We start from the raw sequence: 57,671 nt of genomic DNA on the forward strand, positions 1-57,671 counted from the left end.
TTTCTTGCCGTTCAGGTAATGCTCGACTTTTCCGTTGTTGACCACCAATTTAACCTTATTCCATTCGCCGGCTACTTTCTGGGCCGAAAAATCCGAGGGTGGCAGCATATCGTAGAGCGATCCGGAGGTCCGGTTTCCGTTTTTACCCGCCTTGGCGTCCTTATGCCGCTCGTTATCAAGCACCTGCATTTCCGGACCGGAGTTATACGTACTCTTGTATTTCGGATCTTCGTGAACCCGGTAGATGATTCCGCTGTTGCCACCTTCCGAAATCTTCCATTCCAGTTCCAGTTCGTAGTTTTCGTATTCTTTGTCCGTTACGAGATCACCCCCACCCCGGCCGGCCAACACAATGGCCCCATCTTCCACCTGCCATTTGTCAGACGCTTCCTTTTTCAGGTAGCTGTGCCAACCGGTTAATGTTTTTCCATCAAAAAGTTTGACCCATTTTCCTTTTTTGGGGCCTGATGCGTCGGTTTGAGACGAATTGACGACGTTTAAAACCAGAGCCAACAAGACCACCCGGGCCAGCGCGTTGAGCGTAATCTTCATAAAAATGTAATTTGAGTTCACGATTGGTTTGCTGTAAAGCTACAACGCAACAATATTAGAAAACCGGGACCGATGCGGCAACTTTTTTGGTAAAAAGCTTCCATAAAATGCGTTTTTTACAAGATGATAGATTTTTACACCTGAATTCACTTCAATTGCTGCCAACTTTGCAGGTATGACGACGCGAATCGAACTTGACTGCAAAAATGGCATCACACTGGCCAGCCTGAAAGCCGGGGATGCCGAAACCATTGCCCAACTGGCCAACAACCGCGCCATCTGGCTCAATTTGCGGGATTCTTTTCCGCATCCGTATTCGCTCAACGACGCGGTGTATTTCATCGAAGCCGCTCAGGACGGAGCCATGGGCCTGGTTTTAGGAATCTATCTGGACGGAAAGCTGGCGGGGGTTACCGGCGTGATTCCGCAAACGGACATTCATCAATTGTCGGGCGAAATTGGCTACTGGCTCGGCGAACCCTATTGGGGTCGGGGAATTGCAACGGTCGCCATTCGTCACCTCGTTCAGTATACGTTTGAAACCACCCGGCTGATCCGGCTTTTTGCGGGCATCATGGCCTATAACAAACCGTCGATGCGGGTGTTGGAAAAAAATGGATTTGTGCTGGATGTCATTCAGAAAGCGGCTGTCTACAAGGACGGAAAAGTCGTGGATGAATACCGGTATAGCCTCGTCAACGAGGAGAAATTAACCGCGCTGCTGTCATGACCATTGTCGAGAAAATCCTGAACCGAATCAACCGACCGGATCTGGTGCAGATTCTGGCGGACGAACTGACGCCCTCGGAACTGAATTCGCTGCTGCTGGAGGTATTCAATCGGCAAACCGGGCGACTGGCACCGACGGAATTGCTGCAAAATTACCAGAAGAACCGCTTCGTTAAACCGGCCGACACCAATTTCCTGGCTTTGCGCGGGCTGGAAACCAAGCTTTTACAGCTATTTGAAACGTTTCAGTTCAAACCCATCGAACTGTCACCGGTGGCACCTTTGGGGTCTTGCTCTGTAGTGGCCACGGCTGATCAAAAGAAAATTTTGTCGGCTTTGCGTGGCACCGAAGTGCTGGCCGACGCCACCAACGCACTCGCACTGCACGTTAGCGACTTGAAAAAAAGTGGACAATGGAAACCGGTTTTCGCCACCGATCAACTCCGGTTCAGCACCATTCAGCGGCACGTTCGGACGCCCAAAGTCGCCGTTGCGGGACATACCCAACACTTTAAAATCGGCTGTCTGGTCTCGTCGGGACGCGATACCGGCAGTTTTCAGTTTGAGCGCGAAAGTCTGGCCGAACACATCTCGGTGATGACGGCCGTTTTGCGCGACACCCTGCGGGTCGATGCGCTGCGGTTCAAACTGATTCAGCGCAACGAAGATGGACGGTTGCTGGAACAGGTAAAAGACCATATCCTGCAACTGCGACCCGACCTGATCATCGAAACCGAAACCACGCCCAATCGGGAAAACCAATATTATAAAGGACTGCAATACAAGGTATTGATTACGGTTCGCGGTCAGAACTACGAAATTGGCGACGGCGGTTTTGTCGACTGGACGCAGCAATTGTTACAAAACAAAAAAGAGCGGTTTCTGATCACCGGCCTGGGGGTCGAACTGCTGTTCCGGCTGGTGTCATGAACAAAGGACGGGTTATTTATGAAGACGAAGCTGAACCGCATTTCCGGCTGGCCTATCCCAGCCCGGCACTGACGGATTTTGTCGACTATTATTTTGAAGTAAACCAACCTGCCACCTTATCGAATCCACTGTATTTGAATGGCTTACCGAACCTTTCAAATTTACTGTGCATCAGCCTGAATCCGCAAAAATGGCTGTCGATCAACCAGAAAACCGGCGCGGTTAAAACCGGACACGGCTCCCGGTTGCTCGGAAATCTGACGGATTTGCACACGTCCATCTACCCCGCTGGCGTTCACGAATTTTACGTCAAATTCAAACCGGGAATGCTGGGTAAACTGTTTCATTTCCAGACACAGGAAATAGAAAATACCCATGCGGACATCAGTATTTTGATCCGCCCGGACGAACTGGAAGACCAATTACAAACCGCTCCCGTTTTTCACGAACGCGTCCTCCTGATGGAGACTCTGTTGCTGAAGCGAATTCAGCGGGTAGAAGTGAATTACAAGTTAAAAATCGTGCAGGCGGTTTTGCAGAAATTTGAGCCAAAAACTGAAAACCGGGATCAGCACTTGAGCAAGATCTGCCACGAATTAGGCGTTTCGTATCCTTCACTTCACCGGTATTTTAACGACACCCTCAGCTATTCGCCCAAATATTGCCAGAAACTTGTTCGGTTTAAGAACGCGCTTCAGTTGTATCAACGCTATGGAAGCCGGTATCCGTTTGAAGAGGTCGGCTACACCGATTTCTCCCATTTTTCGAAAGACGCCCGTCAGTTGACGCAGCGTTCGCCATCCGAATTATGAAAAAAAACGGCCTGCTAAGATCAGCAGGCCGTTTTCGCAAAGATTCAACTTTATTTTACGACTTATCTTTTTTCTCATCATCGTCTCCATCGCCATACCCCATATGGTGCGGGTCGTAGCTTTCCGACGGTTTATCGCCTTCTTCCAGGTAGGTAGCGCCTTTGCGGACAAACAGCGCTTCGTCCGACGGATTATCCGGTAACCCTTCGATGCTGCTTGGCAAACCGCTTTCAACGCTATCCGGCGCATGGGCCGCATCCCGCCGGTTTTCAGCAATCACCTTGGGATCTACATCCCATTCCTGTGTCGATCCGTGGCTGTCCGGGCGGGCTTCATGTTCAAAATTACCCCGGTTATCTTCCCGGTCGGCACTGATGTCGTGGGCAACTTCGCCCCCATCAGCCGACGGAACCACCATTTCGCCGGTTCCTACGCCCTCACTCGGTTTCCCGTAATCGGACGTTCCGTGTTGATACGGGTTTTTAGAATAATATGATTCGTCCCGGGCCTGCGGGTCGAAGGTTTCCTGATTTTCGTTTTCGTTCGTGTCCATCATGGTGAGGGTTGTTTCCTTCCATAACTGCGAAACGGATCCGAATGTTTACGGTTTTCGGTCAACCTATCGCCCCATCCACCCGCCGTCGACGGTCAGAATCGTTCCCTGCACGTAGTTGGAAGCCTGCGAGGCCAGATAAACGACGGCACCCTGCAAGTCATCGGCTTCGCCCCAGCGTCCGGCGGGAATGCGCGCCAGAATGGCCGGATTGCGGTCGGCATCGGCCCGGAGCGCGGCCGTGTTGTCGGTGGCGATGTAGCCCGGCGCAATGGCGTTGACGTTGATGCCTTTCGACGCCCATTCATTCGCCAGTGCTTTGGTCAGCGACCCAATGGCACCTTTGCTGGCCGCATAGCCCGGCACCGTCATTCCGCCCTGAAACGTCAGCAGAGAAGCCGTAAAAATGATTTTTCGGTTGTAGTCCACCTCCCGGGCCAGCATCTCGCGACCGATTTCCCGGCTGATGATGAACTGGGCATTGAGGTTGATGTCGATGATTTCGTCCCAGTATTCGTCCGGATGTTCGGCCGCTGGTTTTCGGCGAATGTTCCCGGCATTGTTAACCAGAATATCGATGGGCGGACACTCGTCGCGGACGGTTTCGAGAAACGTATACAGCGCGGAGCGATCCGTAAAATCGACCGGAAACGGATAAAACTTGCGGCCCAGTGCGGTTACGGCGGTTTCCACCTCGCTACCCGGTTCGAGCGTGGCCGACACCCCGATGATGTCGGCACCGGCTTCGGCCAGCGCAATGGCCATGGCTTTACCAATCCCGCGTTTGGCGCCGGTTACCAGCGCCGTTTTGCCCTGAAGGGAGAAAAGATCAAGAATCATGAAGGAATAAAATGAAGATTGCTAACCGTGTAAAGCTCCGATCAGGCTTTCCTCTACTGTCAACCAGCCACCAAATTGAAATTAAACGTACCCACGGATGTTAAAACGCCGGTACGAACAAAACCGCATCGGCCACCACCGGACCGTCGGTTTGCTTGACCGCAATTTCAACCGAGGCCGTTTTCCCTTTCGGCAGGTCGTATTCCCCAAGCGACACCCACTCGCCGGACGTTTGCCCAACCACCACAATATCAGCGGGTTTGATCGGAATAGACTTCTGGCTTTTTCCGTCCGAAACCGTTACCCCCAACTCGGAAGCACTTTTGGCCAGGCGCGGAAAATAGGTATAGATCCGGTATTTGCCCGCTTTGACAATGTTCGGCGTAAACCGTACCGACGCAGCTTCGGTGCCCTGTCCTTCGTGGATCAGATACGAAGGGCCATAACCGCCCTTGCTCTTGCTTTCCAACCGCCAGGGGCCGGTTGCCGTTGTCGACGCCTGGTCGTCATTATCGACCAGGATTTCGGGTGTACTTTTATCCGATAACGGATTCATTTTCAGTTCCTGCTGCAATTTAGCGACATCCACTTTCTGTACACTTGTTTTCGCATCAATCGCCATCGAAGCCGCCAGCGCGGTCGATTGGCCCAGCACCATAAAAACCGGCTCCATCCGAATCGACCCGTAGGCAATGTGCGACGCCGACAGGCAAACCGGCACCAGCAGATTCCGGCACTCGGTTTCTTTCGGAATGAGGGCGCGGTACGCAATCGGGTACGGCCCAAAACCACCCACCTCGACGTTACCCTCGTTCTTCGCCATTTTCTTGCCGTCTTTTTCGATCACAATCCGCTGAATGTTATGCGAATCCATCGTGTAAGCCGCCATGCCAACGCCATCGGTCACGACCTCTTTTCCCTGGCAATTGGCCTGCGTCATCACGTAGGCACCGACCATCCGACGCGCTTCCCGGACGTAGAGTTGCGGTGACCAGTTGCCGGTGTCGGTATACTCATCTTTGGGATACCCCCATTTCAGCATCTGCTGTTGAAGTTCCTGCGGAACCCGTGAATCGTGGCCGAAGAAATACAGTAATCCCTTGGTATACAGCTCGTGATCGCGAATAATCTGCGCCCGTTTCTCGTAGCTTCCGTCCGGATACTCGTAATTCATGCCAATCATATCCGTCGAAAAACCGTTCCGGTTGTTGATGTCGGTTTTCTTGTTGGGCATTCCGCTCCAGATGAAATAGTCGTTGAGCGTGCGCTTCTGCGGCTGGGCCTCAATTAGCCGGGCGAGCAGGTCAAACCGGGTGGAATCGTAGCCCACCGGGCGTGTAATGGGCACCTGATTGGCTGGATCGGACGACAGGCAAATGCGGTAATTATACGCCTGGACTTTATTGTCGCCGGTTCCATCCGGTTCCAGTTTCGCCGGACTAACGCCCCAGAGCAAGCCGGATTCCGGTTTGCCGGGGGTTTTGAACGGGTCGATGCCATCGGGAAGCTGGTGTCCTTTCATGAGTTGCACTCCACTGATGGTTTCGTTGTACTTTGAATTATCCTCCCGCCCAACGGTGTACGAAACCCCGGCTTTCGCCATCAAATCGCCCTCATACGAGCAGTCGATGAACATTTTGGCCCGAACGGTGCGTTTGGCAGCCGGTTTTCCTGAGTCTTCCAAAACGATTTCCTGAATGGTTCCGTTCGTCTTTTTCACGCTCGAAAGCCGGTGCGACAACAGCACATCGACCTGACCGCGCTTGACGTAGTCGTTGAAAAGATTTTCGGCCACGTGCGGTTCAAAAATCCACTGCTCGAATTTGCCATAGTGTTGTCCGATGCGCCGGTAATAATCGCGGGAGATGCCCGTGATGGCGTATTTATTGCCAATGTCGGTGAGGCCCAAGCCACCGGAGGTCATGCCGCCGAGGTGCTTGCCGGGTTCGATCAGCAACACGGTTTTTCCCAGTTTCCGGGCCGTGTAAGCCGCAATGACGCCCCCGGATGTGCCGCCGTAGACGCAGACATCCACCTGTTGCTGGGCAATGGCGGAGGTGATGAGAAGTAGATTGAGGCAAAGTAGTATGTATCGCATGTTTTTTGGATTATTATTTCGCGGAGTTGAGCGGAGTAAAAGAGAGTTAAGCGGAGAACTTACAAAAAACTCTGCTCAACTCCTTTTCCTCTGCTAAACTCCGCGATACAACTCTTTTTAAAACTCATTTTCCCTGCAAGGCCCCCAACTGATTGGCTTCGAAATTCGGGTCGGATGTTGAAAGTCCCTTCTCATACACCAGAATGGCCTTTTGCTGAAGCAGCGATTTCTGCAAGTCCGGCACCGACAGGTCATGCACCGACTGCGATTTCTGGACGCACAGGGCCGCAGCGGTTCCGGCGGCTTGCCCGAGGGCCATCCAGCACGGTTCCATCCGGAGCGTCGAAAAACCGATGTGCGTAGCCGAAGCCGGAACCGGCGCCAGCAGGTTTTCCAAAGGCGAATCCGGCACAATGACCCGGAACGGAACCGTATAGACCGCCGACGGATAACTGATAAAACCGTCCAGGTGAATTTTGCCCGCTTCCCGTTTCCGAACCGCGTGCGAGTCGAGGGCGTAGTGGCTGGCCGTGATGCTGTCGGCGTGGAGCGGAGGTCGTCCGCCCGGTTTGACCGGCTGTGCATCCTGGGCTTTGAAGATGTATTTCCCCTTCATCCGGCGGCCTTCCCGAACATACAACTGCCGGGGAAAATTTCCGTTGTCGGTGTATTCGTCTTTGGCCCAGCCCCATTCTGCGCACTCCTTCCGAAACCACTCGGGCAGTTCGGGGTCGTTCTGGGCGAAGTAAAAAAGTCCTTCGGTATATTCCCGCAGCCGTTGGGCAAAGCGGTCGCGCCACTCCCAGCCCGAGGTCGGATACGGCCAGTTTTCTTCCGGCAAATCGGTGGAAATAAAGGCGTGGTGCTGGTTATTCCCGTCATTTTTCCCGTTCGGCAGTTTGACCATATTCGTCAGCCAGGCGATGCCTTTCGGCATACCGGGAACGTCCGGCGACACGCCCGCTTTTGTCTTGCGCTGAATTTCAGCCTTCTGGGCATCCGTCAGTTTCGTCATGGCGACGCCGGTATACGTGCCGGTTTTGACGTCATTGATCAGCGAGGCATATTCTTCGCGGTTATAACGCGCCGGTTTCTGGATTTTGACCCGGATTTTCGGATCGTTGGTCACGCACAAACGGTAATTGTACGACTGCACGGCGTTGTCGCCCTGAAACGTCGAGCCTTCGCCTTCCGGTCCGGCCCAGTATTTATACACCCGACCGGCTCCCACTTCGTTGTATTCCGATTTGCCTTCCCGGCCCAGAAAAAAGGGTACTCCGGCAGCCGCAATCAAATCACCTTCGTAAGTCGCGTCGATAAAAAACCGCCCCTGATAGGTTTCCGTTTTTTTCGTCGTTCGGTTGATGACGCGAATGCCCCGAATCCGGTTTTTCTCAATCGTCAGATTTTCCGGTTCAAAATCGAACTGCCGCAGGGTCAACACCGTCGCATTCGGGCTGTCTTTCAAAAAGCCATCGAAGATTTTGGCGGCTACCGACGGCTCGAAATGGTAGCCATTGGCACAGTCGGTGGCCTGCTGCGAATCCGCGCCGTATTTTTCGACGTAATAGGCCTTGATGCGCTGCACAAACTCCAGGAATAACCCGCCCGTGGCTCCGCGGGTGGCGATGTCGGTGGCACCAAGTCCGTTGGCGGGCAAACCGCCAATGTAGGCCGTCCGCTCCAGAATCAATGATTTTTTGCCCATCCGGGAAGCCGAAACGGCGGCCATGATTCCGCCGGGCGTGGCCCCAACAATGATCAGATCATACTCAGTCTCCGCCAGCGCAGCGTTTGTGCTGGCGTAAAGTTCGGGGAGTCCGGCGGTGAGGGCTAAACCGCTCAGGCCGGATACTTTCAGAAAGTGACGTCGGGTTGCAGGCATTAGTTTTAGTTTCAGGTAGGTTTATTACTCCTAAATCTCCTTTAAGCTGCTCTAACAGGAATTTAGAGATGATCAGACATCCGTTTTATTATTTAATAACCAGCGTTTTGAGTCAGCACTTTATTCGTAACGGTTTCGATGTACGGAATCGGCCACAGGTAATCGCGATTCGGATTAAAAATCCGGAGTTCGACCACCCGCATGTCGGCTTTGTTAGGCACGTTGCTGTAATCCGGCGTTCCGTTGGCGTCGATCGCTGGGGCTGTCGCCAGCAACCCTTTCGGAATGCGGCCCAGGAAATTCCCGTTCATCAGCTTTTCAGCGATTTTCCAGCGACGGATGTCAAACAAACGAAAGCCTTCATTGGCCAATTCATACTTCCGTTCCTTGCGAATAATCGAGCGAAGTTCGGCCTGCGTTTTGCCCGTTTTGATGGCCGGCATGTTGACCCGCTGCCGCACGGCGTTAATGGCGTCGTAAACCGATTGGTCGATCTGGTTAGCTTCAATTTTAGCTTCCGCGTAAATCAGTAACACTTCGGCGTAGCGGATCAGGATGATGTTGAGTTCCGAATTGCTCCGGTCGTCTTTGTCCGTCAGGTCAGTGTATTTCCGCCAGCAGTAGCCGGTGTACGTCGCAAAGGCGTGAATGGCGTCCTGGTTGTCAACCCTTGCACCTGTGGCATAATTGATCGTTTTGACGCTGTCCTTGTGGGTTTCAAACTTGAAGTTGAAGTAGTTGGAACCCGGCACGGCCACCGTGAAGTCCAGGCGCGGGTCGCGGTTTTTAAACGGATCTTTCGGGTTATACAAGGGCGACTTATCGATCGACAAACCGTCCGTACATTCGTAGGAATCCACCAGCATTTGCCCCGGCACCTTGTTGGAAGCGCCCTGCGCGTTGCGCGACAGAAAATTCTGCGGGGTGCTGTGTGTCAACGTTCCTTTCAGGTATTGCAACGAGAACATAATTTCACTGGAATTCTGGCCTTTATACGAAAACAACTCTCCAAAATTTGGATGCAGTTTGTTGATATTCAAATCCATGACAGCTTTGGCAGCGGTGGCCGCAACGTCCCATTTCTCGTTGTATAAGGCTGTCCGGGCTTTGGTAGCCAGAGCCGCCTGCCGGGTGGCCCGACCGGTATTTCGGGCGTCATAACTGGTTGGCAACGCCTTGGCCGCTTCGTCCAGTTCATTCATCACGAAGGTGGCGCACTCGTCTTTGGTGCCTTTCGGAACCTGTGCATCGGCCAGCCCCAGCGTTTTGGTCACCAGCGGAACGCCACCAAACAATTCGATCAGATAACCGTATTGGTAAGCGCGGATGAAACGGGCTTCGGCCTGGTAGCGGGCATACAGCGTCGCATCCATTTTGCCGTCCAGCTTGTTCATGTTGTCCAGGATAAAATTACAGCGGCCAATGATCTTGTAGGACTCATTCCAGACCGAACGCACAAAACCGTTGTTGCTGTCGTGGCTTCCTTTGCCGATTTGCTGCATAGCACTGTTGTTCCGGTCCCAGTTGATATCGGTGCAAACATCCAGCAAAAGCTGGGTCGGCATCCCATCGCTGGGGTGAAAATTCATGCCTTTGTAACAGCCGTTGACGGCCAGCTCCAGTTCGCTGGCGTTAGCAAAATACGATTGGTCGGCGGGGCCTTCCAGCGGAAAGCGTTCCAGGTAATCCTCGCAGGAGGTGGTACTCAGGATCAGGCAGACGGACAAAAACCAGTAGTGTATCTTTTTCATTCGAGTGAGGTTCGTTAAAACATTGGTAACAAGTGTTTTTGCCCCCAACCCCCTAAAGGGGACTTTTAAAACTGGCAGAGCAAAGTCCCCTTTAGGGGGTTGGGGGCAAAGTTTTCAGAAGCTGACATCAAGTCCGAAGCTGACCATTTTGACCTGCGGGTAGCTTCGGCCCGAACCAACCGGCGATTCGACATCGTAGCCGTCCCAGAACTTGTCCCAGGTCAGCAGATTCTGGCCGTTGGCAAAAACCCGCACGTTGTTGATGCCCGCGCGCTGGGTCAGATTCGTCGGTAGCGTGTAGCCAATCTGAATATTTTTCAGACGCATATAAGCGGCATTCCGCATCCAGAAGCTGGAGTTCTTTTCGTTGTTGGCTTCGCTGAACGCCAGCCGGGGGAAAGTGGCATTGGGCGTTTCCGGCGTCCAGTGGTCTTTGTGTTGCTCCTGCACGGTTCCACCCAGAAAGAACGGCATGATGCCCTGCTCATTCAGGTAGCCGTCGGCTTTGCCAACGCCCTGAAGAACAATATTTAAGCTAAACCCTTTGTAATACGCGTTGAGCGTGCTGCCGTAGGTGAAGCGGGGAATGGTATTTCCAAAAACCACGTTATCGTCGTTGTTGATGAGCCCGTCGCCGTTCTGGTCCTTGTATTTGATATCCCCCGGTTTGATCACCCCAAATTGCTGGGCATGGGCGGCCACTTCGTCGGCCGTCTGGAAAAACCCTTCCGACTCCAGACCGAAGAGGGAATTGATGGGATAACCTTCCCGGTTGGCAGTCAAACCCGTCAGGTTGACACCCCGCATGTCGATCACCTTGTTTTTAACATCCGATATATTGAATCCGACATCGTAGCGAAAATTCCGGACGGCTCCTTTGTAATTTATGCCAAGTTCCCAGCCTTTGTTTTCCACCACACCGGCATTTTGTGAAGGCTTTCCTAAGCCGATGATGGCCGGAATATCCAGTTCCAACAGAATATCTTTGGTACGTTTCGAAAAATAATCAGCGGTGATCGACAGGTTGGAAAACAGCGTCATGTCCAGACCAATATCCGTCATTTCGGTCGTTTCCCAGGAAATATCCGCGTTCGCCAGCGTATTGAGCGCTACGACGTTGACAATCTGTTTATTGAACGTATAAGGGCCGAATTGCAGCGACGACATAAACGGATAGTTGCCAATAAGTTGGTTACCCAGTTGCCCCCACGAAGCCCTTAGTTTCAGTTCATTGACCACGTTGGAAACCGGCAGCATGAACGGTTCCTGTGAAATCCGCCAGCCGCCCGATACCGAAGGAAAAAAACCGTATTTACGCCCCGTCGCAAACCGGGAAGATCCGTCGTAGCGAGCATTGGCCTCCAGCAGATACTTCTGTTTGTAATCGTAGTTAACCCGTCCGAAAGCGGATTGCAACGCCCATTCCGACGCTCCTCCCGAAGCCCGCTGGATGTCCGAGGCTCCGGCGTTCAGCACCTGATAATCGGGCAGCAGAAAACCCTCCCGGTAAGCGGAGATGTTGTCATTGCGAAAATCTTCCCGGGAAAAACCGGCTAATACTTTCAATCCGTGATCACCGTACGCTTTGTCGAACGTCAACGTTCCGCGCAGGGTCGTATAGAGCGATCGGTTTTCTCCTTCTGTCAGCGTGCTTCGGGCCGGTGCCAGAAAGCTCAGCGCACCATTGGGTTTATACGCCTGAATGGCTTTGTTGAAGTTTTTATCGATCGACAGGGCATATTTCGGGGCATACGCGATTTCCGCCGTCAAATACGAGGTGGGTTTGTACACCAGGGCCGCATTCAGAAAAGCGTAGGGGCTGTTGTTCTTCCGGGTTCCTCCGTCGCGCGACATCGCAATCGGGTTGTCGCCGTTCCAGCCGTCGCCCCAGGTTCCGTTGGAATTGATGCCGATCTGATTGGCCGGAATCCGGTTCATCCAATGGAATACTTCCTCGGAACCCCTGCCCGGTTCGAGGGTCGTGGCTGCCACAAGTTGGAGATCGACCCGCGCGCTGAATTTTTTAGAAAGCTGAATATCAGCGTTGTTCCGGAGTGTGTAGCGTCTGAACGTCGAATTCTCGATGACGCCTTTCTGGTCAAAGTAGCCTACCGACGTCAGAAAGCGGATTTTATCACTCCCACCGTTGATGCTCACAAAGTGGCTCTGTTGCAGACCGGAACCCGTTAACACTTCTTTCTGCCAGTCCGTATCGGGATACAAATCGCGGTTGGAAGCGCCTTCCGTACGGTATTTCTGGATTAAATCATCGGAGTACAGCGGGGAACGGCCAACGTTCACATACGCTTCGTTGGTGAGCAGCATGTGGTCGATGGCGTTGGCCATTTTGGGCAAGTTCGTTGGTGTTTGCCAGCCGATGTAGTTGTTGTAGTTGACCGAAATCCGGTTTCCTTTGGCCCGTTTGGTGGTGATCAGAATCACGCCGTTGGCCGCCCGCGACCCGTAAATGGAGGACGAAGCCGCATCTTTCAAAACCGAAACCGTCTCGATCAGGTTGGGATCGATGCTGTTCATCGACCCTTCAATGCCGTCGATGAGCACGAGCGGGTCCGAATTTCCCAACGTTCCAACCCCGCGAATCCGGATGGAACCGCCGTCGGCACCCGGTCGGCCGGAGCGTTGCGTCACCGTTACGCCCGGCATCATGCCCTGCAAAGCGGCTGAGGTTTGGCCCACGGGGCGTCGCACCAGCTCCTCGTTCGAGATGGACGATACGGCCCCCGTCAGGTTCACTTTTTTCTGCGTGCCATAGCCCACCACGACTACTTCCGAGAGCGACTTCGTATCATTTTCCAGTTTAACGCCCACCGTGGAGCGGTTTCCGACGGTCACTTCCTGAGAGATGTAGCCGACAAAGCTAAAGACCAACACCGCCTTTTCATCGGGAACATTCACCTGGTAGAACCCTTTGCTGTCGGTGGTCGTACCGCGGGTCGTGCCTTTCAACACGACGCTAACGCCCGGCAATCCCGCCCCGGATTCGTCGATAACCGTGCCACTGATGCTGAGGTCGGCCACAACGGGCTGGTGGTTGGCAACGGGTTCGGTCGCATTGCCATCGGTGCGCTCGTCAACCGGCGTAGTAGCGGGCATTGAAGCTTCCGACTGCGTTTCCGGGGTCCGGTTCGACAAATCGTTTTTCGTTTTCCGCTCTTCGGTAATCACAAACGTGTCTTTCCGGATTTTTTTCACCCGCAAACCCGTATTTTTGAGCAAATTGTGCAGGTTTTTCTCGACAGAAACGTTCAGGTTGACCGGTTCGGAAGGCCCGTTTTTCCCGGCCATGATCCGGTCTTCAAACACAATTTCAACGCGGTAATGGCGCTGCAAATCGAGCAAAACGTTCTTGAGTTGCACTTGCGCGCTTCGTCCGGCGGAGCGTTGCAGGTGTTGGGCAGACGCCAGCGTCTGGCAAAAACCGGTAACCGGATAGCCGATCAATAGCACTGCTAACAGACCCAGGTGGTGTACAGTTTTCTTCATTTGATCTGAAATAAGAAGGAATAGGGATAATCAGTTGTTTTTTAACAGGAGGCCGGTGCCGGTTTTCTCGGTCTTGATTTCAAGGGTTTCGATCAGAACATCAAGCAGTTCGTCGGCATTGTCGGCGTGGTAATTCCCGGAAATGGTTCGTTGCGCCAGTGAGTCGTCAACGATTTCCACTTTCAGGCCAAATTTTTCGCGGAGCAGATAGCAAACTTCCCACACGGACGTTTCCTTGAAGGTCAGGCCGGTTTTGCTCCGGGCTTCAGCCGGTGGAACCGTCGGAAGCTGGCGCAGATGCAGATTGCCCTGCTGGCTGAGTGTCAGCAGATCGCCCGGTTTCATCGTCAGGTGGTGTTTGTCGGCTCCCCGGCTGTAATCAACCCGGATTTTACCCCGGCCCAGCGCCACGTTGGTGCTTTGTTTCCGGGCATAAACCGTGAATTCGGTCCCCAGCACTTCAATCTGAAACTGGTCGGACGTTTTGACCACAAACCGCTGGTGGTTAGGCTTGTGCGTCACCGAAAACCGGCCCTCGCCCGTCAAAAGTACCTCCCGGATGTTCGTGTAAAAGCCAAACCGGGGCACCTGCAAGGATGAATTGGATTTCAGCACCACGCCGGTTCCGTCTTCCAGCCGGAGGGTTTTCGTTTCCCCGTAGGTCGTATAATGTGTCTGATAAAACAGTTTATTCCGTAGTGGAATGAGCAGCGCCAGCAAAACCGTTGCTGCCACCAGATACGGTTTCCAGCCGCCCCAAAAGAACAGCGGTTTGCGAACGGGCATCGGTTCTTCGTCGGCTTCCGGCTTTTCGGTCTGATCCAGCCGCTGAACCATTTTTTCAAAAGCCGCTTCCTGATCCGGCACAAATTGCAGGGAGCGCATCTCCCATTCGAGCAGCCATTCGTGGAACGTCGGGGTATTGGCCGGATTTTTCAGCCATTCCTCCACGGTTTGACGCTCGATCGGGGTTGCCTGTCCGGCCAGATAGGTAAACAGGGTATGTTTCGATACCGAATGATTCATGTTTGTGGCATTTGAACGAGAGACTTGAAAAGCTACTTTTCCCCTTAGTTCAGCAGAAAAATAGATTGATGAGGCAGACGAGCACCGCCCATTCTTCCCGCAGGGTCTGGCGCAGGTGTTTGAGGGCTTTGGAGATATGCACCTCGACGGTTCGTGGGGAAATCTGCAATTCGGTGGCAATCTCTTCGTACTTTTTATTCTCGAACCGGCTCAGCAGAAACACCCGCCGACACTGCGCGGGCAACTGGCTGATGGCGTCGTTGACGGCCAGAAACAGGTTGTTGAAATGGACTTCCGAATCGGGCTGCGGCTGCTGGCCCGTCAGGTGGTTTTCGGTAGTAGCATCGATAGAGTCCGTTTTGCTAAACTCCTTGCGCAGGTGCGTATAGGCTTCATTCCGAACCGCCGTGAACAGGTAGCTGATGAAAGACGAGTGCACTTTCTGGTACGCTTCCGTGCGGTAGAACTGGTAGAAAACCTCACTCACCAGGTCTTCCGCCAGTTGCCGGGAATAGACGAACCGAACGGCATGGCTACAGAGCGGGGTATAATATTGCCGGAACAGCAGTTCAAACCCTTTCCGCGGCTCCTGTTCAAAGGCTTTCCGCAAAAAAAGCTCGGAATCATACACCGTGGTCACCGGCTTTTCTCCGGCGATAGAAGGCGTAGGGCGGTTTTCGGGCGATATCGAAGGGTTCAACAGGGTAAAGGTAGCCATTAGCGCAAGATCTCTAAAACGAATTAAAGACTTTATTGCACTATTTTACCCTTAGTGGTTTTTGAAAAAAGTTGACTTTTTTTTGACTGCGGGTCGAGACCGGGCGGCCGGCGCCGTTGCAATCAGCGCTCCTTCACCACAAATAGTTTTCAAATCACAATCACCTCCAGCAACCCTTGCTTCCCCACATAATTCCGGGCAGAACTATAGCGGTATTCCTCCGGATAATCAACAATACCAGCCCGTACCGGATTACCGTGCAAGCAGGTTAACTTCTGAACTAAAAACGGATCGGTAAACAGTTCTTTCGCTTCATTTGGATCTGACCTTCTTGCCGAAAAGGGGGATCCGTTGTCTAACCTGTCCGCCAATGCCTTTAAACCTTGAATAGGAATCAGTTGTTTGAACGGCTCACGAATGCCGTAGGCATGACCTTTTTGTAGCAGATGCCCGGACAAAAAGAAGACGAGTTCCGTAGGAAAGACCTATTCAGCCTATTGGATGCAATAACTAAATAAGTCGTTCCTACGGAACTGGCACCTGGCCCCTCATTCCCGTCTTCTACAAAATGATCATGCCTAACGGCATTGGCGAACCGTTTAGACAGGCGGATTGTAACAGGACCGCCCGTCGATTGCAACGGCGTCGCCCCCCCGGTCTCGACCAGCATCGTCTCAGCCAACGTACAATTCAGTTCCCTTTTTCAGCAATTCAATCACTGGTTCCGCCTTTTGAGTCACCCGGTTTTTGAATACTGCCACGCGCTTGCCTTGTTTTGTACCAAACAACAAAAACGACTGAACCATGAAAATGCGTTTTCTCGCGCTGCTGGCGCTGGTACTCCTTTCGGTTGCCTGTAAAAAAGGTGGCAATGAATCCGTTGATCCGACCGATCATTCATCCGGCGACGGAAGCGGCCAAAATCCGAATTCCGGTAATCCGCCCCCGGCAACCGGAAAAATACCGGCGGAGCTCGTCGGCAAATGGTCGTATGGAACGTTTTCGCCGACCAATTTCTGGGATTATAATGGCAAATACACCGGCAACGCCTATGAGCAGGCCCTGGTGTTCGAATTTCACGCCAATGGCACCTACGAAGAGTACGTCATCAACTCCACCACGAGCTACAATTGCCGGACGGAAGCCTACACATTTTTCAAAGGAACCGTCAAGGTTAACGAAGCAAACCGTTCGTTTGTGATTACGCCCACCAGCGGCAATTACCGGGGCTTTTACGGCTGTGCGCCCAAGAGCAACATCAACCGCGATGCAAGAAAGGAAGAATTGAAGCAGGAAACCATGAATTACCAGGTCGAAAGTGGCAAAACCGCCCTCAAACTCTCGGATGCTGAAAATCCGCAGGGCGTGCGACTGAAAGCCGTTACGTGGTGAGTTAACCGACATCAAAACAGATCGGCTGGATGGCTTTTTGAAGGCAATCAGTCGATCTGTTGCTTCGCTTTCGACTGATTTTCCAGCAGAATCACCCCGGCTTTCGACTGCCGCCAGCGGTCTAGCAACGTCTTCGGCGTGGGCGTCACCCGGAAGGCAAACGACCCCAGCAGAAGGTCTTCGTCGCCGTCTTGATCGACGTCGGCGGCATCCATCGTCAGCCACGCGCCCTGATCCGCATCGGGAAATGATTTCGGCCGAAACCGGTTATTCCCCCGGTTTTCCAGAAACACAAAGTTCTCCAGCCGTTTGCGCGACACATCTGGGAAGAACGCAATGGCGGCAACATCCAGATCACCGTCACCGTCGAAGTCGCGGGCGAGGGCTTTCGTGGCCCCGTGCAGGGGATAAAACCAGACCTGCCGGAATTTAAAATTGCCGTCGTTGCGGAACAGCCGGACGCCGTGATACCGCTTCAGCGTGTTGGAATAATCCGCATTATCGCCGTTGGTATACAACAGATCCATGTCGCCATCCTTATCAAAATCAACCACATCCAAATAACTGGACCCGAATACCGGCGGAAAACGCAGCACAGTTTTCTTCCAGAACCGCCCCCCGCCTTCGTTGTTGAAAATCGCAACCTGCTCGTCGCTTTGCGACAGTAAAACGACAATGTCCGCCTTGCCATCGCCGTTCATGTCGGTCACCACGGTTCGGATTGCGCCCGGCACCGGTTCCAGAACGTGTTCAGTGTAGGTCGACCCGGTATTTTCAAACCAGGTCAGTTGTCCGGTATAAAACCCGAACTGACTCACGAGAATATCTTCTTTTCCGTCGCCGTTCAGATCGGCATACGTGGCATCGACTGGGCGTTGCAGCCGTTTCAACAAGACAGTCCGATCAATCTTTTGCATCGCCGGATTTCGGTCGATGTGCAGCAGTTCGCCATTCAGGAGGTCGTTGGGGTCCATCGTTCCCATCGCCAGCACATCGAGGCTACCGTCAGGACGGGTCCGCAGGCTGGAAGGGGGCGAAAACGTCACCACCGAATCGACCTTTTGCAGGCCATTATCCAGAAAATACAGCCTTCCGCGCCGACTCCCCACCGCGATCCGCTGACTCGCCGGCTGATAGGCCAGTAAGGTCACCAGGTTGTCGACGGGCTGGGCAGGTTTGCGGATTTTGAAAAGCGGCAAATCGTATGAAATCGCGGGGCGGGGGGCTTGTGGCAACGGTTTTTCCGGCGCGTTTTTTACGTAATAGTCGGTGATTTTCTGCCAATCGTCGGGATGCACCATCGGCGCGTTGGCAAAGGCTGTCGATTGTAGCACCCGCTGAATTTCGTCCGGGTCGCTCAACTGCCGAAACGGCGAGAGGGAATCGGCCGAAAAGCCCATCCGAAGCGCCATTTGCGGCAACACTTTCCGCTTCCAGATGTCTTTTTCCAGCAATTCCGGCGACGGAAACGCGTGGCAACCTGCGCAATACTGCCGGGCCAGTTCCTCTCCGCTTAAGCCTGACGGTTCGGTTGGCGTGGTCGACTTAGGGCTTTGATTACACGCCACTACCCAAAAAACAAAAAACAAAAAGACGAAAAACGAAATTGATCTATTGAAAGACATCGTATGATAAAAAACAGAACAAACTTATCACAAAACCGCCTGTTTTTCAACTGGTGGCCGACTGTCGTTTGACCTTTTCCGAAATCGCTATTACTTTTTCCCATTTCTTTGCACCGCATTAGCCGCCCTTTACTTCTATGATGAATTGCATTCTCGGCGTCGACATCGGCACGACTAACGTTAAGGCCCTCGCTTTTCAGCCGGAAACCGGCGATATTGTTGCCCACGCTTCCGCCCCCCTGACAACGCTCCACCCCCAACCCGGTTATGCGGAACAGAACCCGGAGGAAGTCTGGACGAACCTGGTCGATGTGCTGGACGAGGTTTGCCGGGAAGTGAAGCAACAGAACGGACGCATCGAAGCCGTTGGATTCAGTTCGGCCATGCACAGCAGCATGGGGGTCGACGACGCCGGAAAACCGCTCACCAACGCCATTTTGTGGTCTGATAACCGGGCCGAAAAACAGGCAGCTTCCCTTCGGCAAGACCAGGCCGCTCTCGGCAAAGACATTTATGAGCGAACCGGCACGCCCCTGCACCCGATGATTCCGCTCTGCAAACTGGCCTGGTTTCGCGAACACAATCTGCGGCTGCTGCGCCGGGCCACGGGCTGGATTTCGATCAAGGAATACATCTGGTATAAGCTGACGGGGACGTACCAGATTGATTATTCGATTGCCACCGCTACCGGTTTATTCGACAGCCATCGGAAAGAATGGTATGCGCCCGCGCTCGAATTTGCCGGGATCCGGATCGAGCAGTTGTCGGAACCGGTGCCTACCACCTACGCTGGCAAGCTCACGAACTCCGCGCTACCCGGCTCCGTTACCGACGGGCTAGCAGAAGCGGCCCTATACATCGGGGCGTCGGACGGATGTCTGGCAAATCTGGGAGCCGGAGCCATTGAATCCGGGATCACTACCATCACCATTGGCACGAGTGGAGCCATCCGCCGGACGGTTCAACGGCCACTGCGCGATGAAAAAGGACGCTTGTTCAGTTATATCCTGAATGTCAGCGATCCGACGGATAAAAATTACTACGTGGTCGGCGGCCCAACCAATAACGGGGCGAATGTCCTGCAATGGGTCTCCGAAAAGCTGACACAATCCGAAACCACCGACGTTCTGGCCGAAGCGGCCACCGTGGAAGCAGGTTCCGACGATCTGCTGTTTTTGCCTTATTTGCAGGGTGAGCGCGCTCCGCTTTGGGACGCGGGCGTGCGGGGCTCCTACCTGAATGTCGACTGGCACCACGGACGGGCGCACTTTGTGCGGGCCGCGCTGGAAGGCGTGTTGTTCAACTTGCTCCGCATCGAGCGCATTTTGTCGCGGCACACCGGGCCCACACGAGTGATTCACGCCAACGGCGGTTTTGCCCAGTCCGCGTTCTGGGTGCAGATGATGGCCGATATTTTTGGCGTTCCGGTTCGGCTCAACGAGAGCAACGAAAGTGGTGCCATTGGCGCTATCCTGCTGACGATGAAGGCCACCGGGCGGGTTTCGTCGCTGGCCGAAGCCACCCGCCATGTCGGTTTCGGCCAGACATTCGAGCCGGATGCCGAACGTCACCGGCGGTATCAGGCGGTATACAAGCGGTTTGAACAAGCCTTGCCTTAAAACCGCCCGGTAGCTCCCCAATCAGTCCATCATAAATTGCTTTTGGTACGCATCGACTACCTGTTCACGCGTTCGTTTCAACCGCATTTTGACGGCGCTGTGGTTAATATTGTACTGCCGGGCAATTTCGGTTACGTCAACGTTATCCACGTATTTGAGGTGTAGCAACGCCATACGGTCCGGCGAAATTTTTTCCATCACCACCGCCATTTGGCTCAGCATGGCATGGGCCGTATCACTGCCTTCCGAATCGGGGATGTTGTCGATATCGACTTCGTCCATGGCCACCACCACCATGCGGTTTGCCACCCGGCTTTTTTGACGGCAATAATTTTGTGAAATGGAAAACAGCCAGGTCGAAAAAGCGGAACGCCCCTGAAACTGATCGATCTTGATGAAAACCTGAAGAAAAATGTCGTGCGTATAATCTTCCGCCTTGACCGGATCGCGGGTAAATGTCAGACAACTACCATACACTTTATGTACATAGCGTTTGTACAAAGTCTCCAAACAATCCGCCCGGCGGGTGTTCAGATACGAACCGATGAGTTCTTCGTCTTTCAATACACGTTTCATAAGACAGAGAAATTAATATTCAATAATGAACTGTTACGTTTAGGTCCGACAGAAACAGGTCTTCCCAAACCGGCAACTCCGGAAATGGCGTTGATTTTTGAGTCTAAAATCAACAGTGATGTTACTGATTTTACATGATTGTTAAATACAATTACCCCGCCAGCCGGGCTTTGTGGCGGGGATAACACCATGAACGTATAGATTAACGTTACAAACCGAATCTTGTAGAGTATAAATACTTATATTTGGGCTTATCAACTTGCTGTAAAGGCTTTTTGACCCATCTATTGAGTATCTACGTCACTAAATAGTGGTCGAATAGGACTTTTTAGGGCATGAATATTCCTCTAAGTACAATGAGTGTAACATCTCTGTTAATATCCAATAGGTTGTTTGCTCAAAAAACTTGTTTACTTATATTTACTATCTTTTCGTCACTCAGTAACACCAGTCCTCTACTCACCATAGCTCAGTTCCATGAAATATCGTCAATGTCTGATTGTAGACGACTCCGATTCGGCGGTAGCCATCCTGCAGGAGTACCTGGCACGACTCCCCTTTTTTATGCCTCCTCAGGTCAGCGGAACCGTACGGGATGCAACAAGTCTGCTACAGCAGCAGCATTTTGACCTTATCTTGCTGGATATCAGCCTTCCAGACCAAACAGGACTGGATTTGTTACGCTCGTTTTCCAAACCCTTAACGGTGATTGTTACCACTGCCAACCCCGATTTCGCCGTTGAAAGCTATGATCTCGATGTAGCCGATTACCTGCTCAAACCCTTTTCATTCAACCGGTTTATCCGGGCCGTTAACCGCGCCCTGGGGGTTCAACTGGCTCAAAACAGCCTGACCGAAGATCGTTTCATTTTTTTAAAAGTGGGCCACGCCATGCAGCGCTTCGATTACGACGCCATTGAGTACATACAGGCTTTTGGCACGTACTGCAAGGTGGTTATCAACCAAAAAGTGGTGGTGGTGAATGAAATAATTTCCAATCTGGAAAATCTGCTTCCCCGGCATAAATTTCTCCGGATTCACAAATCCTACTTATTGAATTTATCCAAAATCAACAGCTATAATTATCGGACAATCTTTGTGGGTACGGCCAAGATTCCGCTGGGTGCTTCCTACCGGGATAAGTTCGAAGGATTCCTGAATCTGCTCGATAAAAAATCAGAACCGTAAAATCAGCGGATTTGCTAACTTGCGCGACCGTTTTACCTCCCAATTTATGTTTGTTGAAGCCATTGAGCGGGTCGACCCTTTTGTACGTCCTATTTTATCGATTGTCCGGCGGTATGGCAGCAGCGAAGTGATTCCGGCCTGTTCGACCATGTTTTTCGTCAATGAGCAGGCCTGCGCCGTCACCTGCAAGCATGTGGCCGAACAGCTGATTAGTTCGGATACGATCCACCAAAATTACATCCAGTTTCAGGGCGAGCGCCGTTCCATTCCGCGGGACAAAAACCAGACCCGGCGGCAGGAAGACCTGGAAAATAAATACAACCTGCGCCGGGAAAGCATCATCCGGATCAAGAACCAGTTTGTTAACTCGGTCGATCAGTTTTCGGAAATCACCTACCACCTCCACCCCACGCAGGATCTGGCCGTTATTCAGTTTAAAGGATACAGCCAGATTAAGTACAACGCCTGTGCGGTTTTTCTGCGCGATAGCAGCAAAATCAAGCAGGGCCGGAGCCTGTGCCGCCTGGGGTATCCCTTCCCCGAATTCACCAACTACCGCTTCAACCCGGATCTCGACGACATCGAATGGACTGCCGATGGACGCAGCAACACCCCGCGTTTTCCCATCGACGGCATCGTGACCCGGCTGCGGGCCGAAAACGGCGAAATCGTCGGCGTTGAGATGAGCACACCCGGTTTGCGGGGACAAAGCGGTGGCCCGCTTTTCGATACCAGCGGGATTATTTATGGCATGCAAAGCTCGACGCGCCACCTCCACCTCGGTTTCGACATCGAAGACCGGGATGTGATTGTCAACGGCCGCCAGACCCGCGTGTCCAATTACCCGTTTCTGAACGTTGGCCAGTGCGTCCACGTTGACATCATCAAGAAGTTCCTGCGAGATTTGAGAATTAAATATTATGAAGAATAACGCCCCCAAAGACCGGTCTGTAGGCACAAAAACGAAACCACTCACGGCCTATTCGCTGGAGACGCAAACGGAAGCCGCCATCGACCTCTTGAAGCGGCTCATTGCAACCCCTTCGCTTAGCCGGGAGGAAGACCGTACGGCGGCTCTCATCGAGCAGTTTTTCCGCCAGCGCAGCATTCCTTACAAGCGGACCAAAAACAACGTCTGGACCCACAACCGGTTTTTCGATCCCGCCAAACCCACGTTGTTGCTCAATTCACACCACGATACCGTCAAACCGAATGCGTCGTGGACCCTCGATCCCTTTCAGCCCATCGAACGCGAAGGCAAACTCTACGGTTTGGGCAGCAACGACGCCGGGGGCTGTCTGGTGTCGCTCATCGCCACCTTTTGCCATTTTTACGACAAAAAAGACCTGGCCTATAACATCGTGATGGCGGCCACGGCCGAAGAGGAAATATCCGGTCGTGAAGGGCTGGAGATGATTCTGCCCGAATTGCCGCCCATCGATTTTGCCATTGTGGGCGAACCCACGCAAATGCACCTCGCCATTGCTGAAAAAGGGCTGCTGGTGCTGGACTGCACGGCCAAAGGCAAATCTGGCCATGCTGCCCGCGACGAAGGCGACAACGCCATTTATTACGCCATTAAAGACATCGCGTGGCTGACCAGTAATCCGTTTCCGAAAGTGTCGCCGACGCTGGGGCCGGTCAAATTGTCGGTGACGATCATCAACGCGGGCTCGCAGCACAACGTCGTTCCCGACACCTGCACGTTTACGGTCGATGTCCGCGCTACGGAACAGTACACGCTGGAAGAAATCATCGAGACGATTCGCCAGAACATCCGCTCGACGGTTCAGCCGCGTTCAATTCGACTCAAACCGTCGAGCATTCCGCTGGATCACCCGATTGTGCAGGCCGGTATGGCCCTGAAACGCGAAACCTACGGTTCGCCAACCACTTCCGACCAGGCCCTGCTCGATTGCCCGTCGCTGAAATGCGGTCCCGGCCACTCCGAGCGGTCGCACACCGCCGACGAATTTATTTATTTGCGGGAAATTGAACAGGGAATTGAGTTATATATCCGAATGTTAGAACAAATCCTGTAAATCATGTTGCACCCACTCACGTTTGAAACGATTTTCAAAGACAAAATCTGGGGCGGCCAGAAGATCAAAACCGTTCTGGGCAAAGACTTTTCGCCCCTGCCCAACTGCGGAGAAACCTGGGAAATTTCCGGCGTTACGGGCAACATCTCCGTGGTGGCCGAAGGACCGCTGAAAGGCCAAAGTTTGCAGGACTTACTGGAACATTACAAAGACGAACTGGTTGGCAAACACGTTTACGAGCGGTTTGGTAACGAATTTCCGCTGCTGGTTAAATTCATCGACGCCAACGACGACCTCTCGATTCAGGTCCATCCGAACGACGAACTCGCCAAAAAACGGCACAACAGTTTTGGAAAAACCGAGATGTGGTACATCCTCGCAGCCGACGAAGGAGCCACGCTGAACTCCGGTTTTAACCGGGAAGTGACCAAAGACGAGTACGTAAAAGCCGTCGCGGATAACACCCTGATGGACATTCTAAACATCGAGCCGGTCAGTGCCGGAGATGTCTTCTTTTTGCCCGCCGGTCGGGTTCACTACATCGGAAAAGGCATTCTGCTGGCCGAAATCCAGCAAACCTCCGACATCACCTACCGGATTTACGATTTCGACCGCACCGACGACAAAGGGCAGAAACGCGAACTCCACACGGAGCTGGCCGTCGATGCCATCGATTACACGCATTACGATCAGTATAAAACGCCGTATGATTCCCAGCCAAATCAGAGCGTCAATGCCGTCACCAGCGACTATTTCGTCACCAATGTGCTGAAATTCGATCAGGAAGTGTTGCATGACTATACGCATCTGGATTCATTCGTCATCCTGGTGTGCGTCGACGGTTCGCTGACGGTCGAAACCGGCGATGGTTACCGCATCCCGCTGAAAACGGGCCAATGTGCGCTGCTGCCCGCTTCAACCACGCAGGTAACGCTGGTGCCGAACGGCAACATGACGGTTCTGGAATCCTACGTTCCTTAAAGGAGTTAAGAGTTATGAGTTAAGAATGAAGAGTTGGCTGACGCAAGCAGAAAAGTAAGGCGTCAGCCAACTCTTCATTCTTAACTCATAACTCTTAACTTATAACTCTTTTTATGAACTTCATCTACTTCATTTTTGCCTTTCTGGTTGGAACGGCTACGAGCATTCAATCGGGCGTAAACTCCCAGTTGCGGCAGAGCATTGCCCATCCGGTTCTGGCTGCTCTCATTTCGTTTGGCTCCGGTTTTGTGGTGCTGGCGTTGATGTGCCTGGCGTTCCGGACGCCCATACCGGCTCTCGAAACGATGCGGGGCATCAGTTGGTGGAAATGGACGGGCGGACTGCTGGGAGCGATTTATGTAACAACCGTCATCATAACCGTTCCGCGGATTGGGGCGGGAAACCTGCTCAGTCTGAGCGTAGCCGGTCAATTGCTGGCGGCCGTTGTGCTGGATCATTACGGCCTGCTCGGGTTTAAAGAACACGGGCTGACGCTCTGGCGACTGGTAGGCGTTCTGCTGATCGTGCTGGGGGTTGTGCTGGTGGTAAAGAATTGAGGAAAAACGAACAATTCGGGATCGAATCCGTGTTCAGTAGGCATGGTCAAATACCGTTTTTATCCGACGCTGCTCAACACCTTTTCCCGGTATCTTTCCGGGGGTAATTTCACGATGCAGCAGTTGCTCGATACCATCAACCGGGTTCCGGCCCCAACAACGGTGGCGCAGGAGCGCGGCAGCCGGTTTGAAGATGCCGTGATCAAGGGTGAAGACGAAGAGCGGTTTAACGCCGACATTCTGGAAAAATTCCGCCGGCACTTGCCCCGCCCCATCATCGAAACCCAGGTCTATTGCCAGTACGAGATCGACGATGTGCTGTTTTACGGCTACGTCGATCTGATCGGAAAATACAAAGCCGTCGATATCAAAACCACGGCGTCCTATCAACATCCCCGATTCACTTTCAACCACCAGAATCTGTATCTCCACGCGCTGAAAAAACGCGGCATCCGGCTGATGGAATACCTGATCACGGATTTTAAGGAGGTGTACGTCGAGAGTTATTCCCTCACGCATCCGATTGATAAACAGCTCGAAGAAATCCGGCTTTTCAAGCAGTTTCTGGAAGAACACCGGGAGTTAATCTCCGATCCGAAGATTTTTGTGAATCCGGAGTGAGTAGAAAGGGTTGTTTCGCAGAGTTTATCAGAGAAAATCAGAGGTAAGCGGAGAAATCTCTGATAAACTCCTTTTTTCTCTGATAAACTCTGCGAAACAACTTTTGAATTTCCATGAAAAAACTCATCATCGCCATTTCTTTCACCCTCACTTTCTGCGCCTTCCAGAAAGAAAAATGGGTTAAACTCTTCAACGGGAAAGACTTCACCGGCTGGACCATTCGCGGGGAACAGGTCAAGAATGATTACCGCATCGAGAACGACGAAATCGTCGGAATTTCGAAACCCAATTCCCAGAACACCTTCCTTTGTACGAATAAAAATTACGACGATTTCATTCTGGAACTGGAAGTGAAGGTCGATACGGGCATGAATTCTGGCATTCAGTTTCGCAGTGAAAGCCGCCCGGATTTCAAAAATGGCCGCGTTCACGGCTACCAGGCCGAAATCGATCCGGCGGCCCGCGCCTGGAGTGGCGGTTTATACGACGAAGCCCGGCGCGGCTGGCTGGTGGATCTGAAAAACAACCCCGAAGGTCGGCAGGCTTTCAAAAAATTCGACTGGAACAAATACCGGATCGAAGCCATTGGCAAAACCGTCAAGATCTATCTGAATGGCGTCAAAACCACCGACTACACCGATACGCTGGCGACGAAAGGGTTTATTGCCCTCCAGGTTCACGGTACCAAAGTGCAACGGCCCATGGAAGTCCGCTGGCGCAACATCCGCTTGCAGGAACTAGAGAAGAAATAACGGCAAACTGCGTCCATACCCGAAATCCTTCTTTTTTATTCCCCGCTAACCGGTGACCTTTGCGGCTATGATTGGCCGCAGTTTACGTCTGTATCGGGATGCGTACCGGGGTTTGCCCGCGCCCGTGTGGCTGTTGGGGGGCGTGATGCTCATCAACCGCAGCGGCACCATGGTGCTGCCGTATCTGACGCTGTATCTGACGCAACACCTCCATTACAGCGTGACGGAAGCGGGCCTGGTGATGGCCGTTTACGGGGCGGGGGCGCTGGTCGGGACGTTCCTGGGCGGGCGGCTCTCCGACCAGTTCGGTTTCTATCCGGTTCAGTTTCTGAGTCTTCTGGTTTCGGGCTTCTTCCTGATTTTCCTGCAATTCGCGCAGGATTTCTACACCATGTGTGGGGTGGTTTTCATCTACACGCTGCTGGGGGATGCCTTTCGTCCGGCGGTTTCGTCGGCAGTGGCCTATTACAGCGTTCCCGAAAACCGCACCCGCGCCTATTCGCTCAACCGGCTGGCGATCAACCTAGGCTGGTCGCTCGGGGGCGGTTTGGGCGGCTATCTGGCCGGAATCGACTACCGGCTTCTGTTCTGGGTCGATGGCCTCACCTGCATCGTGGCCGCGATCGTGCTGCGGGCGTACCTGCCCGTTCCCGTCCGGCCTGGTCCAACGGTTGACAAAACCGACGCACCTGCAGCAGGCATCCGATCAGCCTACCGTGACCGGTTGTTTCTGATTTTTGTCGGGGCTACGATTCTTTTTGCGATCGGCTTCTGGCAGTTGTTCGGCATGATTCCGCTCTATTTCAAACAGGTGCTGCACCTGAAAGAAAGCCAGATCGGGCTGCTGATGACAATGAACGGCCTGATGATCGTCTTCATCGAAATGGCGCTGGTTTATGCGGTAGAAAAGCGGTATGCCCACCTGAAAGTCGGCATCATTGGGTTTGGCGCGTTGCTGGTCGGCTTGTCATACCTGCTTCTCAATACCGGCTTGTGGCCGGTTTTAGCCATTGTTGCGGTTTTTATCAACACCTTTGGGGAAATGCTGGCGATGCCGTTCATGCAGGCGTTTACGGTGGAACGGGCCAATCCGCAAAACCGTGGGCAATACCTGGCGTTGTATTCGATGGCCTATGCCGTCGCCCAGATTACGGCACCCGCTTTCGGGTCGCAGATTGTCGCCTGGGCGGGTTTTCCGACGCTTTGGGTGGTGGTGATGGGATTTTGCCTGGCCTCGGCCTTCGTATTCTGGTGGATAGCCGCTCAGGTGAAGAAAACCGCTCTTTTAACAAATTTACTAAATAGTCCGGGAAGAACCGCTTAATTTTGCGGCTTTCCAACTGACTCCTTACGCGCTTGAAACTCTGGCAAAAAGCAACGACCGACCCTCATTCCAACGCAGCATCTGAAAAAATCGAACGGTTTACGGTTGGACGCGACCGCGAGATGGATCTGTACCTCGCTCCTTTCGACGTTCTCGGCAACCTCTCTCATGCCACCATGCTCGAAACCATCGGCCTTTTGTCGAGTGATGAGTTAAGAGTATTGAGTGAAGAGTTAAAATATATACATCGCCAAATAGAAGCTGGCGAGTTTGTGATTGAGGACGGTGTGGAAGATGTTCACTCGCAGGTGGAACTGATGCTGACCCGCAAACTGGGCGATGTGGGCAAGAAAATTCACAGCGGACGGTCGCGCAACGACCAGGTGCTGGTCGACCTCAAACTGTTTACCCGCGACCGGCTCTGGAAAGTGACCGAAGCCGTTCGGCAGGTGTTCGACCGGCTGATTGCCCGTTCGGAGCAACACAAGGCCGATTTGCTGCCGGGTTACACGCACTTGCAGATTGCCATGCCGTCGTCGTTCGGACTGTGGTTTGGTGCCTACGCCGAAGCCCTGGCCGATGATATATTGCTGCTCCAAGCCGCCTACCGGTTTGCCAACCGAAATCCGCTCGGTTCTGGTGCGGGCTACGGCTCCTCGTTTCCGCTCAACCGCACGTTAACCACTGAATTGCTGGGCTTTGAAGGCATGCACGTCAACGTCGTGTATGCGCAGATGAGTCGCGGAAAAACCGAACAAACCGCCCTGACGGCCTTGGCTGCCGTGGCCGCTACGCTCTCGCGGATGGCGATGGACATTTGCCTCTATAACAGCCAGAACTTCGGTTTCTTAACGCTGCCCGACGCCCTGACGACCGGTTCGAGCATTATGCCGCACAAGAAGAACCCCGACGTGGCCGAACTCCTCCGCGCCAAAACCAACCGCCTGAAAGCCCTGCCGATGGAGGTGACGCTGGTGATGAGCAACCTACCGTCGGGCTACCACCGCGACATGCAGATTTTGAAGGAAATCCTGATGCCGGCTTTTGAAGAAATCCTGGATTGTCTGGAAATCACGGATTTCATGCTCGAAAACATTCAGGTGAAACCCAATTTGATGGACGATCCGAAATACGATCTGATGTTCAGCGTCGAGCGGGTCAACGCGCTGGTGCTGGAAGGCGTTCCGTTTCGGGAAGCGTATCTGATGGTCAAAACCGAAGTGGAAGAAGGGACTTATAAAGCGTCACGCGAACTGCACCACACGCACGAAGGCAGCCTTGGCAATCTGGGAAACGACCAGATTGTGAAGCACATGGATGCAAACATGCAGGGATTTGGCGCGGAAAATGTGGCCGAAGCCGTGGAACGACTTCTGGCATAAGCGCTTTAGTTTTTCTAAAAATTTGCCTACATTTTTTATCAAATCTGCTTAACGATTATGGCATAGAACTTACGTCTGATAATTCATCGCACTTTCGCTTTTTGCCCCGTTACCCTAAAGGGGACTTGGACGCAGCTTAATCCGGATGCTAAAAGTCCCCTTTAGGGTAACGGGGCAAAAGCGAAAGTCTTATGGTAGCAACTGGGCAACCAGATTACCCGTTTTGTATCCTTATTTCCAGAATCCATTAAATCGGCCCATCCAATAGGCGAAAAGGAAATAGGTGCCACTGTCCTCCGTTTTACCACCATTTCCTGCCAGAAAATGTTTCGGATTGGTGTTCCATCGAGAAATATTGTTTTCCGGAGTGGGAATAGGCCGGGTGGACTGAAGCATTCCCGATCGACTCAGCAATGGGTCTTTGGGAAGATCCCACCGATGGCTGTTTTCCATGGTCCAGTTGATCAGATCAACCGGATATTGCTGAATTTCCTCCAAAGCGATGGACAAGTCACAATCCCGGTTTAACAATGCGCTGGCAAACACATTCCAGACCGGCATCCGGTCATTGCGTACCGCGTGCCAACTTCTGACGAGACTTTTGAGATAGATCTCCTGATTCGGGTCATTCTTCGTGTACCGGAGTAAATTGTAGTACGGGAAAAAATTAAGAATGTCATCGGAGTGGCTGGTTTCAAAGGGGCCGTACTTTTTGGCTTCCAGTGCGTTCTGCGCATATCCGTGCTTGCTGACCAGATCCTGATAGTGCTTTTCAAATTTCGGATCACCTGTGAATTGGTAGGCGGTCTTCATAAAAGAAAGAATCTGCAGTGAATTCAAACCCCGCTCGTACATCCAGTTTGGAGAGTGGTTCAATGAATCGGGATGCCAGATGCCCCAGCGCGTCGGCTTCCCGTCAAAATCGATCAGATGATACTGGTTGTCTATAATATGAGTGGCAATGCGTCGAATCAGTTGTCGCACCCTTTCCTGTTGCGCAGCATCGGCAACAAGATCGAAAAACAGGGGAAGGACAAACAAGTGCCCCGTAATTTCGTCCGAACTCGTGTCGTCCAGCCAATACCATTTCCCGTCAGCCGATAGATGCCATACCTTGGGATGCGGTGATCGGGACTGCGTGATCGGGTCGGTAGATGCCGCATAGGAACGTGCCGGATAACCCGGAATGCCGCTCACGGTTTCCAGTCTTTCAAGGGCTTCGAAGGTTCGGATGGCATTTGCCTTGGCCGCGGAATCTTTGGTAACACCGTAACGAAAGCATTCCGCAGCCAGATAACAGGCGGTCCATAATCCGTCATTGTCTTCGTTTTGCATGTAGCTGCTCGTCAAATCTCCCGGCAGCTTCAACATCGATTGATTGATCAGCCCGCGCCGGTTGTGGCGTAACGCGATGACTTTTTCTATCGAGTCAGCCTTCTGTGCCAAGGTCATCTCCTGCTGCCTGATCTGAACAATTCCTTTTGGTGTGGCAATCCATACCGTCAATGAATCAATGATTAGGATGTCATTGACCTGATCATCAGGCAGCCAGCGCTTTCCCAGGTAATAGTGCCAGCCCTTGTCTTTTTTGATCGCTCCCTTCCTGGTCCCCATCCAGGTAGACCCATTACCGGGGCGTATAGCCGTTACCGGGCCATAGGGTAGCCCATCCGCCCCGGTGATTACCCAATGGTCGCCATCGGCTGCGATACAGCCTACTGACCACGGGCTACTGTAAAGTAGATCCCGCCCCCCATTTGTGGTCGCCAGCGCAAAGTATTTTTCCTGATTCCCCACCGCCATCAGGGTTTTATCCAGGTTGATCCATTTCTCGGTGTCCCGACGCCACAGTCCTTTGTTCGTCGCCACATACAGACAGCCGCGACTGTCTTTGGTAATGGCGGTAACCCATGCGCCTTCCATTCCCGGAAAAACGTTCCAGTTTCCATCCCAGATCAGCAGTCCGGTAGTGGTACCTACAAATAGTTTCTTTTCATCCCAGAATAGACAGGAAATGGAGTCTTTTTCTGAAACGGGCGGTTGTACGAACCCTTTCGTTTCTTTTTCTGCCAACACCAACCGTTGACTGGCGAGCCATATTGTACCCTTTGAATCCTGTGCCGCGGTTATCCAATCAGTCCCCTGTTTTTTTCCCTTCCATAGGCCATCCCGATATCGAAAGACACCGTTGGATGTAACCGCAACGATACTTCCCTCAGACAGAAAGAGTTTGCGCACATTCTGATTAGCCTCTGCGGGAAGTGATATTCCCGTTTTGATATCCTGTTTGTAGAAAATATCAGACTGGGCAAAAGCTGACCAGACGGGCAGCAGCAGCACGGATAGCAGGAGGAACCGGTAGAGGAACATTTTTACAGCCGTTTAAAAAGGCATAGTAGCCGATGGGATAAATCGCGTCAACTGCAATACGTTTTTTTCGGGATTAAGGCTATGGGCCTTCTTCTACAGCGGGGCCAATTTACGCGCTAAGCAGCAGCGGACGGTGTCAGGCTTTCCAACCTGACACCGTCCGCTGCATTTTGTATTATTCAACCCGGTAGGCAACCAGCTTGTTCTTGAAAAACGTCGGCACAACGATCATTTTCTTGCCCGGAACGTATTCAATATCAGCGGTATTCATTTTTTCAGGCCGCGAATCGAGCATCAACTGTTTTTGTCCGTCGGCAGTGATGTAAAACAACCGGCCACTCCAGTCCGAAACGATGAAATCTTTCCCGACGGCCACAATACCGTCGGTGTTTCCCATGCCGTCGGCCAGTTTCGTAATGGCTTTGGTTTCGACGTCGATGGATTGTAAAGCCCCGATTTTGGTGCTGCCAATCATCATTTTCTTCGTGCCGACTGCCAGCAAACCGTTTGGATTATTCAGTTCGCCCCCGTCCATCCAGATTTCCCATTTGCTGTCTTTCAGGCGGTAAATCTTGCTGTTGCGGCTGTCTGACACATAAACCGTTCCGTCTTTATCAATCGTCACGTCGTTCAAAAATGCCTTTTTGTCCGTGGCATCCCAGGTTTGCTCAGCTTGTCCGTTCGACAGGTTAATGGCAATCAGCCGGTAGACATCCGTGACATACAGACGGTTTTTGTAGATGCCCATGCCTTTGGGTGCGTTCAGGCCCGTCGTCCATTTGAGGTTTTCGATTTTGCCGTCGAGCGAGACTTTGGAAATAAAACCGTCCCCATCGAGCGAATCGGATTTGCCGACGATGTTGGCCACATAAAAAACTTTCCCTTTCGGATCATACAGCACCGATTCCGGCACCCGCAATGTGGAGTCGGTTTCCCAGACTTTCACGAGTTTCTTTTCTTTTTTCGGCGACTCAAACGCCGACAAGGTAACAGTCAGTAGAATACTGCCGCTTAACAGTAGATTTAGCAGACGCATAGTTCGGGAGCAGATGGTTTTGTAAGTATTACCTTGTAATTAACGACACGGTTGCCGTTATTCCAACGGTTTGGCCAGTTTGTTACCGTACAGCGCGCTAACTTAAGCGAACCGCAAACAGCTCTTTGGAATTATAGTAAACATACGCCACCACGAACAGCGTGACCACCCCGCCCAGCGCCACCGAAGGCACCACGCCCAGCAGCCGGGCCGCTACCCCCGACTCGAAAGCCCCGATCTCGTTGGAAGAACTAACAAAAATACCGTTGACAGCCGCCACCCGACCCCGCATGTGATCGGGTGGAAAAATCTGCAAAACCGTGTTTCGGATCACCACACTCACACTATCGAACGCGCCCGTCACCAGCAAGGCAAAAACCGACAGCCAGAAGTGGGTCGAGAAAGCGAATACCAACGTGAAAACCCCGAAGCCCAACACCGCAATGAGCATGTTCCGCCAAGCGTTGTGGGTGGGCGGAAACCGCGTCAGGAGCAGCATGGTTCCGATGGCGCCGATGGCCGGTGCCGCCCGCAGAATTCCCAGCCCCTGAGCGCCTACCTTCAGAATGTCTTCGGCAAAAACGGGCAGCATAGCCACCACGCCACCGAACAGAACCGAAAACAGATCCAGCGAAATGGAATAGAGAATAATCTTGGTTTTGAATACAAACCGGAAGCCTTCGCGCAGGCTGTTCCACAGGCTGTCTTTCGGGCCTTCGGTCACCGGAACCGGTTTTCTCTTGATCATCGAAATCAATACCAGACAAACCAGCAGCAAACCGATGACCACCAGCAACGAATAATCCAACCCCAGCCAGACGTAGAGAAAACCGGCAATGCCCGGCCCGGCAATGGCACCGGCCTGCCAGAACGAACCGCTCCAGGTGGACGAATTGGCGTACAGTTCCCGCGGAACCAGAAACGGTTTCAACGACGAACTGGTAGGTGAATAAAATCCTTTGGCCGTCCCGATCAAAACGAACGCGCTGTAAATCACCACCAACTGCGTGGATTTGGACAGATGTCCGACTACGGAAGGTTGGAACACCAGATAGAGAATGACGGAACCCAGAATAATCACCGACAGGCTGATCTGTAAAATGGAACGCTTTTCCCGCCGGTCGGCCAGGTGCCCGCCAAACAGCGACATAGCGATGAACGGCAGCGCTTCGGCCAGGCCAACGAGGCCCAGCGCCAGCGGATCGTGCGTCATCTTATACAATTCATACCCCAACAAAACCTCCTGAATCAGAAGCGTGGCCGTAAACAGAAAGCTATTGGCAGCAAAAAAGCGAAATTCGGGATAACGAAGGGCTGCGTAGGTGTCAACCTTTTTATTCATACGGCAAAAATAACGGTTCGATCAGGATTCTGCTGCTTATTAAGTGGAACTGTCATTTCTTTGTTTTTGTAAATGAGCCGCCGAGCCGCCCCAACCCACGACCGGGCTACCCGTCGTCCTTTTTAACGTCTTTCAAAAATTCGGTTATGCGTGTCAAAATTTGTTGCATCAGCAGTGCGGAAGAGGCCCGGCTTGCCGTTGGAGCCGGGGCGTCGGCGGTGGGCCTGGTTGGGCGGATGCCCAGCGGACCGGGTGTGATCGGGGATGACCTCATCCGAACCATTGCGCAAACCGTGCCTCCCCCCATCGCCACGTTTCTGCTGACGAGCGAGCCTACGGCCGAAGCCGTGATCGAACACCACCGCCGGGTTTTTACCAACACCATTCAGTTGGTCGACGCTCTGCCACCGGGGAGTTACCGGACCCTGCAAGCGGCTTTACCGGGCATAAAACTCGTACAAGTGATTCACGTTTTGGATGAGCTCAGCATCGACGAAGCCCTGGCGTCGGCGGAGGAAGTGGATGCGTTGCTGCTGGATTCGGGCAATCCGAAACTGGCCGTGAAGGAGTTGGGCGGAACGGGTCGCCGACACGATTGGACACTGAGCCGCCGGATTGTGGAGCAAAGCCGGGTGCCGGTTTTTCTGGCTGGTGGCCTGAATCCGGAGAACGTCCGGCAGGCCATCGACACCGTGCAGCCGTTCGGTCTGGATATTTGCAGCGGTGTTCGAACCAACGGAAAGCTGGATCCGGATAAACTGACGCGGTTTTTCACCCAAATCCACCGAAGCTAAACACTAAAAAACCCCGACCAAACCGGCCGGGGTTTTCTTTCTATGCGTCGACTCACCTTACGCTACTGCAATTTGCTTGGGTTCGATCACCGGTTTTTCAACTTTCGGCAGATCGATCTTCAAAATACCGTCCGTGTAGGCGGCCTGAATTTGTTCGTTGTTCACGTTTTTCGGTAAGCGGAAACTCCGTTCGAAGGAACTGTAGCTGAACTCTTTCCGGGTGTACTTTTCGGTTGTTTCTTCCTTCGCTTCTTCCAGTTTGGCGGAGATGGTCAACTGGTTGTTGGTCAGGTTGATCGCGAAATCTTCTTTCTTCAAACCGGGGGCCGCCAGTTCAATATGATAGGCGGTTTCATCTTCTTTCACATTCACCGCCGGAACGACCGGGCTAGCCGCTTTGGCAACCGCTGGTGTGTGAAAATGACGGTTGAATTCGTGGTTTACCAGATTGTTAAAAAACGAGGGTAACTGGTTGTATTGAACTAAGGTTCTCATGGCTTTATGTTGGTTATCTTTTTAATTTCTGAACTACAACTCCCTTTATTCAACTTGTGTACCAATCCAAAAACAGAACGCAAATCAGCCATTTTGTCACTAAAATTATGTGTATTAAAAGAAATAATGACATTTTGTCTTATCTAATCAGCATTTTTGTCTGAAGGACTGCTCAACACCGCGGACTTTCGCCTGTGTTGTTCCCTAATCACCTATTCAGGCCCTACAATTACGGATTAAAAGTGCGGGATATGGAGCGGAAATACGGACACAAAAAGGTTAGCATGGCTTTTCAGTATGAGTAAGCAAGAAATTTAATACAACTGATTGTTGATGCATCGACAATCAAACCTTATTTTTAGCCTTCTGTACCTTCCTCTCAACCGTACTATTACTTATGTTCCAGTATTACCGTCTTCTATCCTTCATTTTTTGCGTCTTCCTAAGTACCACGATCCTACAGGCGCAGCAGACCGCGGCCACGTTTTTTGAAGCCGGCATTGTGAAAAGTAAATCGGGCGATTTCATGGGTGCTTTGCAGGCATTCAGTATGGCCATTGGAGCTAACCCCGAAAACGCACCCAGCTACTACAACCGCGGACTGGCCAAAGCCAATCTGAAAGACCACCGCGGCGCTATTCTGGACTACGACCGGGCCATTGAACTGAACGGAAAAGATGCCCTGGCTTACCTCAGTCGCGGGGTCAGCAAAAGCAAACAGGACGACCACCGCGCGGCCCTCATGGACTTCAGCCGGGCCATCGAACTAGCGCCCGACGATGCCCAGGCGTATTATTACCGGGGCGTGAGCCGCAGCCGCCTGGAACAATACCGGGGTGCCTTGCAGGATTTCTCCAAAACCATCGAGCTGGACCCCAACAACGTCCAGACGCTGTATGCCCGCGGCATTACCAAACAGAAACTGGACGACTATGCGGGCAGTCTGGCCGATTTTTCGAAGGTGATCGAACTGAATCCCAAACGGGCGCAGGCTTACGCCGGTCGGGGGGCATCGCTGATCCAACTGGGTCAGTATCAAAAAGCCGCTGAAGACCTCAATAAAGCCATCGAACTGGCGCCCGAAGACGGCGAATCGTTCTACAACCGGGGCTTTGCCAAAAGCAAACTGGAAGATTACAAAAGTGCGTTGAATGACTATGACCGGGCGATTGTTCTGGAAGCAACCAACTACCGGGCTTTTTATGGCCGGGCCTTCTGCCGTGGCAAACTGGGCGACCAGAAAGGTGCGATTCAGGATTACAATACGGCCATTGAAATCAACAATGCCAACGTGGAAACGAAAGTGGTCTATAACGGCAAAATTTCAAGGGCGGTTCTGGACAATTTGCGGAACGCCGTGCAGCAGAAAAACATCATCGACGCCCTGTCGACCGAACGCTCGGAAGCGTATTTTAACCGGGCCATCAGCAAAAGCAAAGTCAACGACATCAAAGGAGCCACGGCCGATCTGAACAAAGCCATCGAACTGAACCCGACCTACTCCGAAGCCTACTTCACCCGCGGCCTCATCCGCTCACAGCAGGGCGACCAGAAAGGGGCGATTCTGGACTGCAACAGCGCACTTCAACTTGATCCGAAATACGCAGAAGTCTACTACGTGCGCGGCATCATCCGCCACAGTCTGGGCGACGAAAACGGCGGCTGCCTCGACCTCAGCAAATCCGGCGAACTCGGCTATACCCCGTCGTATAAGGCAATTAGTGATTATTGCAATTGAGTTAGGAATTAAGAGTTATGAGTGAAGAGTTAAATGCGTCAGCCAACTCTTCACTCATAACTCTTAATTCCTAACTCTTTACTCAAACCGCAGGTGCTTGACCGATTCGCCTGAGTTGGCTAGTTCGCGGAGGGAGTCGATGCCGATCTGGAGGTGTTTTTCGACGTACGAGCTGGTGACGCGTTTGTCGCTTTCTTCGGTTTTGACGCCTTCCGGCACCATCGGATTGTCGGAAACCAGCAGCAGGGCGCCGTGCGGAATGGCGTTGGCAAAACCGACGATGAAGATCGTGGCGGTTTCCATATCGATCGCCATCGCCCGAATCTCGCGCAAATATTCCTTGAACACTTCGTCGTGTTCCCAGATGCGCCGGTTCGTCGTATAGACCGTACCGGTCCAGTAATCCAGTTCATGTTTTTTGATCATGGACGACACCGCCCGCTGCAACCGAAACGACGGCAATGCCGGGATTTCGGGCCGCATGTAATCGTTGCTGGTGCCGTCGCCCCGAATGGCCGCAATGGGCAAAACCAGGTCACCGACCAGCGTTTTTTTCAAACCACCGCATTTTCCCAGAAACAACACCGCCTTGGGACTCACCGCCGTCAGCAAATCCATGACCGTTGCGGCCATGGCACTGCCCATTCCGAAGTTGATGATCGTGATGTTGTCGGCAGTTGCCGTTTGCATGGCCCGGCCCAGCCCGTAGATTTCGGTATCGTATTTTTTCGCAAACAGCTCGACGTAGTTGATAAAATTCGTCAGCAGAATGTACTCTCCGAATTGCTCGATGGGCGTTCCGGTATACCGGGGAAGCCAGTTTTGGACAATTTCATCTTTGGTTTTCATGGTTTGAAGCGTAGCAGTGATCAACGGATCAATTACTCCGTCAGATTCCGTATTTTTGACGGATGGAATCGTTAAACCTACCGGTTTTTGATTACAATACGAAGCAGATCGAGGGGAAACCGTATATTTTCGACGTGTTGCGGAAGAAGTATGTGCTCATTACCCCGGAAGAATGGGTGCGGCAACACGTCGTGCATCTGCTGCTGAATCAGTATGGCTATCCGAAATCATTGATTCGGACGGAGGGCGGTTTGAAGCTCAATCAGTTGCGGAAACGAACGGACATTCTGGTGTTCGACCGGCTTGGGAAACCGTTTTTGCTCGTGGAGTGCAAAGCCCCCCAGGTGACCGTCACGCAGCAGGTTTTCGACCAGATTGGCCGCTACAACCACATCCATCAGGCACCGTACATCGTAGTAACCAATGGCCTGACGCACTTCTGCTGCTGCGTCGATTACCAACTCCAAACCGTTGATTTTCTGGACGATCTACCCCGGTTTGAATAATCAATTCGTTTTCTTCCCCGGTTTTGGAAACACCTGATGGGTATTCGCCCACTGACGCCATAGACCTTCCAGTTCACGCACTTTATCGGGATACCGGGCCGCCAAATCGTTCATCTCGGTTTGATCCGTTGCCAGATCGAACAACCGCCAGGTGGTATCGCGGCTGGCCGAAACCAGTTTCCAGTTGCCGGACCGGGCATACCGCGCGCCAAAATGTTCGTTAAACAAGGTTGAATGACCCACCACCGGTTTTCCCTGAAAAGAAGGCACCAGGCTGACACCCGTGGTGGGCGTGATCGCGTGGCCCTGGTGGGTTTTGGGGTACGTCGCACCGGCCAGTTCGACAAACGTGCTCATGAAATCCATCACATGCCCCGTCTGAGCGCTAAAACCGCCTTTTTTAGCCGTCATCCCGTTGGGCCAGAACGCCACCAAAGGCGTATGAACGCCCCCTTCTGAAGATTCGGCTTTCCAGAATTGATACGGCGTGTTGGCGACGTTGGCCCAACGCTGTCCAATCGAGGCATAGGACGTTTGCGCGCCCGGCATGACCTGCTTTTTGAGATCGTAGGCAATCGGTCGGCCATCGCGCGTCTGGTTGGGCCGGTCGAAACCGGGACCGTAAGCTGCACAGTTTTCGGGACTGGCTCCGTTGTCCGACAAAAACAGAATCAGCGTATTGTCCAGTTGGCCGGTTTCGCGCAGGGCTTTCAGCATCCGGCCAATGCCCTGATCCATCCGGTCGATCATGGCGGCATGAACGGCCATCGCGCGGGCATCCCATTCTTTATCCGGGTTGTTTTCCCACGTCAGATCATTCTGCCAGCGGTCGGAGAGTTTGGTTTTCTTCGGATCGATCAGGCCCAGTTTGACCATTTTCTCATACCGGTTTTTGCGAATCACATCCCAGCCCACTCTATAGGTATCCTTGTATTTCGCAATGTCTTCGGGCAGCGCCATGAGCGGCCAGTGCGGGGCCGTGTGAGCCACATACAGAAAAAACGGTGCCGATCCCTTCGCAAAAGATTGAATATAAGCCACCGTCGTATCGCTGATGGCATCTGTGTGGTAGTAGTTCTTCGGAACGGCCTTGACCGGTTTGGTGCCGTTCACCAGACTAAACGGGTCGAAAAAATCGACGACGCCCCAGATGTTGCCAAAGTACCGGTCAAACCCCCGGCTGGTAGGGTATTGGTCGATGGGGGCAAAATCGCCGTAGTCTTTCTGGTGGTTCAGCCACGCCAGTTGCTCTTTCGGATCTTTCTGCACGTTGGTATTCGACACGTGCCATTTACCGGTCATCGCTGTCTGGTAACCAGCGGTTTTGAGCACTTCCGCCAGCGTTACGGTATTTTCGGTCAGGTGTCCACGGTAGCCGGGTTGGTCTTCCGCTTCGGTCATTTTGCCAATACCGGCCTGCTGGTTGTATAAACCGGTCAGCAGGCTGGCTCGCGTCGGGCAGCAGCGCGAGGTGTTGTAAAACTGGGTGTACCGAATACCGTTTTTGGCTAGATAATCGATGTTCGGGGTATGAATTTCACCGCCGTAGCAGCCAACATCCGAAAAGCCGAGGTCGTCCGCCATGATCACAATGATGTTGGGCCGGGCGGGCGCTTTGGGTGACGGGGCAACGAGCGGTTTTTTCTCAAAACTGCCCAGAAACAGGATGGCAAAAACGGCCAGCAAAGGGATCGACAGAACCAAAAGCCCCTTCTTCATAACGTAACCAGTGAATTTGAACCAATATGAATGCAACCTACAGATAATCCACGCCGGATGGATCGACACTTTTATTTTTTACCGGTCAATGTCTTGATCGTCTTCACCTCCTCTGCGCTGAAAGGTGTTCCGTCTTTCCGCAAAATGTCGTGAAACCACAATTCCGGCTCCTTGCCGTCGGGCATGGGCATTCGCCAGGCGTAGATGGTATTGGTTTTACCCGCCACAAATCCCCAGTTGACCGCACCGATGTTTTCCTGTTTCAGCAGCGGCATGATGGTCTGAAAAAGACTGCCGTTGGACCGGGCCATGTATTCGGTGCAGATCAGCGGCCGTTTGTGTTGCCGGAGGTCCGCAATCCGCTTTTTATGATCATCGATATACTTGTAATGGTGGTAGGTGATCACATCCGAATTTTCGAGCTGAAACTGGTTTAGCTCGTTAAACTTTTCGTCCCAGTTCCACAAACCGGCACTCACCGGCTGCGAAGGATCAACGGCCCGCGCCCAGCTAAAAACCGCTTTCAGCAATGGCAAACTTTTGCTGAAATACTGGTTGTTGCCCGGTTCGTTATACAGATCCCAGAGCAGAATCCGCTCGTCGTTTTTAAAGGTGGTCATCACATCTTTCACATACCGTTCCAGCATCGCCAAACTGTCGGGATGGGTGTGGATCATGGTGCCGGGGTCGCGCACCCAGCCGCTGTTATGAATACCCGGTTTGGGTTCCGGCTGCTTTCCGGGGTGGTATTCGTCGTTCCAGCAGTCGTCAAAAAACACCAGAATGGTTTTAATACCGTGTTTTTGGGAGATTCCGAGGTATTGGTCGAGCCGCTTTTTGAACCCCGCCTGATCCGACGTCCAGGCCACATGGTGCAGATACACCCGCATCGCATTGAGTCCCAGCCCTTCGGCCCAACCAAGTTCGCGGTCGAGCGTTTGGGGATCGAAGGTTGCCGCCTGAAACATTTCCAGTTGGTTGATGGCCGAACTGGGCTGGAAGTTACAGCCCCGGATCCAGCCTTGTTTCTGATACCAGGCATTCGCCTTTTCGGGCGTCCAGATCTTGTTTTGGGCGTTTAATCCGGTCGCAACCAGCATCAGTACCCCCACAATGGTCAATAATCGTTTCATACTTACTTGTAATAAAGTAAAGAGTTTAAGACTTTCGCTTTTTGCCCCTAAATCCCCTAAAGGGGACTTGGACGCGGGTTAATCTGGATGCTAAAAGTCCCCTTTAGGGGATTTAGGGGCAAAAAGCAAGTGCATCAGAATTATCAGACGTAAGTCTTGGAGTCAATAGCCCGGATTCTGGACACACAACTTGTTGGCATCAATTTCGGACTGCGGAATCGGGAACAGCACCCGCTCCGGTTTGGCGTTCGTTATGCCCCGGGCCTGAGCCAGCGAAATGAATGTTCCCTGACGAATCAGATCTTCCCGGCGCTTGCCTTCGGAGACAAACTCCCAGCCCCGCTCCCGGAAAATAGCCGTCCGGAAGGCTTCTTTGGTGGCGGCATCAGCGGCTGTCAGATTGGCAATCCCGGCCCGGCTCCGCACCTGATTGATCAGCGTAAAACACTCGGCGGTCGGGCCATTCAGTTCATTCAGGGCTTCGGCGCGGGTCAGCAGGATGTCGGCATACCGAATCACCGGCACGTCGGTTCCGCTGTTGTTGCCCACCGTATTGTTGTCCCAGTATTTGAAACTCCGGGCGTTGTCGCCGGTCGACAAATCGACGGTCTGGTTGCTGGTGTTGACGTAGCTGGTGCAGATCAGTTGCAGGCGTTTATCGGTCGGGGCAAACGTGCTGGTGAAGGCGGTTCGCAGGCGGTATTGCGTCGCAAAATTCGACATGGTGGTCTTGTAAACGTAATTAGGAAACTGCGGACTGCTTTTGTACGATGGCGGCAAGGTCCCGGCCTGAAACCAGTTCCCGAACGGATCTTCGGTGCGGCACGGCAATACCAGCAGCATTTCGCGGTTGTTCATGCCTTCATTCTCGACCCGAAACAGGTCCGAAAAAGCAGGATTCAGGGCGTAATAGTTCAAGTCGATGACGGCTTTTGCGGCATCGGCGGCTTTCTGCCACTGTTTGGTATTGAGGTAAAACTTGGCCAGAATCCCGTTCGCATTGCCTTTGTTCAACCGGCCATACGCTTCTTCTTTCCCCGGATCGGGCAAATCGGCAACGGATTGACTGATTTCGGTTTCGATAAACGTTTTAAGATCAGCCTCCGCAGCCCGCGCCAGTCCGCCAAGCTGACTCGTTGAAGTCCTGAGCGGAACCGTACCAAAGAAATTGTACAGGATCGCGTAGGCCTGCGCCCGCAGCACGCGCGCTTCCGCCTTGAACAGTTTCTTGATGGCATCGGTCGTGTTCACGTTGTCGATGTTCTCAATAACGCCGTTGGCATCGCGAATGGCCCGGTAATTCGGAGCCCACATATCATCGTTAAATGTTCCCAGCGACGGGTCCCAAGTGAAATTGATGATCGTGATGAGCTGCCCGTTTTCGGCCCCGCCGGTATTGAACGCCAGGTCGGTGCAGACTTCCGAATCATTGATGACGTAGCGGGAGTTGGATTGGGTTTGCGCCTGGGCATAGGCCGAAAACAGCAGCGACTTGATCCCGCTTTCGGACGTCAGCACGTTGCCCGGCGAAAATTCGGATTTGGGAGTTACTTCCAGGGTTTCTTCGCAGGCTGGCAACGCCAGAACCGCACCAACGAGGAGGATATAGTTGACGATCTTTTTCATGGGTGATCCACTGTTAGGACGTATAAAGTCTCGTTTCACTGTCAGAACTGGAGGTTTAGCCCCGTCGTAAAGGTTCTGGTTAAGGGATAGGTGTTGTAGTCGATGCGTAAAATATTGTCGCCGAGGGCATTGGCTGCCGGGTCGGAGCCGGAGTAGTTGGTAAAGGTGTACAGATTCTGCCCGGTTACGAAAACCGACGCGCCACTGATGAACCGCGTTTTCAGGGGAATTTTGTACGACAACCGAATCGACTGAAGCCGCAGGTACGACGCATCTTCAACGGTTTTGTTGGTCACCTGCCGTTGCCCCTGCACATCGTTCGGCAGAAACGACGGATAGTCGTTGGTGGGGTTGGTGGGCGTCCAACGGTTCAGATACGGTTCGGCCAGTTTGTTCCGGCGATAATCCACCGGGTAATACGAATCGACCAGACTGCTGTTCAGCATTTTAGCGCCCTGCGATCCTTCCAGAAACACATCCAGAACGAGGGTTTTATACGAAACGCTGGTGTTAAAACCGTAGTAGAAATCAGGCAGCGATTTGCCCAGCACTACCCGGTCGTTGGCATTGATGATTTTATTGCCATCCAGATCGCGGTATTTCAGGTCGCCGGGCCGGACGCCGGTTTGGGCCTGACCGAAATCGTCGCCCGTTTGCCAGACCCCATCGACCAGATACCCATAAAAAGAACCGATGGATTCGCCGGGTTTCAGAATGCTCACCTGACCGATGCTGCCCGGCCCGGTGCCGATGGCTTGACTCACATTTCCCAGACTCAACACCCGGTTTTTCAGCGTCGTGATGTTGAAACCGGCATCGAACCGAACGTCTTTCTGGTTCACAATGACGGCTTTCAGCGCCAGTTCCAGACCGGTGTTGCGCATACTGCCCACGTTCTCGGTCCGGCTGCCAAAACCGGTGCTGGCCGGTTGTGGAATGTCATACAACAGATTGGAAGTCTTCCGGTTATAGTAGTCGATGCTCCCCGTCAGACGCGAGTTGAAGAACCCAAAATCCACCCCGATGTCGGCCTGCACGGCGGCTTCCCATTGCAGATCCGGATTGGCACTGCGGCTGGGCTGGAGCGAGCTTACTTTGTTGCCGTTAAAAACCGCATTGCGTCCGGCAGAATAAGTCGAAAAGTAAAGGTAATTAACCGTCGGCTGGTTCCCGGTGACGCCGTAGCTCGCCCGCAGTTTCAGTTCACTCAGCACCCGGTTATTTTTCAGAAAATCCTCGTCATAAATCCGCCAGGCCACGGCTGCCGACGGAAAATACCCGAACCGTTTGTTGGGGCCAAACCGTGCCGAACCATCGGCGCGAATCGACGCCGTCAGCAGATATTTCCCTTTGTAGGCATAACTGGCGCGCCCCAGAAACGAGACAAGTTTGTTTTCCTGACGCCCACTGCCCACCCCGTTCAGCGTATTATCGCCGGTACCCAGGGCATCGAACGTCAGATCTGGCAGGGCAAACGACCGGGAATTGGCGATCAGGTTGCTCGATGTATAGCGCTCATAGGTCGCCCCGGCCACCGCCGAAATCCGGTGATCTTTCAACTCCTTGTTGTAGTTCAGCGTCCCTTCGGTCAGGTAATACCCCCGTTTTCCGTCGCGCACGTCGGCATACCCATTGTACGACAAACCGGTTAGCGTAGTGGGATCGATCCAGAAATACCGCTGGTTGTTGTTCAAATCCACGCCGACCCGAACCTTGGCAGACAACGACGGCATCAGGAAATATTCCGCGTACACGTTCCCAAAGGTGCGGTAGGTGTCGCCCATGCCATACTGCCCATTGATGACGGCCAGCGGATTGTCCATCGGTGCCATCAACGGCGAGCGGTAAAACGAACCGTCGGGGTTGTAGGGTGCTGCCGTCGGATCGTAGTTTTGGGCCATGTAGAGCGCACTGGCGTTGTCGTTCAGGCCGACGCCGGTTGCGTTGTAGTAATCGCGGCTGTAGGCCGTCGTCAAACTCACCCCAACATTGTATTTGGAAGCAATGCCGTTTTCCAGATTTACCCGGGCGTTGTAGCGGTTGGTGCCGGATTTCAGCATAATACCGTCCTGGTTAAAATACCCAACCGATACATAATATTTGGTATTTCCACCGGCGCCACTGAACGACAGATCGTGTGACTGGATGGGGGCATTGCGTAACAACAGCCTCTGCCAGTCGGTGTTAGCGTTCGGACCGGTGACTTTGGGCGTGCTGAGTTTGCCGAGGTCAATGATTTCATTAATTACTTTCGTGTATTCATCCCCCGTCATAAACTGCTGGGTATGCGCCACCGTCTGAACCCCGTAGGTTCCGTTGTATTCCACCTTCAGCTTGCCTTCTTTGCCTTTTTTGGTGGTAATGATCACTACCCCATTCGCCCCGCGTGACCCATAAATGGCCGTAGCGGAGGCATCTTTCAAGATTTCAATCGATTCAATATCGGCAGGATTCAGGCTGTTCAAAGGCGTCCGGTTGTTGGGATTGCTGGTCGTGCCGCCCGCGCTCGCCGAGCCAATGGCCGTGCCATCATTCACCGGCAAACCATCCACCACGTACAAAGGGTCGTTGTTGCCCGTAATGGACGTAATGCCCCGAATTTGCACGCTCATGGTAGCGCCCGGTTCCCCGCTTTTCTGGTAAATCTGCACGCCCGGTGCCCGACCCGCCAGCGTTTGCTGTAGGTTCATGTTGGCTCCCCGCGTCAGATCCTGCGCTTTCAATGAGGTCACAGAACCGGTCAGATCGCTTTTTCGCACCGTTCCATATCCCACGACAACCACTTCGTTCAGCGCTTGACTGTTTACTTTCAACTCTACATTAATTTCCGAGCGGTTATTGATCACCTCTTCCTGCGCCAGGTACCCCACGTACGAAAAAACCAGCGTCAGGCCCGTTGCTGGTTCCGGAACGCTCAACTGATACCGCCCGTTGGCATCGGTCGTCGTACCCCGGTTGGTGCCTTTCAAAACTACGCTGACGCCGGGCAGCGAACCGCCATTGTCGGCCCCCGTCACCGTACCTCCAACGGAAATATCCACCGGAACGGCGGTTGTCGACGCGGTCAGGGAAGACGGCAACCCGCTGATTTCCGGGTTACCGGCCTGCTCCGAACCGGTTATAGGTGCAACCGGAAATCGCGCATCACCGACCGGCGGTTTTCGGTTCAGAACGACCCACGTACCCGGTTTTACCTGTTTGTAGCGCAGATTGAACGGTTTCAGCAAGCGTCTTAGCGCGTCTTCGAGCGTTGCACTGCCGGCCAACGCATCCGCCGGAACGGTCAGATTGGCGATGGTACGGTCTTCAAACAGAATATCGGTCCGATACCGGGTTTTCAGGTCATTCAGCACGTCGGCCAGTCGGCGCGTCACCACGGCCGATGGAGCCATCGTCGTGCGGTCCTGCTGCCGAACCATCGCCAGGGTCTGGCTGCTGGCCGGTTGCGGACTGCTCAGTAACCAGGCAACCAGCAAAACGGGCAGCGGAGTAGAGTTCAAGGGTGAACACATAGAACGGGAAGGTTGGTAAGGGTAGAAAGGCTATTCGAAAAAAGTGACGGTATTTTCTTTCTGTTTGTAATTGATTTCCAGCAATTCAGCCACCACCTGCAGAAACTCGTCGGCATCGTGGGCCTGGAAAGAACCCGTAATGGTGCGGTTGGCCAACGCCGGATTTTTTAGTTCCAAACGCAGGTCGTAGGTATCGCGGAGGAGATCGGCAATTTCCCGAACGGGGGTGCTTTTGAACACAAACCGGTGATCGCGCCAGGCCGTACTAACCTCAGGTTGAGCCGTATGACTTTGGGTTAACTGACCGGCGGGATTGACCCGGACGGCATCGCCCGGTTTCAGACGCAGACGACGAACGGGCTGGGTCGGACTGGTGTAGTTGAGCTGGATGGCTCCGCGACTCAGCACAATTTTGGTTTCCTGCGGTCGGTCATATACGTTAAATTCGGTACCCAATACCTCCACCTCAACGCCCCGCTTCGTATGAACGACAAACCGCTGGTGCGTTGGCGTATGCCGGATGGAAAAAGCCGCTTCGCCCGTCAGCCACACGGCCCGGGTTTGTGTGCCGAAGCCAAAACGCGGCACGCGCAGCGTCGAATTGGCATTGAGGGTTACCTGCGAACCATCGGACAGCGTTACCGGTCGGGTTTCGCCAAAGCCGGTCGCTATGGTCTGGTAAAGCAGCCGTTGCCGACCCGCGTAAAGTCCCGCCAGCAGCGAAAGCACCACCACAGCCGCCACCAGCCAGCGTGGCTGAACCGGCAACGGATGAATGCGGGTCGGCTGGTTTGCCGGAACTGTCGGGTGTTGTTGTTCCCAGCTTTCGATGCGATCCGTAAGGGTTTGCAGGGCTGCATCTTCATCGGCGATGTACTGGAGATGCTGGCGTTCCCATTCGTCGAGCCAGGCGACGTAGTGCAATTGGTTGGCCGGTTGCTGCAACCACTCGGCGATCATCGTCCGTTGCAAAGCCGTGGAACGACCCGCAAAATGTTCGAACAATTTTTCTTTCGTGATAACCGGTTTCATACGATGACGGAGGTTTGCGCCGATGCAGGGGAGCCCGGTTGCGTGGCAGGATGAACAAAGGCAAATGCCGTTAGCCAGCAAAAAAGGCCCAATTGGAGCGACTGGCGGAGTTGCGAAAGCGCACGGCTTAAATGGGCTTCGATCGTTTTCGGAGAAATCTGGAGTTCGTCGGCAATCTCGCGGTGCTTTTTGCCTTCAAACCGGCTCATCACAAACACGCGCTGGCATTGCGGGGGAAGCAGCCGAACGGTTTCTTCGATGCGCTGGTAGAGTTCCGTATACTGGAGCAGTTGCTCGGGATCGAGCGCAAAATCGGCGTCCATTCCATCGGCTTCGGTCTCCGCAGGCATCGCTTCCTGCCGAAATTCCAGCCGCAGGTGCGTGTAAGCCCGTTTCCGGACGGCAGCATACAAATACGCCTGATAGGACGTGGTAATGTGCTGGTGAACCTGGTTTTTCCAGAAGCTGAAAAACACTTCGCTCACCAGGTCTTCAGCGATGGTACGCGAGTGGACAAACCGAACCGCCTGGCTGCACAGCGTCCGGTAATACCGCCGAAAAAGCAGTTCATAGCCCCGCCGAGCGTCGCTCTCGAACGTCTGCCGAATCAGAAATTCGGTATCGATCACCACCGGTTCCGCAGGTGGCTGCCGGAACGGATTGGAGGGAACAGGATTATCGGGTAGATTTTCGGCCATCGACAAAGGAAGACAAACGGATCGGGTTTACTACTAAGTCCGCGAAACCGGGCTTATCCCCTAGTCTATTCGTAGATTTTTTTTTATTATTCTCAGATTCTCTCAAAAAACCACCATTCAATCCCTGAAGCATCCCCAAAGAATCTCAACCTATGGACACAAAAAAACCGCGTCCTGATGATCAGGAACGCGGTTCGTTACGGGGGTACGCTAAAAACTTATTTCGTTTTTACACCGGAGGCTGCATTGTCGGCCGTTGCCACAATGTTCATATCGACGGTGAAATCATCGTAGATCACTTTGTCGCCCAGGTTATCGAAGAACGACTTCGAGCCGTATTTAATCTCGAATTTAGCGCGGTTGATGGTAGCTTTACCATTAGCCGTCAGCGTGTTACCCGAAACGGAATACGTTACCGGGAACGTGACGGGATTCGTGATGCCTTTGATCGTCAGATCACCGGTTACATCAGCAACATTACCGGCGGTGGCTTTCACTTTCGTGATTTTGAACGTAGCAACCGGGTGTTTGGCAACCGAGAAGAAATCGTCCGATTTCAGGTGGTTGATCAGTTTGTCGTGGTATTCCTTGTTGTCTTTCAGATCGGTGCTGGTCATTGTCCGAAGGTCGATCGATACGACACCACCTTTCAACTGGTTGCCATTAAGGGTCAAATAGCCTTTTTCAGCTTTCACGGGGCCGGTGTGTTCGCCGGTCACTTTTTTACCATTCCAGGTCAATACGCTTTTATCGACGTCGATGTTGTAGGTTGTCGTTTTGGCGACACTCTTTTTGGCGTTTTTGTCGTTGCCGGAAACACCATTGTTAGCTGCTACGGGATTGCTGATTGCCACTGCCAGGGCTACAAATCCTACTAATACTTGCTTGTACATGAGATTAAATTTTAATTTAGGGAAATTGGTTGGTTGTAATTTGATTGATTGGTAAAAAAGGATTGCTATTCGGACGATCCGCGCAGTTTGTCGAGCAGGCGGTTTAACTCATTGGCTTCTTCTTCGGTCAGGTTATGAAACCGCTTTTCCCACTGATTCTGGTGCTGATCCATGATTTTCAACAGATCCAGCCCTTTTTCCGTGATCACGACGTCGACCGCCCGACGATCGTTGGGGCATTCGGTGCGCTGGGCTAATTCTTTTGCAAGCAATTTATCGACCAAACGGGACGCATTCGACATTTTATCCAGCATCCGCTCGGTAATATCCGCTACTTTGACCGGGTTAGGGTACTGTCCGCGCAAAATCCGGAGAACGTTGTATTGCTGAATGGTTAACCCATACGGTTTTAGTAAATACATCTGTTCATCGCATACCCACCCGTTGGTATACATCAGGTTCACCGTCATCCGGTGATACGGAGACCGGAACGATGTTGTCTGTTTGATGTCATTCTCGATTGGCATTGTCATTTTTGCTAAGTGAGGAACGGCTTCTTCGGTTCAGTTGCAAAATAACTATTTCACCTTTAATTACCAGTCCCCGTTAACGTTACAAATATACTGTCTATACATTTAATGTAACAACATTATATTCAAAAAAAGTTTCAGCGGTATGGAATAATTTCTGGTGCCGAGGTGTCGAAGTCGCGGAAACGGGCCGTTGGTATTCCTTCGAAGGCCGGGCGGAAGGGTGCCGGGTTGTTTGGAATATTGGGATACCAGGCAATCCTGATCTGGAAACTGTTGAAGGTCAGGTTTTCGTTCCGCAACCGGAAAGCCACGCCATAGCCCTGATAGAGAGGCCCCTGAAACAGTTTCCGGGTCTGGTAGGTGACCAGCCCGAGGTTGGCAAAGGTGACAATGGCCACCCGAAAACCGACGATGTTCAGGCGGGAGAATAAAATGTTTTCGAGATTGGTCAATAATAATTTCGTGCCGCGCAGTTCGTTGTTGTTGATCCCGAGTCGGTCGCGGCCACTCAGCGTCAGGAATTCACTGTCGAACCGCTGGGAGCCCATCGTATAGCGGAAGTTGATAAAATGACGCCAGTTGCCCCAGTTGGTCGTTCGAAGGGGGGTGAAGTAACTCGACTCCAGCGAAAAAACACCCTGCTCGACGGTGGTCTTGCTGCGCAGAAAACTACCGATACTCAACGCGCCGTACAGATAACCAAACGATTCGAGGTAATGCGCTTTGGAGTATTTGAAACCCAGGTACTTGCGCTGACCCAGCTCGGCATTATCGTACCCCGCCACAATGGACGCCAGACTCCCGAACGGAACGTCCTCTGTCCGGCCAAAACCGTAGATCAGCACATCCCGCACATAGCGCCGACGCGACAAACCAATGCTGAACAGCGTGGCATTCGTATTCTGAAACAACTGATTGGTATCCTGCCGCACTTCCGGCCGGTTGGTGAAAGCCAGTCGCGTAAACCGGGCGGCCACCACCAGCCGCGTCCGGTCGTCCCCTTCCCCCAGAAAACTGAAGAACGGTTTGAAGGCATAACCGGCCCAAACGTCATTATAATAATAGCCGAGTTTGGTGAGTTGAGCGCTGTCTTCGGAAAAGACGATATACCGGGGAAACCGGTTGTAACTCAGTTCGGCCGAACCCGCCCACTTGGTATCCGGTGTCAGAAACGGACGGTAGAAGCGAACCGCATATTGTTTTAAATCGCGGGTTTCTACCAGATCGGCTTGTCCCGTAAAAAACGTTTTGCCAATGTACGGAACAATATACCGCCCCCGGTATTCGAGTTTTTGAAAGGGATCATCGGCGTTGTATGCAATCTGGTTGGAAAAGGTGTGGGCCAGTCCCCGGAAGTTTCGCTGCTCCAGCCGCAGATCGAACCGGTTGAAACCGCCTACGCTACCCGACGGCAACAAAGACCAGACGTCCTGCGTGATGACGTAGACATCGACAAAACCCCGGCTTCCCTCGTGCGGCACCACGATGATCCGCGCATCGTGAAACACATTGGAGTTTCGGAGCAGCCGCTCGTTGTCGCGGAGTGTGTCCGGGCTAACGCGGTCGCCCTCTTCGAATAGCAGAAACGAGCGCCGGATCACCCCCTCGCGGGTGTCAGCATGAAGCTGGTTTGCCGTTCGTTCGAGCCAGCTTCGGGGTCGGCGTAGCGTATCGTATACGCTGGAGCCAAAAACGCCCAGCCGCCGGATGAAGATTTTATTGATCACCCGGCCCTGGTATTTTATAAAAGGATTGACTTCAATCTCATTGACATCCCCGGTTTTGATCCGGCTGTTGTACATGTCGTGAAAAAGCAGTTTATGGAGTTCGCGCGTAAGCTTGCGTTTGAACATCCGGTTTTTCAGGTTCGTGTAAAACAAACTGTCCCGTACCACCTGTTTGGCATCCCGAATGCCTTTCGTAATCGAATCTGCCCGGGTGAGCGAATCGCCTTGGGTGTCGGGAACGGGGATTTTAATTTCCTGCGCCACCGCAACCGAAACGGTCATCAGCAACCACACGATCGTCAGCCAGCCCATGCGAATGAGCCAGAACCTACTGGAATTGATCTGACGACCTCTGACTGGTTTCACGCTACTGTACCTCTTTTTTCATCCAGTAATCCCGCTGCCGTTCGTGGCCAAACTGAAAATAATGCCACCCACATTTCTGAAAACCCATCCGCTCATAAAAGCCAATGGCCCGTTTGTTCCGTTCCCACACCCCCAGCCACAGCGCTTGATAGCCTTCCTGACGGGCCCGATCGAAGCAGTTCTCCATGAGTTGTCTCCCCAATCCGTTCCCGATTTGACTATCCAATACATATAAACGCTGAATTTCGATGGCCTGTTGGCCTTTGAGCTGACGGGGCGGGCGGTTTCTTCGTAATTTCGCATAGCCCACCACTTCCTGATCGGAACCAACGGTTACTAAAAAAGTTGCTTTGGGGTCCAACAGTTCCTGACGGGTTTGTTCAACGGAAAAAGTTTCTTCTATATACGCTTCAACCAGTTCTGCCGGATTGTGTGGAGGCCCGAAAGCTTCCCGCATCGTCCGGATCGCCAGATCGGTCAGCGCCACGGCGTCATCCAGGGTGGCGGTTCGAATCTGAAAAGGTGTTTTCAAGACAAGTTTAGTTGTTATGTTTGCAGGGAATAGATGCTTTTGCCCCGTTAACCGTTTAAAGTATACGAATAATATTTCAGAAATCCATGCAATTAACCCGTCCCCTGGTGTTGGCATCCAATTCGCCCCGCCGACAACAACTGATGCGTGAAATGGGGTGTACGTTCCGCGTAGACGTTCGACCGACCGACGAAAGCTTCCCGGCAGACATGCCCATTGCCGATGTTCCGGCGTTTCTGGCGCGTCAGAAAGCCGACCGGTTTCGGGCTGATCTGGGCGACCAACTGGTTTTGTGCGCCGACACCATCGTCGTTGTCGATTCCGATATTCTGAACAAACCCGCCGATGCCGACGAAGCCGTGCAGATGCTCCGGCGGCTGTCGGGCCGGCCGCACCAGGTCATGACGGGCGTTTGTCTGCTGTCGGCCGAAGAAACCGTTTCGTTCACCGACGTGGTTACGGTGGTTTTCAATCCGCTGGACGACTATGAAATCAACTCCTACGTCGAAAAATACCGCCCCTTCGACAAAGCCGGAGCCTACGGGGTTCAGGAACCCATCGGCATGATCGGCATCCAGCGCATCGAAGGTTCCTTTTATACGGTAATGGGATTACCGGTTCACCGGGTTTATCAAGCTCTTAAGAGTTATGAGTTAAGAGTTAAGAATTAAGACGGGGCCGCCCGGCGGTTGGCTGACGCATTTACTTTTAACTCTTAATTCATAACTCTTAACTCTCAACTCATCTATGTTTACCCATATCGATCCCAAAGGCAATCCGTCGATGGTTGACGTCAGCGACAAAGCCATCACCCGGCGCGTGGCCCGCGCCCGGAGCATTGTGGTGCTGAACGACGACATCATGCAGCACCTGCAAGGGCAGGATATTCAGACAAAAAAAGGGCCGGTTTTTCAAACCGCCATCATCGCCGGCACCATGGCCGCCAAACGGACGTCCGACCTGATTCCACTTTGTCATCCGCTTGGTTTGGACAGTTGCAAACTGACGATTACCACCGAAGGAAACGAGGTGATCATCGAATGCACCACGGCCCTCGAAGCCAAAACCGGCGTTGAAATGGAAGCACTTGTGGGCGCGTCGGTGGCAGCCCTGACGGTGTATGACATGTGCAAAGCGTTTTCGCACGATATTGTGATCAAAGAAACCCGGTTGCTGGACAAAACCGGCGGAAAAAATGACTTTCACCAAAGCACCTGAACCAAGCTCTCCCCTGCTGGGTCTGGTGCTGGCCGGTGGGCGCAGCACCCGGATGGGTGTGGACAAAAGCACCATTGCCTACCACGGAAAACCGCAGTACGAACACCTCCATGATTTGTTAGCCAAGTATTGCGACGACGTTTTTTTGTCGGTCAATGTGGAGCAGGCCCTTCAATTAGCCAACAGCCGGTTTAAGCTCATTCCGGACGATTCGACGGTGAAGGGCCCTTTAGCCGGTATTTTGACAGCTTTCCAAAAGCAGTCGGCCCACCACGCCTGGCTGGTGGTGGTGTGCGATTTGCCGTTTTTATCCGAACAATCGATCCAGAAACTGGTCTTCAATCGAAAGAGCGAAACCATCGCGACGGCTTTCTGGGACAGCGACCATCGTTTCCCGGAACCGTCCGTCTGCATTTGGGAGCCAGCCGCCTATCCGGCCATCCTTCGGGGCATCGACGAAGGCACACCCTATCCGCGAACCATTCTGATGAACAATGCGATCGAGTTACTGGAAATCGAGGACGTGAACGAGCTGACGAACGTGAACACCCCGGACGACATATCTGAATTCCGTCAGCTATTGCAAAGAGGAAAACAGCGGTTGTAAATCTACCCCAGCGCATTGACCTACAAGGGCTTGTAAATCAACCTATTCAGGTTTATCATTCATAACTCATCATTCCCCAATGTCTTCTCACCACATTGTACGCGATAAACAGGAACCGGCTTTGCTGATTGCCAACGGCGAAAGCTGCGACCCGGACCTGCTGGGCCAACTGCTTGAATGGAATCCGTTCGTCGTTGTGCTGGACAATGCCATCTGGCGCGTGCTGGATCTGGACATCAAGGTGGACGCCCTGCTCGGCGATTTCGATGACCAGCCCGATTTCGACCTGATTCGCGAACGGCAATACCCCATCGAAATCATTCATACACCCGACCAGAACAAAACCGACCTCGACAAAGGCATCGAATTTCTGATCGAACGCGGTTTTCCGGCCGTCAACATCGTCTGGGCCACGGGCCGCCGGGCCGATCACACCATGACGAACATGACCAATATCATTCGGTACAAAGACCGGATTAAGGTCGTTATGGTCGATGATCATTCAAAAATTACGCCTTTGACCGGTTCTTTCGAAAAATGGTACGCCAAAGGCACGCCCATTTCGCTGATTCCGGTCGGCGCGGTGGATGGCATCATTACCGAAGGGCTTAAGTACAACCTGGCCGACGAAACCCTGACCTTGGGCTACCGAACCGGCAGCAGTAACGAAGCCGCCGAAGACGGTTTTGTGAAGATTCAGTACCGAACCGGCGATTTGCTGTTGATGGAATGCTGGGATTAAACCGGCTTAGCGATGTAACACCGCCTTGCCACTTTTCTGCCGCCCATCAGTCAACAACAACCGAAAGACATACAAACCGTTGGGCAGTGGCACCCCTCCCTGGTCGGTGCCGTCCCAGAAAACCAGATTCTCGCCCACCCGCACCGGTTGCCAAAGGGTGCGAACGAGATGGCCGTTCAGGTTCCGAATCAGAATCTGCCCCTCCCCCGGCGACTCCGGTCCCGAAACCGTAAACCGTAACCGGGTGTGCGTCGAAAACGGATTGGGCGTTGCCTGCACGGCGGATAAACTATCCTCATTCTGGACCCGAAACTGGATCTCGTACGGCCCCGGCCCGGCCCGGTTGCCGCTGACATCGGCCGCATAAATCTGCAATGCATACAGGCCATCCGCCAGATTCCGGGGCTGATAATCCAGGACAAACCGGTTGTCTGGTCCGGCCGGTTTCCAACTAACGTCAACACCCGACAGGGTTACGCGTTCAAAATCGCAGGTTGCACACGTTTTTTTCAGGAACACCTCAATGCCGACGGTATCCTGACGGATTCGGTACGGGTCTTCATCCTGCAAAATCAGACGAATCAGCGGATTGGCCGACACCAGGGCTTCATTTTTTAGTTGAATACCGTCAAATGTCACACTCAGCAGCGGGTTCAGGCGGTCGGGCGGAAACCGCTGGCCCGAATCCGGTAAGACCACCGTGTAGCCATCCGCCCCGGCTTTCAGGTCGAACACCAGCACATTGTTTTTTTCTTCCGACTCCGCAATCTGGTTATCCGGATCAACCGCAATTTCAAACCGGTTGGGCGTATCGGCATTGGGTAGTGATTCCGGTTTGAAGGCATAAAAGAGGGTATCGCGGTAGGCAATGGCGTTGTTCATCTTCGTACCATACGAGCGCATCTGCCCGTCGGCCAGCCGTTGCCGAACCGCCAGCCCCACCCGTTGCCCGGCCTCGAAACGCCCCGCGTTGGTCACCACCACGCCGAATCGCACGGAATCTTTTTGCGAACCCCGCTGGAAAACGCCCGACGAATTGACGCTGAAATCCGGTTTCTGAATGGGAAACAAACGCAAAACCGGGTCGCCCTGCAACACCATTTGGTGAGCATTGGAAATGTCGTAGGCTCCGCTGTATTGCGCCAGCACGCGCCGGGTGGTTTCTTGCTGAATCAGCCCAATCGGTTTGTTGAGAAAAGCCGTGTCGGCAAATAACGTCTGGTAGAACTGCTGGGTGTAGGTTTCGAGCGGCCCGGAATAGCCCGAACCGCTGTGCGCCAGAATCGCAATCGCTCCTTTGTCGGGCGTTAGCAGCCAGTCGGTGGACAAATTACCGACCGACCCGAAAAAGATATTTCCGACTCCGCAGCCGTTAAAAAACATCAGTGGATACCGACCCTTGTTGTGATAACCGTAAGACGGTTTGGAGGCATAGCCGAAATCCAGATCGGTCACGATGGGCGACGAGTGGCCGAAAAACGTCATCAGGGCAACGCCGGCATTGACAATCCCGCTGACATCGACGCGTTCCACCGGTTCGTCGGTCTGTTTGGCTTTGACGGTAATATTAGCCCCCACATACTGCCTGCGGGCGGTTTCGCTCACCCGATCCAGAATGCGCCGGAACGTGGTCACTTCAAAGACCGAACTCCCTCCGCTCAGGTGCAGTACCTCCTTCCGCCAGGGCTCGTTGACGGGTGTGCGTTCAAACTCCTTCACTTTTTCGAGGTACGCCAACACCTCCTGCGGATTCAGCGTGTTGATCCGCCCCGTCGGAATCGCCGGCACATTCGCCGGATAACCGGCCAGCCCTTCCGTCAATAACAGGTCGGAACCCGGCACATTGCCGATGGTCAGCACGAGGTCGCGGTAGTACTGATCCGCGCTCGTCCGCATGGGATAATACGCATTGCCGCGCCCGATCAACAGCATGTATTTGGTCGTATCGGCGGACAAAGGTTTTCCCGTCAGCATGTAATCAGCAAACCGGCGGATGGCCAGGGGCGTCCGTTCGCCGTAGCTAAACTGATTGAGCAATTGCTTCATCGTGACCACCAGCGTATCGTGGCTTCCCCCCGCTGCCGACGCCCGGTAGCCCGCGTAGGCTTTGACCGGATTCGCCACGTTGCCCACCGGTTTCATCAACGACTCGTGGCTGACCACCAGATAATTGTGTTTCGCCGGATCGATCTTCCGAAAAACCGTCCGCTCTAATCGCGAAGGCGTCAGCGTTCCGGCCGTGATCAGAAGCTGGCGCGGGGTTTCGGTATTGGGTACGATCAGTTTCAGAAGGGTCTGGTCGCGGACGGCGGTCAGACGGCGCGGGTGAACCGGATCGGTCAGGTCATACAGCAACGGATTGGCCGGAGCATCCGTCAACTCTACATACGACCGGCCTTGGGGATTGGGCAAAAGGTTGATGGTCTTCCGGGTCAGGTTACTCAAACTGAACGTCTGCGGGAACCGAAGCCGGTAGTAGCTCACCGAATAGCGGTCGGTTTCAAACGGACCATATGATTGGGTTGAAAGCGTTAATTCATTCGACGACGAGACATCTGCTGGCGGTACATCGAACGCCAGACGGCCCGCATTGAACCACTCGAACCGCGTGTTTGCCAGCGGAGACGACCCCGGAGCGGTTTTTCCCGAAAATACATTGACCAGGTGGGTGGTGTTATCGCGTCCGTTCAGCAACAGTTCCATGTGCGGTTTTTCGGGTGCCGTTCGCACCCAGCCGTCGAGCAGA

At 53.1% G+C, this 57,671-nt stretch carries 49 protein-coding genes (2 of these 49 cut by a window edge); 21 read left to right on the forward strand and 28 right to left on the reverse strand.

Annotated features, from left to right (window positions below):
- Positions 1 to 552: the 5' portion of a 3-keto-disaccharide hydrolase gene (locus ACS5NO_RS29980; RefSeq protein WP_439418542.1), read on the reverse strand. The gene continues 162 nt to the left of window position 1, outside the view; only the first 552 of its 714 coding nucleotides appear in the window; it begins with the start codon at positions 550 to 552; its stop codon lies beyond the left edge, outside the window.
- 175 nt (positions 553 to 727) lie between these two features.
- Here ACS5NO_RS29980 and ACS5NO_RS29985 point away from each other — a divergent pair, with 175 nt between their 5' ends.
- From ACS5NO_RS29985 to ACS5NO_RS29995, 3 genes are read left to right on the forward strand one after another with little or no spacing between them, the layout of a single operon-like run.
- Positions 728 to 1,282, forward strand: coding sequence for a GNAT family N-acetyltransferase (locus tag ACS5NO_RS29985; protein WP_439418543.1), 555 nt, complete (start codon positions 728 to 730; stop codon positions 1,280 to 1,282).
- A complete protein-coding gene (locus ACS5NO_RS29990; RefSeq protein WP_439418544.1) occupies positions 1,279 to 2,211 on the forward strand; it encodes a hypothetical protein in 933 nt (310 codons plus the stop codon). Before ACS5NO_RS29985 ends, ACS5NO_RS29990 begins: the two co-directional genes overlap by 4 nt.
- Entirely contained in the window at positions 2,208 to 3,023 is an 816-nt protein-coding gene (locus ACS5NO_RS29995) for an AraC family transcriptional regulator (RefSeq protein ID WP_439418545.1), read from the forward strand. Before ACS5NO_RS29990 ends, ACS5NO_RS29995 begins: the two co-directional genes overlap by 4 nt.
- Before the next feature lie 55 nt (positions 3,024 to 3,078).
- On the opposite strand, the gene ACS5NO_RS30000 is transcribed toward ACS5NO_RS29995, so the two are convergent.
- From ACS5NO_RS30000 to ACS5NO_RS30040, 9 genes are all read right to left on the reverse strand, one after another.
- Positions 3,079 to 3,576: a hypothetical protein gene (locus ACS5NO_RS30000; protein ID WP_439418546.1), complete on the reverse strand. Its 498-nt coding sequence runs from the start codon at positions 3,574 to 3,576 to the stop codon at positions 3,079 to 3,081.
- 66 nt (positions 3,577 to 3,642) lie between these two features.
- The gene (locus ACS5NO_RS30005; RefSeq protein WP_305036507.1) at positions 3,643 to 4,416 is read right to left on the reverse strand and encodes an SDR family oxidoreductase; all 774 of its coding nucleotides are present in this window, start codon (positions 4,414 to 4,416) and stop codon (positions 3,643 to 3,645) included.
- Between the two features lie 100 nt (positions 4,417 to 4,516).
- Positions 4,517 to 6,514 carry an FAD-dependent oxidoreductase gene (locus ACS5NO_RS30010; RefSeq protein ID WP_439418547.1) on the reverse strand — a complete coding sequence of 666 codons (1,998 nt, stop codon included), beginning with the start codon at positions 6,512 to 6,514 and terminating at the stop codon, positions 4,517 to 4,519.
- Between the two features lie 124 nt (positions 6,515 to 6,638).
- Positions 6,639 to 8,399 (reverse strand): FAD-dependent oxidoreductase, encoded by a 1,761-nt coding sequence (locus ACS5NO_RS30015; RefSeq protein ID WP_439418548.1) that lies wholly within the window; start codon positions 8,397 to 8,399, stop codon positions 6,639 to 6,641.
- Positions 8,400 to 8,491: 92 nt separating this feature from the next.
- Complete coding sequence (locus tag ACS5NO_RS30020) at positions 8,492 to 10,150, reverse strand: RagB/SusD family nutrient uptake outer membrane protein (RefSeq protein ID WP_114407211.1); 1,659 nt, start codon at positions 10,148 to 10,150, stop codon at positions 8,492 to 8,494.
- A gap of 114 nt (positions 10,151 to 10,264) precedes the next feature.
- Positions 10,265 to 13,654, reverse strand: coding sequence for a SusC/RagA family TonB-linked outer membrane protein (locus ACS5NO_RS30025; RefSeq protein WP_150878893.1), 3,390 nt, complete (start codon positions 13,652 to 13,654; stop codon positions 10,265 to 10,267).
- Positions 13,655 to 13,684: 30 nt separating this feature from the next.
- The gene (locus ACS5NO_RS30030) at positions 13,685 to 14,680 is read right to left on the reverse strand and encodes a FecR family protein (RefSeq protein ID WP_439418549.1); all 996 of its coding nucleotides are present in this window, start codon (positions 14,678 to 14,680) and stop codon (positions 13,685 to 13,687) included.
- A 49-nt stretch (positions 14,681 to 14,729) separates the two neighbouring features.
- Positions 14,730 to 15,398 carry an RNA polymerase sigma-70 factor gene (locus tag ACS5NO_RS30035; protein ID WP_439418550.1) on the reverse strand — a complete coding sequence of 223 codons (669 nt, stop codon included), beginning with the start codon at positions 15,396 to 15,398 and terminating at the stop codon, positions 14,730 to 14,732.
- 149 nt (positions 15,399 to 15,547) lie between these two features.
- The gene (locus ACS5NO_RS30040; RefSeq protein ID WP_439418551.1) at positions 15,548 to 15,856 is read right to left on the reverse strand and encodes a hypothetical protein; all 309 of its coding nucleotides are present in this window, start codon (positions 15,854 to 15,856) and stop codon (positions 15,548 to 15,550) included.
- A gap of 346 nt (positions 15,857 to 16,202) precedes the next feature.
- Between ACS5NO_RS30040 and ACS5NO_RS30045 the strand changes: the two genes are divergently transcribed.
- Positions 16,203 to 16,790 (forward strand): hypothetical protein, encoded by a 588-nt coding sequence (locus tag ACS5NO_RS30045; protein ID WP_439418552.1) that lies wholly within the window; start codon positions 16,203 to 16,205, stop codon positions 16,788 to 16,790.
- A 47-nt stretch (positions 16,791 to 16,837) separates the two neighbouring features.
- Here ACS5NO_RS30045 and ACS5NO_RS30050 read toward each other — a convergent pair whose 3' ends face one another.
- On the reverse strand, positions 16,838 to 18,379 hold the full coding sequence (locus ACS5NO_RS30050; protein ID WP_439418553.1) for an FG-GAP repeat domain-containing protein: 1,542 nt from the start codon (positions 18,377 to 18,379) through the stop codon (positions 16,838 to 16,840).
- A gap of 176 nt (positions 18,380 to 18,555) precedes the next feature.
- On the opposite strand from ACS5NO_RS30050, the gene ACS5NO_RS30055 reads away from it, so the two are divergent.
- Positions 18,556 to 20,034: a gluconokinase gene (locus ACS5NO_RS30055; RefSeq protein ID WP_439418600.1), complete on the forward strand. Its 1,479-nt coding sequence runs from the start codon at positions 18,556 to 18,558 to the stop codon at positions 20,032 to 20,034.
- A 21-nt stretch (positions 20,035 to 20,055) separates the two neighbouring features.
- On the opposite strand, the gene ACS5NO_RS30060 is transcribed toward ACS5NO_RS30055, so the two are convergent.
- Positions 20,056 to 20,610: an RNA polymerase sigma factor gene (locus tag ACS5NO_RS30060; protein ID WP_439418554.1), complete on the reverse strand. Its 555-nt coding sequence runs from the start codon at positions 20,608 to 20,610 to the stop codon at positions 20,056 to 20,058.
- A gap of 477 nt (positions 20,611 to 21,087) precedes the next feature.
- Between ACS5NO_RS30060 and ACS5NO_RS30065 the strand changes: the two genes are divergently transcribed.
- The 9 genes from ACS5NO_RS30065 (at position 21,088) to argH (ending at position 29,457) form a co-directional block, all read left to right on the forward strand.
- Positions 21,088 to 21,798 (forward strand): LytR/AlgR family response regulator transcription factor, encoded by a 711-nt coding sequence (locus tag ACS5NO_RS30065; protein WP_439418555.1) that lies wholly within the window; start codon positions 21,088 to 21,090, stop codon positions 21,796 to 21,798.
- Between the two features lie 46 nt (positions 21,799 to 21,844).
- A complete protein-coding gene (locus tag ACS5NO_RS30070) occupies positions 21,845 to 22,729 on the forward strand; it encodes a trypsin-like peptidase domain-containing protein (protein ID WP_150878907.1) in 885 nt (294 codons plus the stop codon).
- On the forward strand, positions 22,719 to 23,840 hold the full coding sequence (locus ACS5NO_RS30075; protein ID WP_439418556.1) for a M20 family metallo-hydrolase: 1,122 nt from the start codon (positions 22,719 to 22,721) through the stop codon (positions 23,838 to 23,840). Before ACS5NO_RS30070 ends, ACS5NO_RS30075 begins: the two co-directional genes overlap by 11 nt.
- Before the next feature lie 3 nt (positions 23,841 to 23,843).
- Positions 23,844 to 24,821, forward strand: a complete 978-nt coding sequence (locus ACS5NO_RS30080) for a type I phosphomannose isomerase catalytic subunit (protein ID WP_439418557.1) — start codon at positions 23,844 to 23,846, stop codon at positions 24,819 to 24,821.
- Between the two features lie 113 nt (positions 24,822 to 24,934).
- On the forward strand, positions 24,935 to 25,378 hold the full coding sequence (locus ACS5NO_RS30085; protein ID WP_150878913.1) for a DMT family transporter: 444 nt from the start codon (positions 24,935 to 24,937) through the stop codon (positions 25,376 to 25,378).
- A gap of 42 nt (positions 25,379 to 25,420) precedes the next feature.
- A complete protein-coding gene (locus ACS5NO_RS30090; protein ID WP_439418558.1) occupies positions 25,421 to 25,999 on the forward strand; it encodes a PD-(D/E)XK nuclease family protein in 579 nt (192 codons plus the stop codon).
- Between the two features lie 113 nt (positions 26,000 to 26,112).
- Complete coding sequence (locus tag ACS5NO_RS30095; RefSeq protein WP_439418559.1) at positions 26,113 to 26,751, forward strand: 3-keto-disaccharide hydrolase; 639 nt, start codon at positions 26,113 to 26,115, stop codon at positions 26,749 to 26,751.
- Positions 26,752 to 26,818: 67 nt separating this feature from the next.
- Positions 26,819 to 28,075, forward strand: coding sequence for an MFS transporter (locus ACS5NO_RS30100; protein WP_439418560.1), 1,257 nt, complete (start codon positions 26,819 to 26,821; stop codon positions 28,073 to 28,075).
- A 32-nt stretch (positions 28,076 to 28,107) separates the two neighbouring features.
- Positions 28,108 to 29,457, forward strand: coding sequence for an argininosuccinate lyase (gene argH, locus ACS5NO_RS30105; protein ID WP_439418561.1), 1,350 nt, complete (start codon positions 28,108 to 28,110; stop codon positions 29,455 to 29,457).
- Positions 29,458 to 29,688: 231 nt separating this feature from the next.
- On the opposite strand, the gene ACS5NO_RS30110 is transcribed toward argH, so the two are convergent.
- From ACS5NO_RS30110 to ACS5NO_RS30120, 3 genes are all read right to left on the reverse strand, one after another.
- Complete coding sequence (locus tag ACS5NO_RS30110; RefSeq protein ID WP_439418562.1) at positions 29,689 to 31,827, reverse strand: ligand-binding sensor domain-containing protein; 2,139 nt, start codon at positions 31,825 to 31,827, stop codon at positions 29,689 to 29,691.
- Positions 31,828 to 32,002: 175 nt separating this feature from the next.
- Positions 32,003 to 32,863: an SMP-30/gluconolactonase/LRE family protein gene (locus ACS5NO_RS30115; protein WP_439418563.1), complete on the reverse strand. Its 861-nt coding sequence runs from the start codon at positions 32,861 to 32,863 to the stop codon at positions 32,003 to 32,005.
- A gap of 97 nt (positions 32,864 to 32,960) precedes the next feature.
- Positions 32,961 to 34,205: an MFS transporter gene (locus tag ACS5NO_RS30120; protein WP_439418564.1), complete on the reverse strand. Its 1,245-nt coding sequence runs from the start codon at positions 34,203 to 34,205 to the stop codon at positions 32,961 to 32,963.
- Positions 34,206 to 34,351: 146 nt separating this feature from the next.
- On the opposite strand from ACS5NO_RS30120, the gene ACS5NO_RS30125 reads away from it, so the two are divergent.
- Positions 34,352 to 34,999, forward strand: coding sequence for a phosphoribosylanthranilate isomerase (locus ACS5NO_RS30125; protein ID WP_439418565.1), 648 nt, complete (start codon positions 34,352 to 34,354; stop codon positions 34,997 to 34,999).
- A 57-nt stretch (positions 35,000 to 35,056) separates the two neighbouring features.
- Here ACS5NO_RS30125 and ACS5NO_RS30130 read toward each other — a convergent pair whose 3' ends face one another.
- A complete protein-coding gene (locus ACS5NO_RS30130; protein WP_439418566.1) occupies positions 35,057 to 35,494 on the reverse strand; it encodes an Hsp20/alpha crystallin family protein in 438 nt (145 codons plus the stop codon).
- A gap of 397 nt (positions 35,495 to 35,891) precedes the next feature.
- On the opposite strand from ACS5NO_RS30130, the gene ACS5NO_RS30135 reads away from it, so the two are divergent.
- Complete coding sequence (locus ACS5NO_RS30135) at positions 35,892 to 37,232, forward strand: tetratricopeptide repeat protein (RefSeq protein ID WP_439418567.1); 1,341 nt, start codon at positions 35,892 to 35,894, stop codon at positions 37,230 to 37,232.
- 78 nt (positions 37,233 to 37,310) lie between these two features.
- Here the strand turns inward: ACS5NO_RS30135 and ACS5NO_RS30140 are convergent, their stop codons facing one another.
- On the reverse strand, positions 37,311 to 38,081 hold the full coding sequence (locus tag ACS5NO_RS30140) for an AMP nucleosidase (protein ID WP_439418568.1): 771 nt from the start codon (positions 38,079 to 38,081) through the stop codon (positions 37,311 to 37,313).
- Positions 38,082 to 38,143: 62 nt separating this feature from the next.
- Between ACS5NO_RS30140 and ACS5NO_RS30145 the strand changes: the two genes are divergently transcribed.
- Positions 38,144 to 38,587, forward strand: coding sequence for a type I restriction enzyme HsdR N-terminal domain-containing protein (locus ACS5NO_RS30145; protein ID WP_439418569.1), 444 nt, complete (start codon positions 38,144 to 38,146; stop codon positions 38,585 to 38,587).
- Here the strand turns inward: ACS5NO_RS30145 and ACS5NO_RS30150 are convergent, their stop codons facing one another.
- The 10 genes from ACS5NO_RS30150 to ACS5NO_RS30195 form a co-directional block, all read right to left on the reverse strand.
- Positions 38,588 to 40,306: an arylsulfatase gene (locus ACS5NO_RS30150; protein ID WP_439418570.1), complete on the reverse strand. Its 1,719-nt coding sequence runs from the start codon at positions 40,304 to 40,306 to the stop codon at positions 38,588 to 38,590.
- A 71-nt stretch (positions 40,307 to 40,377) separates the two neighbouring features.
- Positions 40,378 to 41,439, reverse strand: a complete 1,062-nt coding sequence (locus ACS5NO_RS30155) for a glycoside hydrolase family 2 TIM barrel-domain containing protein (protein WP_439418571.1) — start codon at positions 41,437 to 41,439, stop codon at positions 40,378 to 40,380.
- A 162-nt stretch (positions 41,440 to 41,601) separates the two neighbouring features.
- Entirely contained in the window at positions 41,602 to 43,065 is a 1,464-nt protein-coding gene (locus ACS5NO_RS30160; protein WP_439418572.1) for a RagB/SusD family nutrient uptake outer membrane protein, read from the reverse strand.
- Between the two features lie 41 nt (positions 43,066 to 43,106).
- Entirely contained in the window at positions 43,107 to 46,577 is a 3,471-nt protein-coding gene (locus ACS5NO_RS30165; RefSeq protein ID WP_439418573.1) for a SusC/RagA family TonB-linked outer membrane protein, read from the reverse strand.
- Positions 46,578 to 46,607: 30 nt separating this feature from the next.
- The gene (locus ACS5NO_RS30170; RefSeq protein ID WP_439418574.1) at positions 46,608 to 47,609 is read right to left on the reverse strand and encodes a FecR family protein; all 1,002 of its coding nucleotides are present in this window, start codon (positions 47,607 to 47,609) and stop codon (positions 46,608 to 46,610) included.
- Entirely contained in the window at positions 47,606 to 48,307 is a 702-nt protein-coding gene (locus ACS5NO_RS30175) for an RNA polymerase sigma-70 factor (RefSeq protein WP_439418575.1), read from the reverse strand. The genes ACS5NO_RS30170 and ACS5NO_RS30175 overlap by 4 nt, the downstream gene beginning before the upstream one ends.
- Before the next feature lie 218 nt (positions 48,308 to 48,525).
- Positions 48,526 to 49,200 carry a YceI family protein gene (locus tag ACS5NO_RS30180; RefSeq protein ID WP_439418576.1) on the reverse strand — a complete coding sequence of 225 codons (675 nt, stop codon included), beginning with the start codon at positions 49,198 to 49,200 and terminating at the stop codon, positions 48,526 to 48,528.
- A gap of 65 nt (positions 49,201 to 49,265) precedes the next feature.
- Positions 49,266 to 49,727, reverse strand: a complete 462-nt coding sequence (locus ACS5NO_RS30185; RefSeq protein ID WP_114407183.1) for a MarR family winged helix-turn-helix transcriptional regulator — start codon at positions 49,725 to 49,727, stop codon at positions 49,266 to 49,268.
- 140 nt (positions 49,728 to 49,867) lie between these two features.
- Positions 49,868 to 51,826 carry a BamA/TamA family outer membrane protein gene (locus ACS5NO_RS30190; RefSeq protein WP_439418577.1) on the reverse strand — a complete coding sequence of 653 codons (1,959 nt, stop codon included), beginning with the start codon at positions 51,824 to 51,826 and terminating at the stop codon, positions 49,868 to 49,870.
- A gap of 1 nt (position 51,827) precedes the next feature.
- Entirely contained in the window at positions 51,828 to 52,358 is a 531-nt protein-coding gene (locus ACS5NO_RS30195; RefSeq protein ID WP_439418578.1) for a GNAT family N-acetyltransferase, read from the reverse strand.
- 86 nt (positions 52,359 to 52,444) lie between these two features.
- On the opposite strand from ACS5NO_RS30195, the gene ACS5NO_RS30200 reads away from it, so the two are divergent.
- The 4 genes from ACS5NO_RS30200 (at position 52,445) to ACS5NO_RS30215 (ending at position 54,925) form a co-directional block, all read left to right on the forward strand.
- Complete coding sequence (locus ACS5NO_RS30200; protein ID WP_439418579.1) at positions 52,445 to 53,029, forward strand: Maf family protein; 585 nt, start codon at positions 52,445 to 52,447, stop codon at positions 53,027 to 53,029.
- Positions 53,030 to 53,105: 76 nt separating this feature from the next.
- Positions 53,106 to 53,576 (forward strand): cyclic pyranopterin monophosphate synthase MoaC, encoded by a 471-nt coding sequence (moaC, locus tag ACS5NO_RS30205; RefSeq protein WP_439418580.1) that lies wholly within the window; start codon positions 53,106 to 53,108, stop codon positions 53,574 to 53,576.
- Positions 53,554 to 54,183, forward strand: coding sequence for an NTP transferase domain-containing protein (locus ACS5NO_RS30210; protein WP_439418581.1), 630 nt, complete (start codon positions 53,554 to 53,556; stop codon positions 54,181 to 54,183). Before moaC ends, ACS5NO_RS30210 begins: the two co-directional genes overlap by 23 nt.
- A gap of 79 nt (positions 54,184 to 54,262) precedes the next feature.
- Positions 54,263 to 54,925, forward strand: a complete 663-nt coding sequence (locus ACS5NO_RS30215) for a thiamine diphosphokinase (protein WP_439418582.1) — start codon at positions 54,263 to 54,265, stop codon at positions 54,923 to 54,925.
- A gap of 6 nt (positions 54,926 to 54,931) precedes the next feature.
- On the opposite strand, the gene porU2 is transcribed toward ACS5NO_RS30215, so the two are convergent.
- A protein-coding gene (gene porU2 / locus ACS5NO_RS30220; protein WP_439418583.1) for a putative type IX secretion system sortase PorU2 crosses the window boundary here: on the reverse strand, positions 54,932 to 57,671 show its 3' portion. 644 nt of this gene lie beyond the right edge of the window; 2,740 of the gene's 3,384 nt are visible here — the last part of the coding sequence; its start codon lies off the right edge, out of view — the gene reads right to left on this strand; it ends in the stop codon at positions 54,932 to 54,934.

Origin of the sequence: Larkinella fluvii (genome assembly GCF_051857545.1) — a bacterium.
Classification (GTDB): Bacteria; Bacteroidota; Bacteroidia; order Cytophagales; family Spirosomataceae; genus Larkinella.

Bases quoted from the DNA above. Each gene is read 5' to 3' on its own strand.
- ACS5NO_RS29985 (WP_439418543.1), top strand. From the start codon at position 728: ATGACGACGCGAATCGAACTTGACTGCAAAAATGGCATCACACTGGCC.
- ACS5NO_RS29990 (WP_439418544.1), top strand. From the start codon at position 1,279: ATGACCATTGTCGAGAAAATCCTGAACCGAATCAACCGACCGGATCTG.
- ACS5NO_RS29995 (WP_439418545.1), top strand. From the start codon at position 2,208: ATGAACAAAGGACGGGTTATTTATGAAGACGAAGCTGAACCGCATTTC.
- ACS5NO_RS30000 (WP_439418546.1), bottom strand. From the start codon at position 3,576: ATGGACACGAACGAAAACGAAAATCAGGAAACCTTCGACCCGCAGGCC.
- ACS5NO_RS30005 (WP_305036507.1), bottom strand. From the start codon at position 4,416: ATGATTCTTGATCTTTTCTCCCTTCAGGGCAAAACGGCGCTGGTAACC.
- ACS5NO_RS30010 (WP_439418547.1), bottom strand. From the start codon at position 6,514: ATGCGATACATACTACTTTGCCTCAATCTACTTCTCATCACCTCCGCC.
- ACS5NO_RS30015 (WP_439418548.1), bottom strand. From the start codon at position 8,399: ATGCCTGCAACCCGACGTCACTTTCTGAAAGTATCCGGCCTGAGCGGT.
- ACS5NO_RS30020 (WP_114407211.1), bottom strand. From the start codon at position 10,150: ATGAAAAAGATACACTACTGGTTTTTGTCCGTCTGCCTGATCCTGAGT.
- ACS5NO_RS30025 (WP_150878893.1), bottom strand. From the start codon at position 13,654: ATGAAGAAAACTGTACACCACCTGGGTCTGTTAGCAGTGCTATTGATC.
- ACS5NO_RS30030 (WP_439418549.1), bottom strand. From the start codon at position 14,680: ATGAATCATTCGGTATCGAAACATACCCTGTTTACCTATCTGGCCGGA.
- ACS5NO_RS30035 (WP_439418550.1), bottom strand. From the start codon at position 15,398: ATGGCTACCTTTACCCTGTTGAACCCTTCGATATCGCCCGAAAACCGC.
- ACS5NO_RS30045 (WP_439418552.1), top strand. From the start codon at position 16,203: ATGAAAATGCGTTTTCTCGCGCTGCTGGCGCTGGTACTCCTTTCGGTT.
- ACS5NO_RS30055 (WP_439418600.1), top strand. From the start codon at position 18,556: ATGAATTGCATTCTCGGCGTCGACATCGGCACGACTAACGTTAAGGCC.
- ACS5NO_RS30060 (WP_439418554.1), bottom strand. From the start codon at position 20,610: ATGAAACGTGTATTGAAAGACGAAGAACTCATCGGTTCGTATCTGAAC.
- ACS5NO_RS30065 (WP_439418555.1), top strand. From the start codon at position 21,088: ATGAAATATCGTCAATGTCTGATTGTAGACGACTCCGATTCGGCGGTA.
- ACS5NO_RS30070 (WP_150878907.1), top strand. From the start codon at position 21,845: ATGTTTGTTGAAGCCATTGAGCGGGTCGACCCTTTTGTACGTCCTATT.
- ACS5NO_RS30075 (WP_439418556.1), top strand. From the start codon at position 22,719: ATGAAGAATAACGCCCCCAAAGACCGGTCTGTAGGCACAAAAACGAAA.
- ACS5NO_RS30080 (WP_439418557.1), top strand. From the start codon at position 23,844: ATGTTGCACCCACTCACGTTTGAAACGATTTTCAAAGACAAAATCTGG.
- ACS5NO_RS30085 (WP_150878913.1), top strand. From the start codon at position 24,935: ATGAACTTCATCTACTTCATTTTTGCCTTTCTGGTTGGAACGGCTACG.
- ACS5NO_RS30090 (WP_439418558.1), top strand. From the start codon at position 25,421: ATGGTCAAATACCGTTTTTATCCGACGCTGCTCAACACCTTTTCCCGG.
- ACS5NO_RS30095 (WP_439418559.1), top strand. From the start codon at position 26,113: ATGAAAAAACTCATCATCGCCATTTCTTTCACCCTCACTTTCTGCGCC.
- ACS5NO_RS30100 (WP_439418560.1), top strand. From the start codon at position 26,819: ATGATTGGCCGCAGTTTACGTCTGTATCGGGATGCGTACCGGGGTTTG.
- ACS5NO_RS30110 (WP_439418562.1), bottom strand. From the start codon at position 31,827: ATGTTCCTCTACCGGTTCCTCCTGCTATCCGTGCTGCTGCTGCCCGTC.
- ACS5NO_RS30115 (WP_439418563.1), bottom strand. From the start codon at position 32,863: ATGCGTCTGCTAAATCTACTGTTAAGCGGCAGTATTCTACTGACTGTT.
- ACS5NO_RS30120 (WP_439418564.1), bottom strand. From the start codon at position 34,205: ATGAATAAAAAGGTTGACACCTACGCAGCCCTTCGTTATCCCGAATTT.
- ACS5NO_RS30125 (WP_439418565.1), top strand. From the start codon at position 34,352: ATGCGTGTCAAAATTTGTTGCATCAGCAGTGCGGAAGAGGCCCGGCTT.
- ACS5NO_RS30130 (WP_439418566.1), bottom strand. From the start codon at position 35,494: ATGAGAACCTTAGTTCAATACAACCAGTTACCCTCGTTTTTTAACAAT.
- ACS5NO_RS30135 (WP_439418567.1), top strand. From the start codon at position 35,892: ATGTTCCAGTATTACCGTCTTCTATCCTTCATTTTTTGCGTCTTCCTA.
- ACS5NO_RS30140 (WP_439418568.1), bottom strand. From the start codon at position 38,081: ATGAAAACCAAAGATGAAATTGTCCAAAACTGGCTTCCCCGGTATACC.
- ACS5NO_RS30145 (WP_439418569.1), top strand. From the start codon at position 38,144: ATGGAATCGTTAAACCTACCGGTTTTTGATTACAATACGAAGCAGATC.
- ACS5NO_RS30150 (WP_439418570.1), bottom strand. From the start codon at position 40,306: ATGAAGAAGGGGCTTTTGGTTCTGTCGATCCCTTTGCTGGCCGTTTTT.
- ACS5NO_RS30155 (WP_439418571.1), bottom strand. From the start codon at position 41,439: ATGAAACGATTATTGACCATTGTGGGGGTACTGATGCTGGTTGCGACC.
- ACS5NO_RS30160 (WP_439418572.1), bottom strand. From the start codon at position 43,065: ATGAAAAAGATCGTCAACTATATCCTCCTCGTTGGTGCGGTTCTGGCG.
- ACS5NO_RS30165 (WP_439418573.1), bottom strand. From the start codon at position 46,577: ATGTGTTCACCCTTGAACTCTACTCCGCTGCCCGTTTTGCTGGTTGCC.
- ACS5NO_RS30170 (WP_439418574.1), bottom strand. From the start codon at position 47,609: ATGAAACCGGTTATCACGAAAGAAAAATTGTTCGAACATTTTGCGGGT.
- ACS5NO_RS30175 (WP_439418575.1), bottom strand. From the start codon at position 48,307: ATGGCCGAAAATCTACCCGATAATCCTGTTCCCTCCAATCCGTTCCGG.
- ACS5NO_RS30180 (WP_439418576.1), bottom strand. From the start codon at position 49,200: ATGTACAAGCAAGTATTAGTAGGATTTGTAGCCCTGGCAGTGGCAATC.
- ACS5NO_RS30185 (WP_114407183.1), bottom strand. From the start codon at position 49,727: ATGCCAATCGAGAATGACATCAAACAGACAACATCGTTCCGGTCTCCG.
- ACS5NO_RS30200 (WP_439418579.1), top strand. From the start codon at position 52,445: ATGCAATTAACCCGTCCCCTGGTGTTGGCATCCAATTCGCCCCGCCGA.
- moaC (WP_439418580.1), top strand. From the start codon at position 53,106: ATGTTTACCCATATCGATCCCAAAGGCAATCCGTCGATGGTTGACGTC.
- ACS5NO_RS30210 (WP_439418581.1), top strand. From the start codon at position 53,554: ATGACTTTCACCAAAGCACCTGAACCAAGCTCTCCCCTGCTGGGTCTG.
- ACS5NO_RS30215 (WP_439418582.1), top strand. From the start codon at position 54,263: ATGTCTTCTCACCACATTGTACGCGATAAACAGGAACCGGCTTTGCTG.